This is a genomic window from Nonomuraea ferruginea (assembly GCF_039540635.1).
GTDB classification, from domain to species: domain Bacteria; phylum Actinomycetota; class Actinomycetes; order Streptosporangiales; family Streptosporangiaceae; genus Nonomuraea; species Nonomuraea ferruginea.
In genome coordinates, this window is the sequence record NZ_BAABFD010000008.1 from 280,387 (window position 1) to 337,850 (window position 57,464).

The window sequence follows — 57,464 nt, forward strand, 5'->3', positions numbered from 1 at the left end:
GCGACGCCGCCGGCGACCCGGTCCCAGTCGACGGACAGGCGGTTGTCGGTCCACCGCACGATGTCGTTGCGGTGCAGGTAGGCGAAGAGCAGCTGGCCGCCGAGCCCGTCGTAGTTGCGCACCCGGGGGCCGGTGATCGGGAACCGGAACAGCCGGTCGAACAGGATCGCGTGCTGGACGTACCGGGCGTGCGGCACGCCCCGCCGCTCCAGCTTGACGGCCTCGCCGAACGCGGTCAGGTCGCAGCGCAGCTCCTCCAGCGCGTACAGCCAGTACGGCATCCGCTGCTTGATCATGAACGGGTCGAACGGCAGGTCGCCGTGGCTGTGGGTGCGGTCGTGCACGAGGTCCCACAGCACGAACGTGTCCTGGGCGAGCCGCTGCGAGGCGAGCAGGCGGGCGGCGTCCGGCGGCAGGTCGAGCTTGAGCGTGTCGACGGCGGCCCTGGACACCCGGCGGAACCGGGCGGACTCGCGGTCGGCGAAGATGCCGCCCCAGGTGAAGCGGGCGGGCGCCTGCCGGACCGCGACCGTCTCGGGGAAGAGCACGGCCGAGTGGGTGTCGTAGCCGGAGGTGAAGTCCTCGAACGCGATCGGCACGAACATGGGGTTGTCGTAGCCGCCGGCCTCCAGCTCGGCCAGCCAGTCCGGCCAGATCGTACGGATCCAGACGGCCTCCAGGTTGCGGTCGGGGTTGCCGTTCTGGGTGTACATGGGGAACACGACGAGGTGTTCGAGGCCGTCGACGCGCTGGGTGTCGGGGTGGAAGCGGTCGAGCGAGGCGAGGAAGTCGGGCACGCCGAGGTCCTGCCCGGCCCACCGGGCGAGGTCGTCCTGGACGGCTTCGAGGTACGCGGCGTCGTGCGGGAAGTGCGGCGCCAGCTCGCCCACCTTGGCGGCGACGGCGGCGACCAGCTCCTTGGCCCGGCCCTTCTCCTCCGGCACCGATCCGTCCTTGACCTGGAGCGGCCGCAGCTCCTCGACCAGGGCCTTGAGCTCGCCGAACAGCGCGGCCTTGGGACCGGACCCGGCCGCGTCGGCCGGCGCGTCGGCCGGCACGCGGGCGGCCCAGGTGATGACGTTGCCCCACAGCGTGCGGTGGTCGTAGTCGTCGATGGAGTCGTCGCCGAACAGGTCGGAGTCGGCGAACACGACGACCCTGCCCTGCCCGTACGGGAGCGCCACGGCCAGCGGCGCGCCCGCCGGGTCCGCGTCAGGGGAGGTGGCGAACAGGACGGTGGCGTCCTCGGCCGCTAGCACGCCGGAGCGGTAGAAGCAGGCGGCCTTGACCCCGGCGAGCAGCCCGTCGCCGGTGGCGGGCGGGGCGACGACCCAGGAGGCGACGCCGCGGTGGGCGTGGCGCGGGTCGCGCACGGTGGTGTGCTGGACGGTCACGCCGAAGCGGGCGAGCAGCTCGGCCAGGTTGTTGCCGTACTTGTCCTGCTCCTCCTCGGCCAGCACGACGAGCCCGCCGCCCTCGGCGACGAAGTCACGCACGGCGTCCAGCTCCCGCGGGGAGAGCAGCGGGCCGCCCCCGCCGGTGGTGCGCTCCCAGCGCTCGCCCGCCGGGTGGGCGATGACCAGCACGTCGTGGTCGCGGAGCGTTCCAGGGTCGAGCGGGCCCTCGGCGTGGGCGGTCACCGTGTGGCCGAGGTGGCGCAGCAGCTCGGCGGCGCGGGCGTAGCTGGAGTCGTCGGGGTGTGTGGGGTTCACGGCCTCGGCGATCTCGCGCCGGATGGTCCACGACTCGCTGTGGGCCTCGTCGAACAGCACCCTGGGGAACGCGTGCATGAAATATCTCCTGTCGCTACCGCCTTATGACGAAAAATATACACATACGACCCGAATCCCCCGCCAAACCCTCTCGCATGCTGAGATCAGGCCGCGGTGCCGGGCCGTACCACGCCCGACTCGTACGCGAACACGACCGCCTGCGCCCGGTCGCGCAGGGCCAGCTTCATGAGCACCCGCGCCACGTGCGTCTTGACCGTGGCCTCGCCCACGTACAGCTGCCCGGCGATCTCGGCGTTGGTGAGCCCGCGGGCGAGCAGGCGCAGCACCTCCAGCTCGCGCGGCGTCAGCTCCGACAGCCTGGGCGACGGCGTCGGCTCCGACCGGCCCGCGAACGAGGCGATCACCCGGCTGGTGACGGCCGGGTCGAGCAGCGCGTCACCGGCGTGCACGATGCGGATGGCCTCGATGAGCTGCTCCGGCGGCGACACCTTCAGCAGGAACCCGCTGGTGCCGGCGCGCAGCGCCGCCCACAGGTTCTCGTCGGTGTCGAACGTCGTCAGCGTGATGACCTTCGGCGGCGACGGGGTCTCGAGCAGTTCCCTGGTCGCGCTCAGCCCGTCGAGGCGCGGCATGGAGATGTCCATCAGCACGATGTCCGGCCTGACGCGCCGGGCCACGGCGATGGCCTCACGGCCGTCGGCGGCCTCGCCGACGACCTCCATGCCCGGGTCGCTCTCCACGACCATGCGCAGCCCTGCCCTGACCATCGCCTGGTCGTCCACGATCACGATTTTGATGCCCACAGCTTCCGAAGGGTAAAGGTCGCGGGAGCTCGTGAACAGCCGCCGAACAGGCAGGTCAAGCCGTACGCAAGTCAGGTGCAAGCGGATGGTCAGGAGACCTGCACGCTCTGGCGCACCCGCACCTGGGTCTCGTCGTCGCAGCGGTGCTGCGCGCAGAAGTACAGGACCAGGACCGGCTTGGGGCGGTGGGCGATGACGTAGCTGACGAAGCCCAGCTGGTTGCCGCTGTTGCGGTCGCGCAGGGTGCCGTCGTAGCGGGTCGCGTCGCTGTTGCCCGCCCGGTCGGGCACCGGCGCCGTCACCTGGACCTCGCCCGGCAGCAGGCCCTCCATCATGGCCTTCATCTCTTCACGGGAGGCGCCCGGGTCGAGCGTGTCGGACACCTGGACGTACACGCCCACGGCGTTCTCCGGGTCGCCGGTGATGACCTTGTTCACCTGCGACCAGTCGGCGCTGGCGCCGGAGACGAACATCGACTCGAACTCGGCGGCCCGCGGCGAGGCGATCGCGAACAGGTCGGCGTGCGTGCGGGCGGTCCAGCCGGCCGGGTACTCGAAGGTGACCGGGGCGGCGGCGGTGTCCTGGAAACGCGTCCACGACTCGCCGCGCTGCATGAAGACGATCATCACGACCAGCGCCAGCGCGGCGACCGCCGCGGTGAGGGTGGCCGCGACGATGGGCAGCCTGCCGGGGCGGCGCGCGGGGCGCGCGGACACGCCGGTCCCCGGGCCCGTCGCCGGCCCGCTGCTGCCGGGTCCGGTGTGCGGCCCCTCCCCGTAACCGTACGGGGAGCCGGGATGGGGCCCGGAGTGCGGGCCGGAACCGGGACCCGTGCCGGGACCGGAGTGCGGGCCGGAACCAGGACCGGGACCGTAGTGCGCGCCCGGACCGGGGCCGACGCCGACGGGCCGCGCGCCCGAGTGCGGGCCGGAGTGGGGACCCGAATGGGGACCCGAATGGGGACCCGAGTGCGGGCCGGAGTGGGGACCGGAGCCGTAGCCGGTGCCCGGGCCGGTGCGGGGGCCGGTGAAGGCGCCCGAGTCGGCGGGCGAGCCGGTGATCGCCTCGCGCAGCGCCACGATGAACGCCGCGCAGGACGGGAAGCGCTGCTCGGGCGCCTTGGCCAGGGCCCGCATCATCACCCCGTCGACCTCCAGCGGCAGCTCAGGCCGCAGCTGCGTCAGCGGCACCGGCTGCTCGGCCAGGTGCGCCCACAGCAGCGCGATGTCGTTGTCGCGCTGGAACGGCAGCCGCCCCGACAGCCCTTCGTACACCACGCACGCCAGGGCGTACTGGTCGGCCCGGCCGTCGATGTGCTCCTTGTTGATCTGCTCGGGCGACATGTAGCGGGGTGTGCCGATGAACTGGTCGGTCTGCGTCAGCCCGGAGATCGACGTGCGGTGCTTGGTGATGCCGAAGTCGGTGAGGTAGACGTGGTCGGCGGCCAGCAGGATGTTGGCCGGTTTCACGTCGCGGTGGATCAGGTCGTGCGCGTGCGCGGTGTCGAGGGCGGCGGCCACCTGGGCGAAGATCCTGGTGCCCTGGTCGAGCGGCAGCGGACCCCGGTCGTAGATGAGCCGGCGCAGGTCGAGCCCGTCGACGTAGCGCATCGCGATGTAGAGGACGCCGTCGGCGTCGGCGTTGGCCTCGTAGATGGGGATGATGTTGGGGTGCTCGATGCTGGCGACCGTGCGGGACTCCAGGATGAACCGCTGGCGGAACCGGTCGTCGACGCTCAGCACCGGGTTGAGGATCTTCAGGGCGACGCGGCGGCTCAGCCTCGGGTCCAGCGCCAGGTAGACGACGGCCATGCCGCCCTTGCCGATGATGTCCTCGACGTAGTAGCCGGCCACCTCCTGACCGATGAGCGCCCTGTCGTTCACGTGCATCACGACGTCTCGATGGGCTGGCCACAGTAGCCGCAGAACCGGTGCGCCTGGCCGAGCCGCATGCCGCAGGCCGTGCAGAACTTGACCGAGGACTCCTGCGCGGTCAGCACCTGCTGCTGCTGCTGCGGGACCGCCGTGAACTGCGGCGATCTGCGCACCATGACCGTCTGGTCGGCGCCCTCGTCGTACGCCTGCTGCGGGGGGACGAGCGGCGGGGCCTGCCCGTGGTCGTCGGCCCGGTCTCCGGCCCGGTGGCGCCGCCACAGCAGGAACGCGCCCACGGCCGCGGCGAGGAACAGCACGCTCGCCGCGACGATGAACGGCCACAGCGGCGGGCCGGAGGAGGCCGGCGCGACCGTCCGCTTGGTGCCCTCGTCCTCCGGGCCGCCCCGCTTGGCGAGCGCGACCTTGAGCAGGTCGGCGGCCACCACGTTGCCCGGGTAGAGCTCCAGGACGCGCTGGAAGCCCGGCGCGGCCTCGGTGTAGTACCTGGTGTGGTAGCGGGTCAGCGCCGCCTCGAAGGCGGCGTCGATCGCTCCCCTGCGCGCCGCGATGCCGGCCTTCGACAGGGTCGAGGTGATCTCCCGTACGCCGATCATCTTGGCTTCTTTGCCGCCGCCGATGAGCAGCCCGACGACGTGGCCGTCCTTGTCGCCGATGACGGGGGCGCCGGCCAGGCCGCGGTCGGCCAGGCCGCCCAGCTTGGCGGGCTCGTCGACCTTCTTGTCCGGGTCGCCGAACGGCCGGCCCTTCTCGCCGGCGCCGCCGCCCTTGCCCAGGTGGGCGATCTCGACGGTGGTCTGCACGTCGGGGCCGGGCCGGCCGAGGAAGCCGGCCACGCTGGTGGGCGCGCCCTGCTGGTCGGGCACCTGCTCGGCGAGCGGGGCGGTGGGCATGCCGACGCTGCCGACGGCGCGGGCGACGGGCATCAGCACGGCTGGAGCGTCGGGGCCGGAACCGGCCCGCACCAGCTCGGCCTTGAAGCCGTCGGTGTCGGCGGGCGAGACGTTCGGGAAGATCGTGATGTCGGTGGTGACGTCGATGATGCAGGTCGCGGTGGACCTCTTCGGCGGGTAGCAGTCCTTGAGGTGGCGGTCGAGTATCGGGTCGTCGTCCACCGAGTGGCGCTTGTCGTCCTGCGGGACCTTCACGTCGTGGTGCTCGGCGAAGACCTTGTTGGCCGCCCTTACGGCGACGTCCTCGTCGTCGGTCTTGACCACGCTGGTGAGCGTGACGATCGCGCCGTCGGGGTTGACGACGATGCCGGTGCCCTGGCCGATGGGGAAATCGTAGGAACGCTCCACGTGACGCAGCCGGCTGACGTGGTCGAGAAGCGTGATCTCGACGTGGGAGACCGCCTCGACGCGCACCACGGCGGGGGTCACCAGATCGGTGATGCCGCTGGGATGCTCGTGGGCCGTCGCGGGTATGGCGAGCAGGGCGACCGTCACCACGACACCGCCCGCCAGCACTGTGAGACGTGCCATCACCGCTCCCGCACGAAGGGTTAGAACCAGGGTCCCAATCACCTGTCGTAAGTCAATAGATCCGCGTATGAAGAAGCGGTTGCAGTACTTCCCCCGACGTATGAACCCCTCACGTGGCCCTATCGCGCGACAGCCGGGCGGCGTTACACCTTGTTCAAGATCAACTCAGCTCGGCCCCCGGCTTCCGGTAGCCGGGACGCCACGACACCGCGCCCTGCCTGACGGCGGCGTGGACGGCGCGGGCCAGCCGGGCGCCCCACTCGGAGCGGGGCCCGCAGAACAACTCCTGCGGGCCGGAGTCCGGCACGGCGAGGCAGACCGCGTCCGAGGCGGTGCCGGTGCACGGGTAGCCCGCCTCCAGCAGGGCCTGCGTCTTGGCCTCGGTCATCGTCATGACGGCGTTGACCAGGGCGGCGTCCGTCATCGCCACCGGCAGCGTGGCGACGATGTTGACGGTGCCGACCATCGGGGCCAGCTCCGGGTCGGCCGCGCCTTCGGGGGCCGCCGCCCAGGTCGGGACGCGTAACCCGACCGTGGCCACCGCCTCGGCCCCGCCGTCGGCGGCGCTGGTGTAGCGGTCGACGGAGGCCGCCGTCATCATGCCGACGCCGTCGCCGCCCGGCCCCAGCCCGGCCAGGTGGTCGACCGGGTCCATGCGCGCGTAGCCGGCCACGACCTGGGCGTTCAGCACCCATGTGCGCGGCCCGATGCCGCCGCCGAGCATCGCCGAGGAGATCATCCGCCAGCCCGGCCCGAACTCCCACAGCAGCGAACCGAGCCGGTCGCCGTCCTCGACGCGGTAGCCGAGCTTCACGTCTCTCCCCTGACCAGGTGCACGACGGGCCGCCCGCCGGGGCCCGGCTCGATCATGACACGGGCGTCGAAGTGCTCGCCGACGAGGGCGCCGGTGAGCACCTCGGCCGGTCTGCCCCGCGCCACGGACCGGCCGCCGGCCAGCAGCAGGAGCGTGTCGGCGTACTGGCCGGCGAGGGTCAGGTCGTGCAGCGTGGTGATCACGGTGAGGCCGTCGGCGGTCCTCAGCCGGTCCACCAGCTCCAGCACCTGCTGCTGGTGCCCGAGGTCGAGCGCGGTGGTGGGCTCGTCGAGCAGCAGTACCGGCGCCTGCTGGGCGAGCGCGCGGGCGAGCACCACCCGCTGCCGCTCGCCGCCGGACAGCTCGCCGACCCTGCGGGCGGCGAACCCGGTCAGTCCCAGCCGCGCCAGCACACCCGCGGTGATCTCCCGGTCCCTGCGGCTCTCCCGCCCGAAGTACGGGATGTACGGGGTACGGCCGAGCAGCGCGTAGTCGAAGACCGTCATGTCGGGCGGCAGCGCGGGGGTCTGCGGCGCGTAGGCGACCAGCCTGGCCCGCTCGCGCGGCTTGAGCCCGCTCCCCCGCCGGTCGTCGAGGACCACCTCGCCCCGGTGGGCGAGCACGCCCATGACGGCCTTCAGCAGCGTGGACTTGCCGGCGCCGTTGGGCCCGACGACCGCGAGCCACTCGCCCCGCGACACGTCGACGTCCACCCCGTCGAGCACCTCGCGCCCGCCGAGCCGTACCGACAGCCCCTTGACCCGGATCATGTGGCGGTCCCCCGCGTCATGCGCAGCACGGCCACGAAGAACGGCGCGCCCACGAACATGGTGACGACTCCGATCGGCAGCTCGGCGGGGGCGATGACGGTGCGCGCGAGCAGGTCGGCGAGGACCAGGAACGCGGCGCCGCCGATCAGCGACAGCGGCAGCACGCTGCGGTAGGAGCCGCCGGCCAGCCGGCGCACCGCGTGCGGCACGACGATGCCGACGAACCCGATCAGCCCGCTCACCGCCACCGCCGCGGCCGTGGCCAGGGAGGCGGCCAGCAGCACCACGAACCGGACCCGGGTGGCCCGCACGCCGAGCGCCCCGGCCTCCTCGTCGCCGACGGCCAGCACGTCGAGCATCCGCCCGTGCGCCAGCAGCACCGCCGCGGCGACGACCGCGTACGGCAGCACGAGCCGGACCTGCTCCCAGCCGCCGCCGACGTCGCCCAGGATCCAGGAGTAGACGCGCCGCAGCTCCTCCACCCCGAGCTGCTGCACGAACGTCTGGATCGCGGTGAGGAACGAGGTGACGGCCACCCCGGCCAGCACCAGCGTGGCCGTGCCACCGGTCCGGCCGGCGGCGCTGCCCAGCCCGTAGGCGAGGAACACGCCGCCGACCGCGCCCGCGAACGCCGCGACGGGGGTGGTGAGCGCGGACCCCGGCAGCAGCACGACGGCCACGGTCGTGGTCAGCCCTGCCCCCGCCGCGGCGCCCAGCAGGTAAGGGTCGGCCAGCGGGTTGCGGAAGACGCCCTGGTAGCCGGCTCCGGCCATGGCCAGCAGCCCGCCGACCACGGCCGCCAGCAGCACCCTGGGCAGCCGCAGCTCGTACAGCAGCCCCTGCTCGACGGGCGTCAGCCCGGCGTCGGCCGACACCAACGGCAGCCAGTCGGCCACCTGGAGGACGACCTGCCAGGGCGCGATGTCGGCGGCGCCGCCCAGCAGGCCGGCGATCATGACGACGGCCAGCAGCGCCAGCGCCCCGGCCAGCCACACCGGCCGGGCTCTGGCGGGCTTGACGTGCGCCACCGGGTCCCGCCCTTCGGTCCTCCCGGTGGCCTGCTCGGCGAGCACTATTCGGAGGCCGCCTTCGCGACCGCGTCACCGACGGTCCGCGCCAGGTCGGCGACGCGCGGCCCCCAGCGGGAGGCGATGTCGTCGTCGAGCTCGATCACCAGGTCGTTCTTGACGGCGGACAGGTTCTTCCAGCCGGGCCGCTTGGCGAGCGCCTCCTTGTTCTGCTGGCAGCACTTCACGTCCGCCAGGAAGATCAGGTCGGGGTCGGCCTGGGCGATGAACTCGGTGGACAGCTTGGGGTAGCCGCCCGCCGCGTCCGGGGCCTTGTCGGCGATGTTGGTGAGGCCGAAGATGGCGTAGATCTGGCCGATGAAGGTCGTGGACGTGGCCGCGTACGGGGTCTGGTCGAGCTCGTGGTAGTAGGTCAGGCCCTTGCCCTTGGGGGCGTCGGCGGCGAGCTGGTCCAGGGTGGTCCGCATGGTGGTGACCACCTCCTCGGCCTTCTCCAGGTTGCCTGTGGCCGCGCCGAGGTCGGTGATCTCGTCGTACGCCTCGTCGAGGGTCTTGGCGGACGGCTCCCACAGCACGGGGACGTTCAGCTTGGCCAGCCCGGCGATCACCTGGTCCATGTCGTCGGAGACCACGACCAGGTCGGGCTTCTGGGCGACGATGGCCTCGACGTTCGGCTTGAAGCCCGACAGGTCGGTCCTGGGGGCCTCGGGCGGGTAGTTCGACTGGTCGTCGACGGCGATCACCTGGGGGCCGGCGCCGATGGCGAACAGCGTCTCGGTGTGGGCGGCCGACAGGGAGACGATCCGCTCCGGCTTCTTCTCGATGGTGATCTCGCCGTTGGCGGCCTCCACCGTCACGGGGAAGCCGGCGCCGGCCTGTCTGGAGGAGGGCTGGCTGGTGGCGGGGGCGGAGGTGGCTGTCGTGCCGGTCTGGCCGCATGCGGCCAGGACGAGCGTTCCCAGCAGCGCGCCCGCGAGCGCCTTGCGTACGGGCCTCACGAGTAGTCCTTTCACACTGTCGGAACCGAGAGACCCGCGATGAGCGACGGATCACCCTTTTCCACGAGGGTTGATGACGTCACGCAGAGGCAGGCGACCTGGCTATGACAGTTGCGGGACAGCGCCGGACTCGCACCGGACTTCGCTGCAGCACTGCGCGTCGGACAAACGCTATCAATCCTCCTGGAGGCGCCCGCGTCAAGGGGTACGGAGCTGTGATTCCGCTTCTTCGAGCACCTCCTGGACGCGGAGGCCGCGGGCGGCGTCGAGCGGGTGGCCGCCGCCCTGCCGCACCGTCCTGGCGAACTCCTCGGCCACCCGGGGCAACGCGTCGCCGCCGCCGGACGCCAGCACCGCGACGCCCTTCCCGCCGTACACGGCCACGCTCGCGGGCGGCAGGTCTCCGACGGCGGCCTGGCTCAGCGACACCTCGCTGACCGCGCCGCCCTCGTGCTCCAGCAGCAGCCCCGCCCAGCGCAGCGGGTCGCCGTGCGCGCGCACCCCGGTGATCCGGCCGAGCGCGGCGTCCATCAGGTCCACCATGTGCGGCCCCGCGTCGAGCAGCGCCCCGCGTTCCAGCCGCCACGGGGTGGCGAACGGGTGGTCGCCGACGAGGGAGCCGGAGATGTTGGCGGCGTGCCCGCCGAACGGCTCGATCTCCCGGCACCGGTCCAGGAAGGCCCGGGTGCCGGCCGCGTACCGCAGGGTGAGCACCATCTGGCTCGGCACGCCCGACTCGGCGACCGCGTCGGCGACCCGCCGCGCGCTCTCCAGGGAGTCGCCGAGCGGCTTCTCCAGCAGCAGCGCCTTGCCCGCCCGCGCGGCCCGTACCGCCAGCTCGGCCTGGACCGCGGGCGGCACGCAGAACGCGACCGCCTCGCACGCGTCGAACAGTTCCTCCACCCGCTCGAACACGGGCGCGCCGAGCCGCGCGGCCGCCTCGGGCCTGCGCGCCCAGACCCCGGCGAGCCTGGTGTGCGGGCCGGCGGCCAGCATCGGCGCGTGCGCCATCTCCGCCCACGGGCCCGCCCCGACCAGACCGACCGCCACCGGCTCCATCGCGATCCCCTTTCGCACGATCATGAGTCGATTCGTGACCCTACTCGAAGGGCCGCGGTGGAAGGATGCCTTGATGATCACTTCCAGCCGGCCGCTCGCCCGCTATGTCGCGGGCGGCACGGTCCTCCAGATGGCCTTGTGGGCCGACGCGAGCCTGGTCGGTGTCACCCTCATGTTCCTGGGCGAGGGAGGCTTCCAATCCCTGGGGCTGGTGATCCTGCCGGCCGGGCTGCTGGCGTTCCTGCTGCCGGTGCCGATGGGGGTGCTCGTGGACCGGGCGGCACGCCGGTCGGCGCTGGTCTGGTCGGGGGTGGCGGGGGCGGTCGCGCTCGGCTCGCTCGCGGTCGCCGCACTGGCCGGCGCCGTCACGACGGCTCACGTCACGCTGGCGATCGGGGCCGTCACCCTGGTGGCCGTCACGGGCGCGCTGGCGCTGGAGGCCTATCTGCCGGCGGTGACCGGGCGGCACCGGTTCGTCCCGGTCAACGCGTGGCTGTACGGGATCGCGTCGGTGGGGACGTTCGGCTTCGCCGTCACCACGGGGCTGCCGTCCACGGCGGCCGTCGTGGTCGTGCTCGTGGTGCCGGCGGTGGGGTTCGCGGTCTCGGCGCTGCTGTTCCGGTACGTGGACGTGCCCGAGGATCCGGCGCCGCCGAGGGAGGGGGTGTGGCCGGAGGCGGTGGCCGGGGTGCGGTTCACGCTCCGGCATCCGGTGCTCGCCGCGATCGCCGGCTATCTCGTCGCGCTGGCGGCCCTGGGGCAGCTGATCGACGCCCCGCGGCCGGACGGGCTGGCGGACGGATGGGACCTCGTCACCATGCTCGCGCCGCCCCTGGTGGGCGCGCTGGCCGCGGTCATGCTGCACCGCCGCGTGGGCGCACTCCGGCTGGCGTGGTTCGCCGTCCTCGCGACCCAGCCGTTCGCGCTCCTGCTCGCGTTCCCGTCCGGGGCCGCCGGATACGTGCTCGGCCAGGCGCTGCCGCTGGCCGGCGCGGCGACGGCGGCGATCGCGCTGCTCAGCCACCGGCAGGCGATCACGCCGCCCCGGCTGCTCGGCCGCTCGGGCGGCACGCTGGTCATGCTCGTCGCCCTGGCGGCGACCGTCGGGTCCGTCCTCGAGACCCTGCTCGCCCTGGCCGGCGCCGGCCGGTCGTGGCTCGCCGTGCCGGCCACCGCGGGGGTGCTGGCGGCGGCGGTCCCGCTCCTCAGGGCGAGCCGGTCCGAGCCTCCCGCCGACGCCGATCAGGGCGCCCCGGCCACCTGAAACCGGGGTGGCGGATGATGGACCCATGGACGAGATGGTGTTGCTCCGCCACGGCGAGACGGAGTGGAGCAGGACGGGCAGGCACACCGGCCGGACCGACGTGCCGCTGACCCCGCGCGGCGAGGAGCAGGCCAAGGCGCTCATCCCGGTGCTCGGGGAGAGCCCGTCCGAGCTGGTCGTGGTCTCGCCCGCGCGGCGCGCCACCCGCACCGCCGACCTGGCCGGCCTCAGCTCGTACGAGGTCGATCCGGACCTGTGGGAGTGGGACTACGGCGGCTACGAGGGCATCACCACCCCCGACATCAGGAAGGACCGGCCCGGCTGGTACCTGTGGCGCGACGGCGTCCCACCGGGCGGCACCCCGGGCGAGAGCGCCGCCGAGGTGGGCGCCCGCGCCGACCGGGTGATCGAGCGGTGCCGGCGGGTCCACGGGCGGGTGGCGGTGGTCGCGCACGGTCATCTGCTGCGCGTGCTCACCGCGCGCTGGCTGCGCCTGCCCCCGGCGGACGGCCGGCTGTTCAAGCTGGACACCGGCACGTACTCGCGGCTGGCCTTCGAGCACGGCGAACCGGTGATCAGGACCTGGAACGCGCCGGTCGGCGGGGTCTGACCAGCACCGGCTCAGGCTTGCGCCTGGCCAGGCTGCGGGCCGCGCCCGGTCAGCCACTCCAGGACACTGCGGTGCCCGCGGGTGGCGTCCTCGAAGTGGCCCCAGCGCCAGTAGCGCGGATGGTCCCTGATGCCGGTCACCCAGGTCCGGTACGAGACCGAGCCGCCGGATGCCGCGGGCGCCACGCCGTAGGTGCGGATCACGACCTTGCCGCCGGGCGCGAACAGCACGTCGTCGGCGATCGGGTAGAGCGTCGTCTGGTCGAGCATGACCCGATCCTGCCCGGAGGAGTCGGTGGGGCCGTTACGCCTCCGGCGCGGCCCGGTTAAGCGGGCCCGCCGGAGGTTAACAGCGCGTTACACCAGCAGGCCGTCGAATTCTCCGTCCTTCACTCCGAGCACCAGAGCCCGGATCTCGTCGCGGGTGTAGATCAGCGCGGGGCCGTCGGGGAAGCGGGAGTTGCGCACCGCTATCCCACCGTCGGGGAGCTTCGCGAGCTCCACGCAGTTGCCCTGCGAGTTGCTGTAGCGGCTCTTGCGCCACGCCACGCCGGACAGATCGCCGGCGGGCATGCCGTTATAGGTCTGATTCATCTACATCTTTCTGAGAAGGCCGCCGATGAGCTCGACGGTGCCCCCCGGCGTGGTGCTCTCCACGCACAGCTGCTCCATGGCCGTGAGGTACGGATCGATGTCCTCGCGCTTGTCCAGGTACAGGGCACCCCAGAGCTGTTCGACGTAGACGACGTCCGACAGGTCGGACTCGGGAAACCGCAAGATGCTGAACGCGCCCCCCTCGGCGGCGTGCATGCCGTATCGGAAAGGCATCACCTGAAGGGTGATGTTGGGCAGGGCCGCCACCTCCAGCAGATGCCGGAGTTGCTCGGCCATGACCTTCCGGCCGCCGATGATCCGCTTGAGCGTCGCCTCGTCGATGACCGCCCACAGGCGCGGCCCGTCGTTCTTGGTGAAGCGCTCCTGCCGTTGCATGCGCAGATGCACACGGCGTTCTATCCGATCGGCTGACATGTCGGGATTGCCGAGCTGGATCACTGATCGTGCGTACGCGGCCGTCTGCAACAGGCCGGGCACGAACTGCACCTCGTACGTACGGATCATGCTCGCGGCCTCTTCCAGCCCCACGTAGGTGGTGAACCAGTTCGGCAGCTCCTGCGAGTAGTTCTGCCACCAGCCGGGGGTGTTGGCCTCTCGGACCATCTCCAGAAGGGCACGGCGTTCGGCGTTGTCGATGACGCCGTACAGCGTGAGCAGGTCCTCCACATCACGTGTCTTGAAACCGACGCGCCCGAGCTCCATACGGCTGATCTTGGACTCGGAGGCACGGATGTGGAATCCGGCCTGATCGCGCGTGAGCCCGCGCTTCTCGCGCAGGCGCCGCAGGCTCGCACCGAGCATGATGCGCCGAACGGTCGAAGCTGAACCGGGCGGATCGATGGACACGTGGTGCTCCTTGGTCGTTTCCTTGTCACACAGTCTGTCACTTCACGGCCGAAAGATCATGGGCCGCGGACAAGATCCCCTTTCCCACTGATTGACCCTTTGAAGGGAAACCGTAGCGCTTGCACACCGTGTCTGCACGTGCATTCGCTCTTGCAAGTGCACGAGAGTTTGCCGCACAATGATCAACGTGCAATCCACCACGGCAGCCGGCCAGTGGACCACGTTCGACTGGTGGCCCCCTGTCGGCTGGTGGCCGGAGGCGGCGCGCGATCTCCTCGAGCCTGGTCCGTCCGCGAGCGCCACCTTCGTGCTCCCTCCCACCGCCTCGTCCGTGCACTGCGCGCGCAGCTACGCCGCCGGGGTGCTGGCCGCGTGGGGCCTGAGCGAGCCGGCCGAGAACATGGAGCTGGTGGTCTCCGAGCTGGCCACGAACGCGCTGCGGCACGGCCTGCGCGCGGACGACCCCTGCGGGCTCGGTCCCGTGCACATGTCGCTGGTGCGCCGCGGCCGCCTGGTGGCCAGCGCCTTCGCCGATCCCGGGTCCTCGGTGCCCGCGCTGAGATACTCTGAGCTCCTGGATACCGGCGGCCTGGGTCTCCACATCGTCGACTCACTGAGCCTTCGCTGGGGCTGGTCCGCGCTCTCGCCCCACGGGAAGATCGTGTGGGCGGTCCTCTCCTGACCGAGAGTGATCTGCACTACCGTGGATGGTCATGGCTCACGGTGAGTTCCACGCGCGACCCCATGAGAGTGCTGACCGATGGACGATCACCTGCTCGGCTGGCTACGAACCCTCGACGAAGACAGGCTCGCCCGCGTCCTGACGCACCGGCCTGACGCCCTCGCCGCGCCGTGGCCGCGGCGGCTCGACACGCTGGCCCAGCGGCTGAGCAACGGCTTCGCCGTCATGGAGGCGCTGCGCGTTCTGCCGCTCCCCTGCCTGCAGCTCGCCGAGGCCTGCCTGGTCCTGACCCGGCCGACCGCCGAGCGGCTCGCCGGGTTCCTCGGGGCGCCGCGCGCCGAGGTGGACCGGTGGCTCGACCACCTCTACGACCACGCGCTGGCCTGTCCCTCTGCCGACGGCGAGATCCACCTGGCCGAGGCCGTGACCCGCTACTGGAGCGCGCCGCTCGGCCTCGGCGAGCCACTCGACCACTACCTGAACTCGTGGACGATCAGCGGCGACACGCTGCGCACCCTGGCCGGCAACCTGGGCCTGCCCTCCCACGGCGGCAAGCGCCGCACGGTCGCGCGGGTGGGCGAGGCGCTGGCCGACGACGGCCACATGGCCGCGCTGCTGCGCCACGCCCCCGCCGGAGCCGCCGCGCTGCTCGACGAGTTCGCCTGGCACGGCCCCGTACGCGAAGTCGACGGCGGCAGGTTCGTCACCCCCGGCACGCCCGAGAAGTGGGCGGCCGACCACGGCCTGCTCTACCGGCCGAGCTGGAACGTCGCCGAGATGCCCCGCGAGGTGGCGCTCGGCCGGCGCGGCCCCGGCTACCATCCGCCGTTCACGCCGCGGGCGCCCGAGGTGGCCACGATCCCGGTCGACCCCGAGGAGGTCGACCACCTGATGACGCTGGCCGCGCCGCACGTCGTGGAGCGCTGCGCGGCCCTGCTCGACAACACGTCCAAGGCGCCGTTGCCGCTGCTCAAGACCGGCGGCGTGGGCGTGCGCGAGGTCCGCAGGGTCGCCAAGGAGACCGGCTGCGACGAGGACGAGACCCGGCTGCTGCTGGAGATCTGCGCGGTGGCGCGGCTGCTCGCGTGGGACGAGAAGTCCGGCGGCCTGGTGCCGACCGAGCGGTTCGACCGCTGGCGGCTCGACGAGGGCGCCGCCCGGCTGCGGGTGCTGCTGTCGGCCTGGTGGCGCATGGAGCGCTCGTCCCTCCGCAAGATCGACGGACGGTACGGCACGGTCCTGGGCGACGACCAGAGCGGCGCCGCGATGGCCCGCATCCGTCACGCCGTGCTGTCGGCGCTCCTGCGGCTGCCGTCCGCCACGGCCTTCGCCGACCGCGACAGCCTGGTGGCCAACGTGCGCTGGCACGCGCCGCTGGTCGACCGCGACCTGCTCGACCGGTGCGCCTCCGCGGTGATCGACGAGTCGCGGCTGCTCGGCCTGGTGGCCAACCACGCGCTCACCGACCTCGGCCGGGCGCTGGCCGGGCTGGCGGCCAAGGCGGGCGGCGAGAGCGACGACGCGGCCCCGCTGGTCGAGCATGATCCGGCGCTGGTGGAGGCGTCCACCCGGGCGCTGGCCAGCGTGCGCAGGAGCGCCCTGTTCGGGCCCGACCTGACCGCGGTGGTGACCGGGCCGCCGTCGGCGGAGCTGGCCGAGCTGCTCGACCGGGTGGCCGAACGCGAGTCCCGGGGCGCGGCCTCGGTGTGGCGGTTCACCACCGAGAGCGTGCGCCGCGCCCTCGACCGCGGCTACGACGCCGGCGAGCTGCTGGACGAGCTGTCGGGGGTGGGCGCCGTCCCGCAGCCGCTGGAATACCTCGTGCACGACGTGGCCCGCCGCCACGGCGAGGTGACGGTGACCACGGTCGGCTGCGTGGTGCAGGCCTCCGATCCCGCGCTGCTGGCCGAGATCGCCGCACACCGGCGGCTGTCGCGGCTGGGGCTGCGGCTGCTCGCGCCGACCGTGCTGGTCGCCTCCGCCGACGCCGAGCGCACGCTCGGGGTGCTGCGCGAGGCGGGGTACGCGCCGGTGCCCGTCGCCGACACCGGCGAGATCGCCATCCGCCGCACCCGCGCCGAGGAGCCCCGCAACGGCAGGCTGATCCTGCTGCCGGGCGGTCAGGTGGCCGAGCTGTCCGACGCCCAGCCGTCCGATGAGCCGATGATCGCCGAGCCGGTGCCCGACCCGCACGAGCACGCCCGCCGCCTCATCGCCGAGAGCCGTGAGGCGGGCGAGCGCAACGGCCGCACCTGGGCGGTGATCGGCCGGATGGCGACCAGGCTGCCGACGGCGCAGCAGTCGCTGCTCGGCTTCGTGGTCGACCGGGGCGTGCGGGCGGGCATCACGCTGACCGACGGCCTGACCGCCACCATCAGCCACGGCGAGCTGCGCAACGGGGCGCTCGACGCCTGGTGCGAGGAGGCGGGCGACTACCTGGAGTTCCCCCTCGCCGAGATCGTCGAGGTCAAGGGAGCTTATTAGCCTTCTTCAGGTTGGCCACGAGCTCCTCCAGGAAGTCGGCGTAGCCCTGGTAGCTGAAGGGGGCCTCGGCACGCCACGGGTAGAGCTGGCCGGCCTTGACCGCGGGGAGCTCGGCGAAGGTCGGCTTCTTCATCATCTCCTCGGGCTTCAGCGCCTGTGTGCGGGTGTCGTAGAGGATCACGTCCGCGTCGTAGGTGTCGGCGTTCTCCCAGCTGAGGGTCTGGAAGAAGCCGCCCTCGTCCACCTTGCCGGGCACCACGATGTCGAGGCCGTTGTCCATGAGGTGGCGGATGTCGGCGTACTCGGGCGGGTTGACCACCCACATCTGGTCGGCGCCGCCCGACATCATGAGGATCTTGAGGTCCTTGAGCGCCGCCAGCTCCTTGGTGGCGGCCTCCATGCGGGCCTTGGCCTCGGGCACGCCCGCCATGTCGGCGCCGAGCGACGCGGCGAGCTTCTCGTACGTGCCGATCACCTCGGTGGCGGTCTTGCCGGTGAGCATGACGCCGACCGTGGGGGCGACCTGCTCGATGGTGTCCTTGGACTTCTCGGGCACGTACCAGAGCGTGCCGTTCTCGTACATGCTGCTGACCAGCAGGTCGGGCTGCAGGGCGATGTACTGCTCGACGTTGAACTCGTCCCACACGTTGCCCAGGCCGGTGACCTTGGTGATGTCGACGTTGCCGACCTGCGGGTCCTTGCTGCCGTCCTGGAGCTTGTGCGGGCCGAAGACGCCGACCGGGCGCACGCCGAAGTCCCACAGCGCGGCGGCGGCGCCGACCTGGGCGACCACCTTGGAGGGGGTCTTGTCGAGGTCGACCTTCTTGCCGCGGTCGTCGGTGAACGTCCACGGCTGGGCGGCCGGGGCGGAGGACGCCTCCGGTGCGGCCGCGGTACCGCCCGCGCCGCCGCACGCGGCGAGCGTGACGGCGGCGGCCAGACCCGCCGCCGCGGCGAGGAAACCTCGCCGAGCCATGACCGGTCCCGACATGAGTACTCCCTAAGGTTAGGCTTGCCTTCGTACTGAGGCTTTAGATTAGCCTCGCCTAAGCCAGACCGTAAGGAGAGGGGGGCGGGTGCGCCCGGCCGAGCACACCGAACCTGCCACCGAGGCGGGCGGGGACCCGCCGCCGCGGCGCGGCCGGCAGGTCACGCTCGCCGCGGGGCTGCTGGTGGCGCTCGGGCTGTTAGTCCTCGTGGGCCTCGCCGGCGTGGCGCTGGGCGCGCGGGCGATGCCGCTGACGGCCGCCTTCGACGCGTTCCTCGCCCCCGACGGCTCCAGCGACCACACGGTCATCATGGAGTTGCGGGTGCCGCGCACGCTGCTCGGCATCGGCGTCGGCGCGGCGCTCGGGCTGGCCGGGGCGCTCATGCAGAGCCTGACCCGCAACCCGCTGGCCGACCCGGGCATCCTCGGCATCAACGAGGGCGCCGCGCTGGGGGTCACGCTCGCGCTCGGGCTGTTCGGGCTCACGGACCCGACCGTCTACGTGTGGTTCGCGTTCGCGGGCGCGGCCGGGGCCTCGCTGGTGGTCTACTCGCTTGGCGCGGCGGGACGCACCGGAGGAGGTCCGGTACGGCTCGCGCTGGCGGGCATCGCGGTGGGCATGGTCTTCACCGCCATGTCGTCGGCCATCCTGCGCATCGACTCCCAGACCTATGACCGGATGCGGTTCTGGCTGACCGGCTCGCTGGCGGGGCAGACGGCCGACACGGCGCTGCGGCTGGCGCCTTTCCTGGTGGCCGGGCTGGCGCTAGGGCTGTGCCTGGGCAGGCCGCTCAACATGCTGTCGCTGGGCGACGACGCGGGCCGCGCCCTGGGCGTGGCGGTCGGCCGCACCCGGGCGCTGACGGCGGTGGCGGTGACGCTGCTGTGCGGGGCGGCGACGGCGGCGGCCGGTCCGCTGTGGTTCGTCGGGCTGGCGGTGCCGCACGCGGTGCGCGCCGTCGTGGGCCAGGACCAGCGGTGGGTGCTGCCGTACTCGGCGGTGGTGGCGCCGGTGCTGCTGCTCGGCGCCGACATCGTGGGGCGGCTGATCGCCCGGCCGGGCGAGGTGCAGGTCGGCATCATGTGCGCGGCGATCGGCGCGCCGATCTTCATCCTGTTGGCCCGGCGCAGGAGGCTCGCCGCACTATGAACGTCCGCCTGGGCCCCTGGTCGATGCGGCTGGCCCCGCGTTCCCTGGCCGTCACCGCGCTGCTGCTGCTCATCGCGTGCGCGGTGGCGGTGGCGGCGATCTCGACGGGCGAGTTCACCGTGCCGGTGCCGGACATCCTGGCGGCGCTCGCGGGTGAGGGCACGCCGGTCGCCGAGCTGATCGTGAACAAGCTGCGCGCTCCCCGGGTGGCCACCGGGCTGCTGGTGGGGGCCGCGTTCGGGCTGAGCGGCGCCATCTTCCAGAGCCTCACCAGGAACGCGCTCGGCAGCCCCGACTTCATCGGCTTCACCGCCGGCGCCTCGACCGGCGGCATCCTGGCCGTGGTCGCGGGCGGCTCGGCCGCGGTCATCGCCGGCGGCGCGCTGACCGGATGCGTGATCACCGCCGTGCTGGTCTACGCGCTGTCGTACCGGCGCGGCGTGCAGGGCTACCGGCTCGTCCTGGTCGGCATCGGGGCGAACGCGCTGCTCCTGGCGGCCAACTCCTACCTGCTGACGCGGTCCAACATCTACGACGCCGCCACCGCCGCCGCCTGGCTGACCGGCAGCCTGAGCGGGCGCGGCTGGGACCACGCGATCCCGGTCGCCGTCGCGCTGGCGCTGCTGCTGCCGCTCTGCGCGTACGTGGCCAGGCCGCTGCGCATGATCGAGATGGGCGACGACGCCGCCCGCGCCATGGGCATCAGGGTCGAGCCGGTGCGCGCGGTCGCGATCGTGGCGGGCGTGCTGCTCTGCGGGGTGGCGACGGCCGCCGCCGGGCCGGTGATGTTCGTCGCGCTGGCCTCGCCGCAGCTCGCCCGCCGGCTGACCCGCTCACCCGGCGTCACGCTCGCCTCCTCGGCGCTCATGGGCGCCGTGCTGCTGACCGCCTCCGACCTGATCGCCCAGCGCCTGCTGGCCCCCGTCCAGCTGCCCGTCGGCGTGGTGACGGCCGCCATCGGCGGCGCGTACCTGGCCTTCCTGCTGCGAAAGGACCGCTACTGATGACCACCCGCCTCTCGGGAACCGACCTCACCCTCGCCTACGACCAGCGGGTCGTGGCCAGTCAGCTGTCCGTGGCCATCCCCGACCGGTCCTTCACCGTGATCATCGGCCCGAACGCGTGCGGCAAGTCCACCCTGCTGCGCGCCCTGGCCCGGATGCTCAAGCCGAAGCAGGGCGCCGTGCACCTCGACGGCAGCGTCATCACCACGCTGCCGTCGAAGGAGGTCGCGCGGCGGCTCGGGCTGCTGCCGCAGAGCTCGATCGTCCCTGACGGGATCACCGTGGCCGACCTGGTGGCGCGCGGCCGCTACCCGCACCAGCGGCTGATGCGGCAGTGGTCGAAGGCCGACGAGGCGGCCGTGACCGAGGCGATGCGGGCCACGGACGTGACCGGGCTGGCCGACCGGATCGTCGACGAGCTGTCGGGCGGGCAGCGGCAGCGGGTGTGGCTGGCCATGGCGCTGGCCCAGGAGACGCCGATCCTGCTGCTGGACGAGCCGACCACGTTCCTCGACATCTCGCACCAGATCGAGGTGCTCGACCTCTGCGCCGACCTGCACGAGGCGGGCCGGACGATGGTGGCCGTGCTGCACGACCTGAACCAGGCCTGCCGCTACGCCACCCACCTCATCGTCATGCGCGAGGGCAGCGTGCTGGCCGAGGGCGACCCCGCCGAGATCGTCACCCCGGAGCTGGTCGAGCAGGTGTTCGAGCTGCGTTGCGAGATCATCCAGGACCCCCAGTCGGGCACCCCGCTGATCGTCCCCGAGTCCCGCCGCAGGGTCACGTCCCCGGCCTGAGGCCCGCGCCTCAGCCCTGCTAGGGCGCGCAGCGGCGGACCGCCAGGACGGCCAGGGCGCGGATCACCTCCAGGAACTCCGGCACCGCCACCTGCTCGCGGGGCGCGTGCGCGAAGCGCACGTCGCCGGGGCCGTAGTGCAGCGTCGGGATCCCGCTGCCCGCGTACAGCCGCAGGTCGCTCCCGTACGGGGCGGCGGCTTCGGGGAGGGTGGCCCCGCCGGTGTCGGCGACCGCCTGCCTGACCTCGCTGAGCAGCGGGTGACCGGCGGGCAGCCGGCCGCTGGCGAACTGGCCGCCGGGCCAGGTCACCGCCGGCGGGTTCTCCCGCAGCCACGGGTGCGCGGCCGACCGCACCGCCTCCTCGAACGCGGCCCGCGCCGCCGCCGGGTCCTCGTCCAGCCGCACGCCCAGCCGGCCCTCGGCGACCAGCAGGTCCGGCACCGTGCTCGCCCAGTCGCCGGCGTGGACGGTGCCGATCTCGATCGGGTACGGCAGCGGGTTGCCGCCGAACACGGCGGGGACGTCCCGGTTCCGCTCGGCCTCCAGCCGCCTGATCGTCTCGAACACCGGCCAGAACACCTCGATGGCGTTGACCCCCTCCAGCCGGGCGGCGCCGTGCGCGGCCCGGCCGGCGATCTCCAGCCGGAACGTGAGCGCGCCCGCGTTGGCGGTGATCACCTGGCCGCTGGTCGGCTCGGTGATCACGGCCGCCTCGGCGGTGTGCCCCCTGGCCAGGGTGCCGAACGCGCCCAGCCCGCCGTCCTCCTCGCTGACGACGCAGTGCACGGCCAGCGGGCGGGTGAGCCTGATCCCGGCCCGCTGGACGGCCCGCACCACGGCCAGGTTGGCCACCAGGCCCGCCTTCATGTCGCAGGCGCCCCTGCCGTGCAGGACGTCACCGCTGATCCGGGCGGCGAACGGGTCGTTCCCCTCCCATCTGGCCAGGTCTCCGACGGGCACCACGTCCACATGCCCCTGCAGCGCCAGCGCGGGGACGCCGTCGCCGCCCACCACCCCGACGACCCCGTACCCCTCGCTCCTCGGCGCCTCGGTGCCGGGGAACCCGTCGCGCTCGCGCAGGTCGTCGAGGTCGAGCTTCCACACGTCCACGTCCATGCCGGCCTCGGTCAGCAGGCCGGCGAAGTGATGCTGCAGCTCCGACTCGGCGTCGGTGCCGGTGACGCTGGGCACGCCGACGGTCTCGGCCAGCAGGTTCACGGCCTCGGAGTCGTCGATGGCGTCCAGCACCCTGAGTTCCACGTCGCGCATGCGCACACCTTCTCATGACGGCTCATGACGGGAATGCCAGGAAATCCCGTGAACTCGTACCGGGAGTTGTGGCGATACTCAGGCGTGAAGATCGTGGCGAGTCTGGTGGCGTGGGGTGTGACGGGCGCGGCGGCGGTGTGGGCGGCGCTGCGGCTGTCGGGGTTCGAGCCGGACTGGCCGTGGGTGCCCGCGGTGGCGGTCACCCCGCACGTCGCGGCGGCCGCGGGGGCCGGGCTGGTGCTGGCGGCGGCGCTCAGGAAGCGGGCGGCGGCCGCGCTGGCCCTGGCCGCCACGGTGGCCCTGGGCTTCGCCGTGGTGCCGAGGAGCCTGGCCGACGGCGGCACGGAGCCGGCCGGGGCGCCGCTGCGGGTGCTGGCGGCCAACCTCATGGTCGGCGTGGCCGACACCGGCGAGCTGATGGCGCTGGTGGCCCGGCTCCGGCCCGACGTGCTGGCGTTGCAGGAGCTGACGCCTGACGCCATGGAGCGGCTGGAGGAAGCCGGGTTGCCCGAGACGTTCCCGTACGCCGTGACCCGGCCCAGGCAGGGAGCCGGCGGCTCGGCCCTGTACGCGCGGCACCCGCTCACCCCCGGCGAGGCGATCGAGCACGGCCGCTTCGGCCAGGTCCGCGCGGTGCTCGCGCACCCGGGCGGGGCGCGGGTGGAGCTGGTCTCCGTGCACCCGTGCGCGCCCAAGAGGTACGGTCGGCAGCCCTGCTGGCGGGCCGGGCTGGAGGCGCTCCCCCGCGCCGGCGGCCCGCTGCGGGTCCTGGCCGGCGACTTCAACGCCACGCTCGACCACCTGCCCATGCGCGAGCTCCTCGCGAGCGGCTACCGGGACGCCGCCGACGTCACCGGCCACGGCCTGCGCACCACCTGGCCGCAGGGCGGCTGGGGCCCGCTCCCGGGAGTCGCCATCGACCACGTCGTGGCGGACTCCCGCATCGGCGTCCGCTCCTTCGCCGTGCACACGCTCAAGGGCACCGACCACCACCCGGTCTCCGCCGTTCTCACCCTTCCCTGAAGTCCGCCGTACGGGCGTGGAGTGATCCTTACCCGGCGGAACGTAAACTTGGCACGTGGAAGAGCCGAAGTTCGAGATTCAGATGCTGCACGATCGGGTGATGATCCGGCTGGAGCGCGACACCGAGGAGCGACGCAGCGGATCGGGCATCGTCATCCCGGCGACGGTGAAGATGGCCAACCGGCTCGCCTGGGGCGAGGTCTGCGGCGTGGGCGCCAACGTGCGCTCGGTCCGGGTCGGCGACAAGGTGCTGCTCAATCCTGAAGACCAGTTCGAGGTGGAGCTGCACGCGCAGACCTATCTCGTGATGCGCGAGCGCGACCTGCACGCGGTGGCCACGCAGGAGACCGACCACGGCACGGGTCTCTATCTCTGAGGCCCCCGCCTCAGGAGAGGACGAACTGCCTGGCCACCTGGATGACGTCCACGCCGAACGTGAGCAGGCTGAGGTAGATGATCAGGCCCATGGCGCAGAGCGTCACGAACGCCACGATGATCCGCACGGTCCAGCCCCGCCGCTTGTACCACTCGGTCCAGGCGTGCAGCATCCGCTTGCCGAACTCCAGCAGCCGGTGCGCCCAGTGAAACTCGGTCGCCAGCACCGCCAGGCCGCCGAACACGACCAGCCAGCCGGGCCCGGGGAACGGCACCATGATCAGGCCGCCGACCACCATGACGGTGCCGATCACGCCGATCACGACCTTGAGGGTGAGCGCGCCGGTGCGCGTGGCCCTGACGCCGTCGAGCCAGCCCTTGGGCCCGCGACGGCGAGGAATGCTGGAGTGACGCGCGGCCTCGTCCTTCATGAGGTCGGCGTCCCCCGTCTCGGATTTCTGCGTCGGCACGGTCCCCCCGGACAGTCGGTGTGGTCACCAGGATACGGGTAGGCCCACAGGCACGAGTGGCCAAATGTGGACTACACCCGGAACGTCCGTCAAACCCGCTGAACGGTAAAATCTGGCGCTAAACCAGGATATATCGGGCTTTTCTCAGCTACTGTAGAGCATGCCCGAGGTTATGCTTCGCACTGTTACCGGCCCCGTCCGCGCGGCCGCGGTGACCGGTGCCGTACTCCCCCACGAACACCTCCGCGCCGACATGCGCTGGGCAGTGGGCATCGACTCCGATCCGTACCGCTGGCTGGACGAGGAGCAGGCCGTCATCGCCGAGCTCCGCGCGCTGCGCACCGGCGACGACCCGCTCGGCCTGGTCGTGGAGCTCACCTCCATCGGCATGGGCCGCGACGCGGCCGCCCTGGCCAGGATCGCCGCCGGCAGCCGCGTGCCGGTGGTCGCCGCCACGGGCCTTTCCACCGGGCCGTTCTCCGGCGCCGCCGCCGCCGACGCCGACGCGCTCACCGGCCTGCTGATGGCCGACATCCTCGACGGGATGGACGACAGCGGCGTGTTCCCCGGCGTGATCGGCGAGGTCGGCTGCTGGGGCGCGCACCCCACCCCGGCCGAGGAGCGCGCCCTGCGGGCCGCCGCCCGCGCCGCGCTCTCCTCCCGGCTGTCGGTGGCCACCTACGGCCAGGACGGCCTGGCCATGCTGGAACTGCTGATGATCGAGGGCCTGCCCGCCTCCCGGGTGTCCGTGGGCTGCTCGGGCGCCGACCCGGCCGCGGCCCGCAAGATCGCCGAGTCCGGCGCGTACGTGAGCCTGGGCTCGATCGGCGTGGGCGCCGAGCGGGCCGCGGCCGTCGCCCTGGACCTCATCCGCGAGGGCCACGCCGGCCGGCTGCTGCTCAGCAGCGGCGTGAGCCGGGTCGCGCAGCTCGGCAAGTACGGCGGCCCCGGCTACGGGCACCTGTCCGCCGCGGTGCTGCCCAGGCTGCGCGAGGCCGGCGTCGAGGCGGAGACGCTGAGCGCGATCACCCACGACAACCCGCTGCGCTGGCTGACGGACGGGTTGACCTCAAGCTGAGTCGAGGTCTCATGCTGACGTCATGAGACTCACCGAATCCGAGCTGGCTTTCCTGTCCACCCAGCGGCTGGGCCGCCTGGCCACGGTCGCGCCCGGCGGCCAGGTGCAGAACAACCCCGTCGGCTTCTTCGTCGACGCCGAGGCCGGCACGATCGACATCGGCGGCCTCGACCTGGCCGCCACCAAGAAGTTCCGCAACGTACGGGCCGGCAGCACGGTCTCGCTGGTGGTGGACGAGCTGGCCTCGGTCAGCCCGTGGATCGTGCGCGGGGTGGAGATCCGCGGCACCGCCGAGGCGCTCACCGGCGTGCGCCCGCCCAGGCCCGGCATGTCCGACGCGGTCATCCGCGTCAAGCCGGCGAAGGTCATCTCCTGGGGCCTGCCAGACTGAGACCGTGATCTGGGTCGTCAGCGGCCCGCCGGGGGCGGGCAAGTCCATGGTGGCCGCCGCGCTGCTCGCCCGCCTGTCGCCGGTGCCCGCCCTGCTCGACAAGGACACGATGTACGGGGGCCTCGTCGCCGAGGTGCTGGCCGGCTACGGCAGGCCTCATGGGGAACGCGAGGGTTCCTGGTACGACGAGCACGTCAAAAGGCACGAGTATGCCGGCATGACCGCGACCGCCCGGCGGATCCGCGAGCACGGCTGCCCGGTCATGCTCGACGGCCCTTTCACCGGCCAGGTGCACGACGCGGCGCGCTGGCGACGCTGGGTGGCGGAGCTGGGCGGCCCGCCGGTGCGGCTGGTGTGGGTGCGCTCCGACGCCTCGACGCTGCGCGAGCGACTGGAGGCCAGGGGCCTGCCCAGGGACGCGGGCAAGCTGGCGGCGTTCGACGCGTACCTGGCCAGGATCAGGGTGGACGAGCCGCCCGCGGTGCCGCACCTGGAGATCGACAACCGGCGCGGCGCGCCCCCGCTGGGGGCGCAGCTCACCGCGGCGGGTATATCGCCGCGAGCACCCCGGGCAGGCGGGCCACCCACCGGGTGAACCGCCCCTCCTCGAACGCGGCGCCCGGCTCGTTGGCGAGCTGCTGCGACAGCAGGCCGGCGATCAGGCTGGAGCCCAGGGCCTGCCCCTCCTCGCTGGCGGCGTCCGGATGCAGTTCGCCGCGCTCGATGGCGGCCGACGTCAGCGCGGTGAAGTGGTCGTGGACGGCCAGGGCCGGCGCGTACGCCCGCTCCGAGGGCTCGAAGCCGGGCACCGGCCGCCAGAACAGCAGCTGGGCCAGCGCCTGGTTGGCCATCACCCACCGCGCGCCGGCCTCCAGCGAGGCGGCCATCGCGGCCAGGCCCGGCTCCGCGCCCGCGGCGCCCCGCTGCACCGCCTCCAGGTAGGCCCGCTGGCCGCGTTCGAAGAGCGCGTCGTAGACGGCGTGCCGGGACGGGAAGTACTTGTACAGCGACGGCGGCCGGATGCCGAGCCGCCTGGCCACGGCCGACAGGCTCAGCCCGGCCACGCCGTCCTCGGCCATCACCTCCAGGGCGATGGCCAGGATCTCCTCCAGCGTCTCCGCCCGCCGGCGGGCCCTCCGATCGGGAATGTCAGCCATGGCATGTAGCTTAGGCTATAGGTAATAGCTGAAGCTATGGAGGAGAGCCATGTCCCGCGAGATCGTGCTCACCGGTCTCCGGCAGAACAACCTGCGCGACGTCTCCCTGCGGCTGCCCAAGGAGCGGCTCATCGTGTTCACCGGCGTGTCCGGCTCCGGCAAGTCGTCGGTGGTGTTCGAGACCATCGCGGCCGAGTCGCAGCGCCAGCTCAACGAGACCTACAGCGCGTTCGTCAGGAACCGGCTGCCCAAGCACGAGCGCCCGCGCGCCGGGCGGCTGGAGGGGCTGACCGCCGCGGTGGTCGTCGACCAGCGGCCGGTGGGCGGCAACGCCCGCTCCACGGTCGGCACGATGACCGAGATCCACCCCATGCTGCGGGTGCTGTTCTCGCGGCGCGGCGAGCCCTCGGCGGGCCCGGCGACGGCCTACTCGTTCAACGACCCGGCGGGCATGTGCCCGGAGTGCGCCGGCCTCGGGCGGAAGACGGAGGTCGACGTCGGCCGGCTGGTCGACTTCGACCTGTCGCTGGCCCAGGGAGCGCTGCGGCCGTACGCGGTCGGCGGCTACGTGTGGAGCCTCTACGCGAAGTCGGGGCTGTTCGACCCGGCCAAGCCGCTGCGCGACTACACCGAGCGGGAGCTCGGCCTGCTGCTGCACGGGAGCGGGTTCAAGGTGGAGCGCGACGGCCGCGCCCACGACTACGAGGGCGTGATCACCCGGTTCGACCGCGTCCACCTCCACCGCGACGTGGAGTCGCTCGACCAGGCGGCGCGGGAGGTGGTGCGCGAGCGCGCCTGCCCCGCGTGCGGCGGCCGGCGGCTCAACCCGGCGGCGCTGGCCTCCCGCATCGACGGCCGCAACCTGGCCGACCACTGCGCGATGGAGATCACCGACCTGATCGGCGTGCTGGCGGAGACGGCCGACCCGGTCGCCCGCGCGGCGGTGGAGGCGTTGCGCCGCGTCGAGGCCATCGGGCTCGGCTACCTCAGCCTCGACCGGGAGACGCCGACCCTGTCGGGCGGCGAGGCCCAGCGCCTCAAGACCGTGCGCCACCTGGGCAGCGGCCTCACCGGTCTCACGTACGTCTTCGACGAGCCCAGCGCCGGCCTGCATCCGCGCGACGTGCACCTGCTCGGCGGGCTGCTGCTGCAGTTGCGCGACAAGGGCAACACGGTGCTCGTGGTCGAGCACGACCGCGACGTGATCGCGCTCGCCGACCAGGTGGTCGACCTGGGGCCGGGCGCGGGCGCCGACGGCGGGCGGGTGGTCTACCAGGGTCCGGTGGCCGGGCTCGGCGACACGCCGACCGGCCGCGCGCTGCGGCGGGCGCGCGGGCTCAAGGAGCGGGTACGCGAACCGTCCGGGTGGCTGACGATCGGCGGCGCCCGGACCCACAACCTGGCCGACGTGACGGTCCGGGTGCCGCTGGGCGTGCTGACGGCGGTGACCGGCGTGGCCGGGTCGGGCAAGAGCACGCTGATGACCCGCGAGTTGCCGGCCCGCCACCCCGGCACGGTGCTGGTCGACCAGTCGGCCGTGCACGCCTCGCCCCGTTCGACGCTCGCCACCTACCTGGGGGCGATGGACCGGCTGCGCAAGCTGTTCGCGGCCGCGCACGGGGTGCCGGCCAAGCTGTTCAGCGCCAACTCGGCGGGCGCCTGCCCGGAGTGCGGCGGGCGCGGCGAGATCAGGACCGACCTGGCGTTCATGGACCCGGTGACCCGCGTCTGCGACGCCTGCGGCGGCACCCGCTACAACCGCGAGGCCCTGTCGTACCGCCTGGCCGGGCGCGACATCGCCGGCGTGCTGGCGCTGACCGCAGGCGAGGCCGTGCGCGACTACGACCTGCCGGGCCTCGACCGGCTGGGCGAGCTGGGGCTGGGCCATCTGACCCTGGGGCGTTCGCTGGCCACGCTGTCGGGCGGCGAGCGGCAGCGGCTCAAGCTGGCGCACCGGCTGCACGAGTCTGGTCAGGTGTACGTGTTCGACGAGCCGACCAGGGGCCTGCACCCGGCCGACGTCGACCGGCTGCTGGCGCTGCTCGACCGGCTCGTCGACGGCGGCAACGCGGTGATCGTGGTGGAGCACGACCTCGACGTGGTCAAGCACGCCGACTGGGTGATCGACCTGGGGCCGGAGGCGGGACGGCACGGCGGGCGGGTGGTGTTCGAGGGCACCCCGGCGGCGCTGGCCCAAGCCTCCACCCATACCGCGAAATATCTGGCTAAGTCTCTCGATAGTCCTCGTCCCGCGCGTCGATGATCGCCATGTGCCCCGGCAGGTGCCCGATCGCGAACTCCACGCCGCTGGCCATCACCGCCGCCTGCGGCGTCACCCCGCACGCCCAGAACAGCGGCGTCTCCCCCTCCCGCACCTCCACCGGGTCGCCGAAGTCGGGCCTGCCCAGGTCGCCGATGCCGATCACGGCCGGGTCGCCGGTGTGGACCGGCGCGCCGTGCACCATCGGGTAGCGCCCGCTGACCTCGATCGCGGTGGCCACCAGCGCCTCCGGCACCGGCCGCATCGACACCACGAGCGGCCCGGCCAGCGGCCCCGACGGCTCGCACGGCACGTTCGTCCGGTACATCGGCACGTTCACGCCCTGCTCCAGGTGCCGGATCGGCACGCCCGCGGCCAGCAGCGCCCGCTCGAAGGTGAAGCTGCAGCCGAACAGGAACGGCACCAGGTCCGCCCGCCACTCCGCCACCACCTCACCGGTGTCGGCGACGGCGCGTCCGTCCTGGTAGACGCGGTAGCCGGGCAGGTCGGTGCGCAGGTCGCCGGGGAACAGGCGGGTGCGCACCGCGCCGGGCTCGCCCACGTCGAGCAGCGGGCAGGCCCGCGCGTTGCGGTGCGCGAACAGCAGCAGGTCGTAGGCCAGCTCCTGGGGCACGGCGATCAGATTGGCCTGGGTCCAGCCCCTGCACCAGCCCGCCGTCGGCGTGCGCTCCCCGCCGCGGAAGCGCTCGCGCGCCTGCGCGGGGGTCAGGTCAGCGACGTCCACTCCTCGAGCGTACGCCCGAGTCGCCGGATCAGCGCCAGACGCCGAAGGTGTGCGGCCCGAGCCCGTACCCGTCGGGGGTCGGCAGCACGTACCCCTGGCCGATCAGCCGCTCCAGGCTCTCCCGTACCTCCTCGCCGGGCAGGCCGGTGATGTGCACCAGCTCGTCCATACCGACCCAGCCGTGCTCGACGGCCGGGCCCGCTACGGCCTCGTAGACGTGGATGTCGACGTCGGACAGCGCCTGCACGTCGTGTCGCGGATCCATCAGCGTGCCCTCGCTCCCTCGCGCAGCCGGTTCGGGTCGATCTCGCGCTCCGGATAGCGGCGCAGATATTCGGACTCCATCTCGTTCGTCCGTGAGGTGTGACGGGCGAGCGCGTCGTCGGAGCCGTGCAGGAAGGTGTCGGTGCGGGTGGTGTGCAGTTGCCGCAGCTCGCGCAGCAGGTCCTCGTCGCTCAGCTGGGCCGGGTCGATTCCCATCGTCGTCATGGGCTCCCTCTACCCCAGATGGCGCTCGACAATATCTGTCACATTTCCTGACACATAGGCATTGTTTGGGAGATTAGACCGCCTTACCTTCCCGTTATGGACCTCGAGCTCAGGCACCTCAAGATCGTCCGCGCCGTCGCGGACGCCGGAAGTGTCAGCAAGGCCGCTTCCATGCTCGGGTTGGCCCAGCCCGCCCTCACCGCCCAGCTCAAGCGCATCGAGCGGATGCTCGGCGGCGCGCTCTTCGAGCGCGACCGTCACGGCGCCCGCCCCACCCGGCTGGGCGAGCTGGTGCTCGCCCGCGCCCGGGTACTCCTGCCCGCCGCCAAGGAGCTGCAGGAGGAGGCCGTACGGTTCGCGCACGCCCCCACCTCCGGCTACCGGATAGGCGCCACCAACGGCCCGATACTCGGCGGCCTGGTGCACCGCCTGGCCGCGGAACGCCAGGTAACCACCTACACCAGCTGGTCGGCGCACGAGCTGACCACCATGGTCGAGCTGGGCCGGCTCGACTACGTGCTGACCGGGGCGTGCGGCGACAACGGCACCCCGGCGGGCACCCTGGCCTGGGAGACGATCAGCCTCGACCCGGTCTTCACCCTGCTCTCCGTGGACCACCCGCTGGCCGTGGAGAAGGAGGTGGAGCTCGCCGACCTGGCGGACGAGCAGTGGGCGGTCACGCCGGGGGACGGCTGCTTCAACGACTGCTTCGCGATGGCGTGCGCGCGGGCCGGGTTCACGCCGGGCACCATCTACGAGACCGACGTGGCCACCTGCGTGCACCTGGCGCAGGTGGGCCGCGCGGTGGTGCTCTGCCAGGCCACCCACCAGCCCGCCCCCGGCATGGTGGTGGTGCCGCTGAAGAACGCGCCGCTGCGCTGGCGTCAGCTCCTCGGCCGCCACCCGGCCGCGCCGGACGCCGCGTGGGTGCTCCTCCAGGCCAAGCAGACACACCGGGAAGCGGTACGGCGCAGCCGCGCCTACCACGACTGGCTGGGCCGCAACCCCGGGTTCGGCACCGCGCCATAACACCGTGATAGGGCCGAACTGGTACTCCTCGGTTTCCGGCCGCCCGCGTACGTTGACGGCACCCCCCAGCCACAGCGAGGAGACACCCCATGCTGCGGACCCCAGCGCTGATCGCCATCTCGATCGGCGCCTTAGTCATGACGGCCACCCCCGCCGTCGCCACCCCCACCACCACGACCACCACCACCGCCACGACCACCGCCACGGCCGAGCCCCCCAAGGGCGTGATCGACGCCATCGAGCGCGACCTCGGCATCAGCGAGAGGCAGGCCGTCGCCCGGATGGCCAACGAGGCCCGCGGCAACCAGGCCGCGCCCGCCCTGGCCAAGCAGCTCGGCGACCGCTACGCCGGCGCCTGGTTCGAAGGGCCGGAGAGCAAGCTGGTCGCGGCCAGCGTCAAGCAGTCGGACGCCGCCGCGATCAAGAGCTCCGGCGCCGAGGCCCGCATCGTGACCCGCACGCTGGCCCAGCTCACCGCCGTCAAGGACGGCCTGGACAAGGCCGCGCCGCCCGACACCGTGCACAGCTGGTCGGTCTCACCCGCCGACAACGCGGTCGTCGTGCAGGCCGCCGACCAGGACGCGGCCCTGGCCTGGGCGAAGAGCGCCGGCGTCGACACCGGCGCGGTCAAGTTCGCCGACTCGGCGGACCGGCCGAAACTCCTGTACGACATCCGCGGCGGCGACGCGTACTACATCTCGTCCTCGCGCTGCTCCGTCGGGTTCGCCGCCCGGCGCGGCACCCAGGTCGGCTTCACCACCGCCGGCCACTGCGGCTCCAACGGCCAGTCCACGACCGGCTACAACCGCGTGGCGCAGGGCACCTTCCAGATCTCGTCGTTCCCCGGCAACGACTACGCCTGGGTCGCGACGAACGCCGACTGGACCGCCCCCGGCGTGGTCAACGGCTACTCGGCCGGCATCCTGCCGGTGCGCGGCGCGTCCGTCACCCAGCCCGGCGGCTCCGTGTGCCGCTCCGGCTCCACCACCCAGTGGCACTGCGGCACCGTACAGGCGCTCAACAGCACCGTGAACTACCCGCAGGGCACCGTCTCCGGACTCACCCGCACCTCCGTCTGCGCCGAGCCCGGCGACTCCGGCGGCGCGTTCATCTCCGGCGACCAGGCCCAGGGCATGACCTCCGGCGGCTCCGGCAACTGCAGCATCGGCGGCACCACGTACTTCCAGCCCATCGGCGAGATCATCTCCGTCGGCGGCCTGACCCTGGTGACCAGCGACGGCGGCGGCGACCCCGACCCGCCCACCGGCTGCCAGGGCTACCAGTCGACCCACACCGGCTCGCTGTCGTCCGGCCAGAACGCCTACCAGCCGAACGGCTCCTACTACCAGACGACGACGTCGGGCACCCACGCCGCCTGCCTGGACGCCCCTGACGGCACCGACTTCGACCTCTACCTCCAGAGGTGGAACGGTTTCTCCTGGAGCACCGTGGCCCAGGGCATCACGCCCGGCGCCGACGAGACGGTGACCTACAACGGCAGCGCCGGCTACTACCGCTACCGCGTGCACGCCTACAGCGGCTCCGGCTCGTACACCCTCGGCTTCAACCGCCCGTAACGTACTCCCACCCGGGACGCCACTGGAACGGGCCCTCAACCAGCTCCTCCAGCGGCGTCCCGCCGAACAGCACCCGCAGGGCCCACCGGTCGGCCGCATCCGCGACAACGGTGCGGCCCTGCCCTGTTGCCGCCCGCCGATCTCCGCGGTCCGTACGGCGCGGCGCAGGTCCGAGGCGTGGACCACGTCCACGTCCTTCCGCCGCTCCCCCAGCTCACGCGCCTGTTCCCGCCCGGCGGCGGACAGCTCGCCGGCTCCATCGTGGTGGCGTGGGTCTCGTAGATCAGCTTCACCGGCAAGCGCGCCACCCCGTCCGCTCTCGGAAGAATGATCGTCCTACTCTCCCCCGAGAGGGCTCGGCGTGGAATGATGTGCGAGGCATCAGGCGGGGCTGGGGGCGCTCACCATGCTTTAACCTTGTCGATGCGCACAACTCAATCCAGGGGCGGTAGCTCAGCCGGTCAGAGCATCGGACTCATAATCCGTGGGTCGTGGGTTCAAGTCCCACCCGCCCTACCCACCTCACCAGGTACGGAGCACCCTATCCCGCTTCCGCGGGCGGGGGAAGCGGCGGTTGGGGGACCGAAGGGGGACCGCCAGTTTCGGACCCCTCCTTCAGCATGATTTTTCGAGGCACCAGACGAACCGCCGCCTCCGCTGCCGCCCTGGCCACATCCGGCAGCACCGCCGTGTAGATGTCGGAAGTGATCCCGATTGACGAGTGCCGCAGCATCGCCGACACGTACTTCATGTCCGTCCCCGCCGCCAGGCTGAGCGTGGCCGCGCCATGCCGGAGATCGTGAAGGCGGATCGGCGGCAGCCCGGCGGCGAACACCAGCCGCCAGAAGTGCTCCGACACCCAGTCCGGGGTCAGCTCCGAACCGTCCTCCTGCGTGAAGATGCGGCCGGTCTCCTTCCACGAGCTGCCCCACGCCAGCTTCTCCGCCAACTGCCGCCGGCGGTGCGCCCGCAGTACGGCCAGCGTTCCCGAATCCAGCGCGACGGCCGCCTCCGATGCCCGCGACTTCGGTTTCCCCTCCTCCACCCGGCCACCGACGTTGGACAGTTGCTTAGCGACCGTCAGAACGCCTTCCTCCAGCTCGCCGTCCACCCACCGCGCGCCGCACGCCTCCCCGCGCCGCAGCCCCCGGAACGCCACCAGGTGATACAAGGCATAGAGCCGGTCCTGGACGGCATGGTCGAGGAACGCGCCGAGCTGGGCCGGCGTCCACACCATGACTGGCGAAGGGCGCGGCGTCGCCAGCCACACCCGGAACCGTTCCAACGGCTTCTGGGACTTCTTTTTCGTGGCCTGCTCCGCCGCCAATCGTTGCTCGAACTCCGCGGTGAAGGCTTCCACTCGCGGTTTGGTCCACACGAGGGCTTGCGGCCTCTCCCCCGTATCCAGCTTCACCAGTGTGGCGGCGTTGAACGACACCAGGTGGTCTCGCTCGGCGTCGGCCAGCACCGTCCGGATCGTCGCCTTGATTCTCTGCTTCGTCGACGATCCGGTCGGACGCTTTCCTCGCACGCTCGCGCGTGCCTGCGGGTCGTCGGACTCTCGCGCCGCGAGCAGGGCCGCGTTCTTCTCGTCGATCCGCGTGAACACTTCCTCGACCTTCGGCGCGAACAGTCTGTCGAGGCGTACCTCGTCGAGTACCTCACCGAAGTGCGTGTCGTGGTGCGAGATGTATCCGAGCAGTGTCGACTCTCGGATGTCCTTCAACCTGCGACGCCGGGCCACCCATTGCACCCAGTACTCGCCGAAGGTCATCGCCTGGAGCGGCTGACCGGCCCTGAACTTGCGCTGTACCTCCTCGTACTCCGGCATCGGCGCCTTCTTCCGATGCGCAGCTTTGATCATGGCGAGGATCTCCATCCGCGCCTGATGCCCGTCTGGGCCAGGATCGGGGATGTCGAGCAGGCGCCCGATCGCCTGGAAGTACGCGGTCACCTCGTCCGCCGAGGCGAAGCCGCCCAGTTTTAGGTAGCTGCGTTTCCCGTCCGGCCCGGGCGGAAGCTCCTCCTTGCCGTACCAAACTCCGTGGCTGGGATTCCACGAGCCGTTCTTTCGGCGCAGCTTCGGGCACTTCGCGCCGAGCTCGCGGCCGTTCTGTCGGCATTTGCATCGTCTGAACGGGTTACCGGTCAACGTATAGCTCACCTCATTCCGGTTTCACGGTGCACGTATGCGATCTTCCTCGCTTCCTGGTATTCCTCGATGCTTACTCCCAGCTCGGCGGCCAGTTCTTCCGGTGGCTGCCGGGGTTGGCGGCCGCGATGGTTCAGGGTTGTCCGGGCTGCCAGGCTCTCCAGGTAGTCCTGGCGATCTTCTGGCTCCTGGTCGCTGATCTGCCGTAGTCTGCGGTCGATCTCCTCCACCACGGAGTCGGTGGGGTGGGCGGTCCCGCGGTCGTAGGCGTCGATGACGCCGATGGCGGTTTCCTGTATCCCGGCTCGTATCAGCGCCTCGGTGGCGTGGTAGATGAGGTCCGGCACCACACGTACGGGAGTGCTCGGGATCTTGGTGGCGAACAGCTCGCGCAGACGGACAAGGTCCGCCACGACGCTGTGGCGTCGGCGTGCCTCCCCTGCGGGCGGGGTCAGGTCGCGTCCGTCACCCATGGCCTGCAGGATCCGGTGCAGCGTCTCGTAGCCGGCTGTCGCCGCGCGCCAGGAGTCGGTGTCCCGCCAGAAGGCGATCGCCTGCTCGGCTGTGTCCGCTTCGACTCTTCGCTGCGCCAGGAAGCCCTCGTAGGCGGCGCGGCTCTGCTCTTGAGCCAAGCGGTGACGCAGGCGGGCCCAGGCCAGGAGGAAGTGGGCGTACTGCTCTGTGGCGTTGCGGCCTTCGTGGGTAACCGTGCGGCTCAGGTCGTGCAGGTCCCGGCCTTCGGCGTCATCCATGGGAAGCGGGAGTTCTTCCAGGGCGATGCCGAACACGCGGGCCAGCGCGATGGCCTCGTCCACGCTGATCGCGCGGCGGCTGCCGTCGGGCTTTGGGTTGACGATCTTGGAGATGGCGGACTGGTGGGTGGGGCATCCGGCGTGGGTGAGTTCCTGGGCCATGCGTTCTTGTGACCAGCCGCGGCGGCGCATCTCCCAGGCGATCCGCAGAGCGACGTTCTCCTCGCTGAGGCTGCGAGTGCCCGACTGGTTGGTCTGGTCTGGGTCAGATCGTTTTTCGGCTATCGACACGCGTCACTCCTTGACAGCATCCGAGCTTCATCCTGAAGGGATGGAAGATTACCAACGATCGGGTTGATCGGCCACCATCGATCATGCCATCCTGATCACGAGCGTCAACCCATCCCATTCGCGATGAACCGCTCGGCGCTGTCCGACATGGTCCGGGCGGATCCCTCATCAGAAAGGCGCGCCCTCATGGCCGAGGCATTGACTACCGCGGAACTGCTTGCTCTGCCCGTCACCGTCGACATCGTGACCGCCGCCCGAGCGTTCGGCATCGGCCGGACCAAAGCGCACGAACTCGCCCGCAAGGGCGAGTTTCCCTGTCCCGTCCTCCGGGTCGGCCACACCTACCGCGTCGGCCGCGTCGCCCTCCTGCGCTGCCTGGACATCGAGGATCCCGCGCTCACTCTGGCGTCGCCCGCCCAGGCCACCGACCTCGCGTCCTGACCGGGACCGCCCCATGACCAGCCCGTACACGCGGATCCTGCAGGCCCTCTACGCCAGGACCGGCCACCCCCCGCGCGGCACCGCCACGCAAAAGAGCGCCCGCTGCCCGGCGCACGACGACCGGCACCCGTCGCTGTCGGTCGGCGTCACCGGCGAAGGCGTCGTCATGATCACTTGCCACGGCGGGCCCAAGTGCTCCACCGAAGACGTCATGCAAGCGCTCGGCCTGCCCATGTCTGCCCTCTGGCCCGATCCCGAGCACCCGCGGCCTTCCCAGCGGCGCCATTCAGACCGGTGGATGCCTTGCGGCCACGACCGCGTGGCCGACTACGTCTACCGGGACGAGCAGGGCACCCTCCTGTACGGCGTCGCCCGGTGCAGCCGCAAAGGGAACGGCTGCCAGGGCTTCCGCCAGTGGCGGCCCGACCCGGCCAAACACTCCGGTCGGCGCTGGAGCCTGTACGGCGAGGACGGCGCCATGGCCGTGCGCCTGGTGCCCTACCGTCTGCCTGACCTCATCGCCGCAGTCCGCGACGCACGCGTCATCATGATCACTGAAGGTGAGAAAGACGCCGAAGCCCTGCGCGCCCGGCCCGGCATCACCGCTACCTGCAACGCGATGGGAGCCGGGAAATGGCAATCGGACTTCGCCCGCTACTTCCACGGCGCCGACGTCTCCATCGTCGCCGACCGTGACCAGGCGGGCCGCGACCACGCCCAGGCGATCGTGCACAACCTTATGCCCGTGGCCCGCTCCATCTACGTGCTTCAGGCCCGGCACGGTAAGGACGCCCACGATCACCTCTCCGCCGGCGGCACCATCGGCGACTTCATCGAGGTCTGGGCACCCAAGCCCTACACCCTCCAGGGAATCGGCGGGTGACCGCCGGAAGCGGGCCGAACTGGGCCCCCGACATCACAAAACCGGGCGACAAGACACCGGCCGAGGCGGAAGATGCCTGGGACGAGGTCATCCCACTCGGCTCACGGCTCGTACCGCCAGCGTTTCCTCTCGACTGCCTGCCATCGTGGCTGGCAGACATCGTCCAGGCGGTGGCCGAAGAGACCCAGACGCCTCCCGACATCGCCGCGGCCTTCGCCTTAGGAGGGCTGTCCACCGCGGCCGGCGGCAAGGCCGTGGTCCGGGTTCGCGGCGGCTGGCACGAGCCGCTCAACCTCTTCCTCGTCTGCGTGGCCCCGCCCGCCACCCGCAAGTCGGCCGTCTTCCGGGCCATGACCGCACCTCTGTACCAGGCCGAGCAGCAACTGGTCATCGCCGGTCGGGCCAAAGCACGGCAGACCGAACTGCTCCGGTCGCAGTTGCAAGAGGCCGACAAGCAGGCCAGAACCAAGGCGGTACGCAGCGGCTCGGCCAACGACCTGGCCGAGGCCGAATCCACCGCCCTCGCCCTGGAAGAAGCGGTCGTCCCTCCCGAGGTCCAGCTGATCGCTAAGAACGTCACTCCCGAGGAGTGCTCCACGATTCTGTCCGAGCAGAACGGCCGACTGTCCATTCTGTCGGCCGAGGGCGACCTGTTCGACATCGTGTGCGGCCGCTACAGCAACGGCGTACCCGCCCTGAGTCCGTTCCTTGAAGCCCACGCCGGCGACGTGCTTAAGGTCAACCGTCGCGGCCGGGCCGAGTACGTGCGCTCCCCCGCCCTGACCATCGCGGTGTGCATCCAGCCCGCCGTGCTCGCCTTCCTCGCCCAAAAGCCCCGTCTGCGCGGCCAGGGCCTGCTGGCTCGATTCCTGTACGTGCTGCCGAAGGACACCGTCGGCTACCGCAACAGCGAGCCCGACCTCGTCCCTGACCAGGTCCGCCACACCTACGAGCAGAACATGCAGCACCTGGTCCTCAGCCTGGCCGAGTGGGAGCGGCCGCAGATTCTGGCGCTGTCGGCGCCGGCCACCAAGCTCGTCATCGACTTCCAGAACGAGATCGAGCCCCAGCTGCGTGCCGGCGTCGGCGAGCTGGACAGCCTGCGCGACTGGGCGGGCAAGCTCGTCGGCGCCGCCGCCCGCATCGCGGGCCTGCTCCACCTGGCCGAGCATCCGCACGACGGCTTCCGCAAGCCGATCGCCGAGCAAACCATGCACCATGCCGTCGAGATCGCCCGCTATTTCATCGCCCACGCCGCGGCCTGCTTCGGCGCGATGGCGGAAGACCGGCACACGCAACTGGCCCGGGAGGCCCTGGCGTGGATCACCAAGAATGAGACCGTGATGAAGGCCCGGCAGTTCAGCCAGCGCGATCTGCACCGCGGCATGCAGACGAAGCTCAAGGACGCCTCGACTGTCACCGCCGTGCTGTCGCTGCTGGACGCGCACGGCTACATCCGAGCCCTTCCGCAAGCGGCTCGCGGGTCGCGAGGTGGGCGCAGACCTTCCCCGCAGTACGTCGTCCATCCCGCGCTCTTCGCCAAGCCGTGACAGAACGGCCACAACCCAAACGACCTATGGAAACAGCCGAGACAAATGGTCCGACAGAACGGTGACGAAATCACCGGCAGCGACAGAACGCCTTCCAGCGCGTCGTATACGCCTTCAAGCTCATGCGCGAGTGCGATTCTGTCATTCACCCAGACCATTCGTCAGCGTTGCGTCATTACACAGCCAAGTGCCGACGAGCCTTGTCACAGCAGGTGGGCGGTTTCTGTCACTTCTGTCATCGCCTCAAAGTCTTAGTGACAAGATGTGAAAATTATCAAGAGTTGAGTTCGAATCGTCCTTAGCATCTGGTTGCCACCCTCAGCCTCGACTTAAGACGCCCCCAGAAGGGCTCCTTCACCCACCGGCTCCACGTCCGGCACCGGCACTACCGCTTCTCACGGATTGAGGACCGCGATGACCTCCTTACCTCTCTCCTTAAACGGTGACCCCACCAAGGTCGCCGACGTCTTGGGCAATCTAGACGGCTCTACCACGCGTTTCCTGGCCGCCCTGCTCGACCAGCCGCTCAAGGCTCGGGTTATTTTGCAGGCCCGGCGACCCGCGGTCACTGCGTTATCTCGGGAGTGCTGCCTACGCATGGGTCTCGCCGTCGACGACATCGCGTTGGTGCGCCGCTCCCAACTGATCACCGACGCAAGGGATGCGGTGATCTCGGCCAACAAAGTCGTCCTCGATATCGGCCATCCCCTAATGGCCGATCTTGACCTCGGCACCGACATTCCGCTTGGCTACCTGCTCAGTGAGATCGAGCAACGCCGGGAGATCCTTCAGCGGGGTGTGCGGCCGTGGTCGTGGGGATGTCCCGATCCTTTCAGCACGACCCGGGCCAGTGCCTGGCGCTCGTATTTGATCATCACCAGCGGCCAGCCCCTCTGCCATGTCGAGGAGGTCTTCCACCCCGATGTGATCTCACCGCCGTCTGCTGCATCCGGTCCGAAACTATGACGATCGCTTTGCACGGCTTCGGTGAACGTCGGACGCTGTCGCTGGTGCCGAAGCCGCGCGAATACTGCGAGCCTCCGCCGCTCCGGCGGAGGGCTGGAGGCCATCCGCATCCCTAGGCTGGCAGGCGCTGAGGCATCCGCCCAAGCGTTCGGCACCATCTCTGGGATCATAGGATCAAAATCGTCCACCACATCGGCGCGGCTTGGCCGGAAGGCAGTTCATCCGTTGCGACGCTGAACGCTACAAGGACGCCTCGACCGTCACCGCCGTGCTGTCACCTCCTGGATTCCCACGCCTACATCCGCGCCCTTCCCCAGTTCGCCAGGCCGACGCGGACCTTTCTCTCGGTACGCCGTCAGCCCTCTGCTCTTCGTAAAGCCGTGACAAAACCGCTACGGCGGTGATGGCCTGCGGAAACGCCTGGAACAAAAGGCAAGACAGAACGGTGACAGATCTCAAAACAGCGACAGAAGCTTTCCCCTCGCTCGTCTTCACCCAGAGCTACAGGCGGGAATCGGGTTCTGTCATTCACCGAGCAGATTCGTCAAGGTTCTGTCGCTGTTACATCAGACGCCAATGGCCCAGACCAGAGGGAACTATCGACATACTGTCAGTTCTGTCATCAGCTTCAGGGAACGAGCCACACGAAGGACGGGATGCCGGAGACTCTTCACCGTCTCGAATATCACCAGAAGAGAACATCACCTTGATATAATCGCGCACATGGAGGCCAGCGCCTTACGAGTGGACAATTCGCACACCATCCATCTGGCGGGCACCAGCGTCGACCGCTACGACGTCGAGCTCCCCGCCCCGGCCTGTCACACAGCGATCGCGGGCTGGGACCCGCGACGGCTGCGCGCCTCGACGGCGCCGGTGAACTGCCGCCGATGCCTGCGGCTCCTCGATCGGCGGCAGATCCGTGCCCTGCTTCAGGAGACGATCTTTTGACGGTGCTTACGTCGATCCGTTGGATCTAGCGCCACTTAGGCGGCAAATCGATGGTGACCTCGCGGGTGGCGGACTTGATGGTGATCGTGGTCTCGCCTCGTCCGATCGCCCTGTCGATCTTCTTGATTTCTGACCAGGAAAAGCCCTGTCGCCGGTACTTGTTCCGCTGGCTCGGCTTCATGTGGCGAATGTCGTCCTTGGCAACCGTGGTCATCCCTGGATGCCATGCGCGTGCTGTTCCGCGGGTCATCTTGACCATTAGTGCCCTTTCGGGGGTGAGTATGAAGCTGGTTGCTTGATGCGAGGTCGTGAGCAACAATGGCATCTGCAGTTTTGATACCACTTCACCGCCTTCGTCGCAGCCACGGACCTCTCTACCTGTTACCGCTCGGCCCTGCACACCAGCCGCACTGCGACCGGGTCTCGTCCCTCAGCGACCACCATCGGCGGGGTACTCGAACTGCAGGCGGACCGGCTCAACCAGCACAGCACGAGCTCCGTCGAAGTCGGCCAACCGGGCCGCCACCGTGGCCACCGCCAGCCGTTCCGGCAAGACTGCGGAGAACTTCAGCCCGTTGACGGCGCGGCGATCGACGTCCGGCAGCACCAGAATCTCCCCGTCACCTACGCTGCTGCGGGCCTCCTGCCAAGCCGTAGGCGTCAGGTCCTCGCGCAGCCGTACAGAGAAATCTGTCGGACGCTGAACCGGGTCGGCGATCGAGGGCAGCGTGGCGGCGAGCGTCGCGTTGGCGCGATAGCCGGCCCAGGTCCACCACCGCACGTCGTCACCCGCCCGGGTGATCAGCGTTCCTCCGGGGTGCACGAGGCCGGGAGCCTCCTCCTGCCGCCATTCGGCGAGTCTCGCCTGCGCGCGGCGGGTCAGTGAGACAGGAGGGTCCGCACCGAGCAGGACCTCTCGCATGGCCTGGGTCAGGGCGTAGGACAGACCGGCGATGCCGCCGCTCGTCCACTTGGCGACACCGCCGCCGTCGGCGGGCTCGACGAAGGCCCGCCTGCGTGCCCAGTCGATGAAGGTCACCCGCCAACTCCGGCCGCCGAGCAGCAACAGGTGAGGGCCCGCCCGCTCCTCGGTCAGCACCGAGGGGTCGGTGCGGCCGATCTCCTGGCGTCCGGACAGCACGGTGAATTGCGGCGGCGCGGTGAAGGAGGCTGTCAGCTCGATGAAGTGGCGCCGCCCGAAGTGTTTCTCGGCTTCGGGGCCGATGAACAGCATCCCGCCGTCCTCATCCAGGAACCCCTTCTCGACCATGTGCCGCACGATGGGAGCGGCTGAGCGGTCGAAGGGTGCCAGGCCGTTCCACTCCTGCGGCCACATCTGGTCGCCGATCCGGTGCTGCTGGAGGGTGATGGCGAGCAGTTGCTGCGCCACCAGATGGCGAGGTTCGGGCGGTGCGGTGACCGGTTCGACCCAGCTGCGGCCCCACAGCAGGAGCAGGCCCGCGGCCTGGAGAAGGGATTCTGCCTCGGTTGCGAGGAACAGGCAGTTGCGTACGGTGCCGGCCCGCCGACCGGTGCGCCCGATGCGTTGCAGGAAGGACGCGACGGTGCTGGGCGAGTCGATCTGGATGACCCGGTCCAGGTCCCCGACGTCGATGCCGAGTTCGAGCGTGGAGGTGGAGACGATGACGCAGTCGCGGGCTTCGGCGAAGGCTTGCTCGGAGCGGGCCCGTTCGTCGGCTGACAGGGAGGCGTGGGACAGGAAGACGTTCACTTCGCGCGCGCGCAGGGCCGCACCGAGTTGCTCCACCTGTCGCCGGGAGTCGCAGAACACCAGGCGTTTCTCGCCCCGGTGCAGTGTGGCGATCAGTTTTGCGGCGTTGTCCAGTGAGCCGACGTAGTCGAGTTCGACATCCCCGGCCGGGCGGGAAGCCGCCGGGAGGGAGGCGTTCAAGGACGAGGCCGCGTGACCGAGAACGTCGGGGTCAACAGTGGCGGTGGTCGCAGGAGGTAGATCAGGTGCCACCACCTGGCCGGTTCGCTTTCCGGCGCCGGCCCCCTGTAGCCATTCGAGCAGCTGGTGCGGGTTCCCGACGGTCGCCGACAGGCCGATTCGCTGGAGGGGATGGCCGGTCACGCGCTCCAGCCGTTCCAGTACGGCCAGCAGGTGCCAGCCGCGGTCGTCGCCGGCGAAGGCGTGCACCTCGTCGACGACCACTGCCCGGACTCGGCCCAGTAGGTGTGCGTGGTCGGTCTTCACGCCGATCAGCATCGCCTCGAGTGACTCGGGGGTGGTGAGCAGGATGTCGGGGGGGTCGGTGCGGATCCTCCGCCGCTGGGATTCTCGGACGTCGCCGTGCCAGAGCGAGGCCCGGCGCCCGAGCCATTGTGCGTAGGAGTCGATGCGCGGCAGAAGGTTGTTGAGCAGCGCCTTCAGTGGACACAGGTAAAGCACCGACGTACCGGTCCAGCTCCGTTGCGCCATCACGGACAGCAGCGGGAAGCAGGCCGCCTCTGTCTTGCCTCCCGCGGTCGGGGCGAGCAGGACGGCGTCCTCGCCGTCCGTCAGCGGTCCGATCGCCGCCCGCTGCAGCGGGCGCAGGTCGGGCCAGCCGAGGCTGTTCACGATGTGGTGCAGGACGACCGGGTCGAGCCGGTCCAGCACGTCGCCGGGCCCGCCGCCGGACGCCATCACAGGTCCAGGTCGACGTCGTCGGCCGAGGCGGCGAGGTTGCGTTCGGTGTCGGTGAGTTCGTCGCTCCGCACGGTCAGCGTGTAGTGCCGCCGGGGGTCGAAGTCGTCGAACTGGTCGATGCGGTCGAGCACGTCGCCGACGAGCTTCTTCAGGAACAGCCGGGGAGCCACGCCGACCTTGCCGCCCAGCGCTCCGCCGACCGCCCACGCCAGGTCTGCTATGTAGGCGTCGGAGGCGAGTTCCTTGATGCGTTCCGGGGCGTCGGCTCCAGAGGCGTAGAGGTCGCGGACGGTCACGCCCAGGTTCACCAGGGATTCCAAGGTGAAGCCGGGCAGCCGGAGCTGCACCGCGCGCGGGTTGTCGAAGCGCGGATCGGTGGTGAAGTCGGTCGCCAGCCGCTGGGCCAGCGGTGCCAGGCGCTGCACTCCCTGTTGCCCGTCGTAGAACGCCGGAGTGCCGGTGATCACCAGATACAGGCCGGGGAAGCGGCCCGAGTGCACCTCGTCGATGAGCTGCCGCAAAGCGTTGAGCGCCTTGTCGCGCGCATCGGAGCGCACCCGCTGCAGGGTCTCGACCTCGTCCAGCACGACGAGGAGCCCGGGATGTCCGGAGTCACGCAGCACCGTCAGCAGCCCCTGCAGGAAGCCGAGCGCCCCGAAGTGGTCGAGATCGCCGCGCACGCCCGCGAAACGGCGCGCGGCCGCGGCAACGTGCGGCTGCCCACCGAGCCAGGCCAGCACCGCGGCGGCGGTCGCCTCGTCGCCCGCGGCGAGCGCGGCCCGGTAACCGCGCAGCGCGGCCGCGAAGGACGGTGCGTGCCGCGATACTTCGGTGAGCCGGGCGACCAGCAGCTTCTCCACCTCGGCGCTCAGATCGTTCTCGTCCGCCCCGGCGGCGAGGGCGTCCTCCTCCAGCGCGTAGAACCACGCATCCACCACCGACCGCAGCGCGCTCGGCGGAAAGCTGGCGGTGGTGAGCCGTTCGGTCAATCGCCGGTAGACGGTCTCCAGCCGGTGCAGGGGCGTCTCGGTCTCCGAAATCTGGATCTCGCAGACGGCGAAGTTTCGACGTTTGGCCCGCTCCCCCAGCCACCGGGCGAAGAAGGTCTTGCCGGAACCGTATTCTCCCCGTACGGCCTTGAACACCGACGCGCCGGAGGCGACCGCGTCCAGTTCGGCGTCCAGCGCCGATTCGAACCTGTCGAGGCCGGTGGCGAGCAGATCGAGCCCGCTCTCGGGTACGGCACCGCGCCGCAGCGCGTCGATCACGGCACGGCGGCGCACGGCGCTGACCTGGGCGGAGCGGGACGACCGAGCGGTGTTCACGCCTGCCAGTCTCCCATCGTGCTTGTCATGTCAGTTCGAACTGGTCACGCAGGAGCCCTGTGTTCAGCCGCAGCGTGCGCCCATCGGCCAGGGTCTCCAGGACCTGCACCCCGTCATAGTTGAGAAGCTGACGCAGGACGGCGGCGAAACCGTCGGCTCGCCCAGGCGGATAGCCGACGCGCTGGGCCAGCGCCGTGACCGGGAGAGCGCCGGCGTCGAGCAGGGCCCGCACCGCCGTTTCGACCTTGTCCAGTGGCGGCTTGCGGGCCAGCAGTCCCACCTGCGCCTGGAAGATCTCCGACGCCAGCAGGGCATCGACCAGGGCATCGTCGGGCGAGGCTAGACGAGGGGCGAGGAGGGCGTCATCACCTCCGGGAGCCAGCACTACGTCAAACAGCGCGTCGCCCATCGCGGCCTGCGCCAGCGCCGCCTTTGACGGCTTGGCGCGGCGCTTCGGCTCGGGCGCCACGACGGGGATCGGGGTGGCGGGGCGGACAGGCGCCGTCTCATCGGACCACCAGGCCGGGCGCTGGTCGCCGAGCTCGCGCCATCCCTTGGGCGGCTCCGCGCCGAAGGGCAGGAAGGCCAGGACGGGGATGGTGACCTCGGCGAGCGAGGCGCCGCCGTGATAGCCGGCCTTCTGCGCGGTGTAGCGGGAGTCGGTGTCCCACAGCGCTACGATCTCGGCGCCCGGTTGCGGCCACACGACCCGCGGCCCGCGCAGCACGATCTCGGTCTCGCCCAGCGGGCCGCCGGGGGTGCGGTGCCGGGCGGAGGCGATGCCGTTGCCGTCGAGCTTCGTACCGTGGCGGTCCACGACGTGTCCGTGGTCGCTGGTGAGGATCACCGCCATGCCTTGGGCCGCGGCCACGCGCAGCAGTTCTCGCAGTTTCCCGATGTGGTCGAGGCGCCATGCGCCGTCGCCGAGCTTTTGTTCCTTGGCGAGCCGGTCGTCGATGGTGTTGAGAACGACCGCCACGTGTGTGTGCTCATCGGCGAGTGCTTCGGTGAGTTCGGGTCCGAATGGGTCGCCGACGCTCTGGCCGCGCAGGTCGTCCTTGTGGAAGACCGCAGCGCTGGCCCCGCCCCAGAAGCGGTGCGCGGGAAACAGTCGCTTCTCGTCGGCCTGTGCGCCTTTCAATAGCTTGCCGGCGAACAGCGAGGTGCGGGAGATCGCGGTCAGCGTCGGGAGGGCGGCGGCCATGGCGCGCCGCCGCGGGGGCCGGTTGGCCAGGTCCGGCAGCGGGTCGTATTCGGCCCAGTGCCGGCGCAGCTCTTCGCCAAGCTCGGTGGCGATCGCAGCGCTCATCCCGTCCAGGATCAGCAGCAGCACGCGCCGCCCGGTCTTGGCGGCCACGACCGGTTTCACGACGCGGGCGAGGAAGGTTTCCACGGTCAGCATCGAGCCGGGGTCGGTGCCCGCGGCGGTCCAGATGGCGAGGGTTCGTGCGAAGGCTTGGTCGATCTCGCGCCGTCGTTGGCGCACGCGGGTGCCGAGAGTGTCGTAAGCGGCTTTCAGCTCGGAGTCGGGATCGCCTCCGGCCTCGATATGCTCCAGGGCCTGGTCCACCCAGCCGGTCTCGGTCAGCTGGCGTTCGATCGCCGCCGCGACCGTTTCCGCGCCGGTGGCGGGGTCGGCGGCGAGCCATCGCGCGAGCCGCTGTCCCATCCGGGCACGCTCGATGCGTACTTCCGCGTCCGGGTCGGCGCCCAGGCGGTGAGCGGCCAGTTTCGCGAGGGCCTGGGTGAGCGCGTGCGGTTCTTTTCCGGCCAGCGTCCGACCGGCCTGTGCGAATCGGGCTTCCAGGCCGGCCGCCAGCACAGGGCTGGCTGCTGCCGCGGTCTCAGCGCCGAACTGCCGGGCCAGCACGGCGGCCCGGTCCAGCACCGTGCTGGACAGGCGGCGCGCGTCACGCGCCGCCTCCTGTTCTGCGCCGGTATGGCCCGCCTCCAGCAGCATGCTGACGAAGTCCTCGCAGGAACGGCCGAACGCGGCCACGAGCGCATCGAGGGCCTCGCCGGTCGCAGGTGACTCCTCCCCGAACCACCTTTCGGCCCGTCCTCGTACCCGGTAGGTGGGCGCGTCGGGCTCGGCGTGCTGCCACAGTGCCGCGCACACCAGCCCGAAGGGCACCGCGTCGGCCCCGTGCTCGGCCTCCACCAGTGCGAGCAGCGCCCGGCTGGCGAGCCCCGCCTGGTCCTCCTCACCAAGGAATGCCGACAGCCCGGCGCGTTCCGGGCCGCGCAGTGCCAGCAGCCGCTCCGGTCCACCGGGGATGAGCGACCACCGCAGCAGCGTGTGGGTGTCGAGGCTGTCACCGCTCGGCGTCCGGCTTGCGCCCGGTGTCGTGTCGGTGTCGTAGCGGCCAAGGCGCAAACGGCGCAGGGCGAGCGCCGACAGCGCGGCACGGCGCGACAGCACCCCTCCAGCCAGCGGCGGCCAGCCTCCCGGCGGGGTGGCGTCGAGCAGCGCTTCGGCGGCCCAGCCGTCGGCTCTTAGGCGTGGGTCGACCTGTTCAGCGCCGAACGCTTCGCGTACGACGTCCCAGCCGTCGACGGTCTCGATGCGCTGCTTGTGGGTGCGGGCGAGAATCGCCGGGTCGAGTTCGCTTTGCTCCCGGTCGGTGAGCACGACCAGCACCGCCGGTCCTGTGGCCTCCGAGAGGTGGTCGAGGACCAGTTCGTGCACGGCCAGCGGCGATGGGGCGGCCGCGATGCGGGCCTGCCGGCCCTCGCCCCAGGCGAGTTCTTCGGGCCCCTCCCACTGGGGCGCGGAGCGCAGCAGCACGACGCGCCGCCGTCCATCTCCGGTGAGGGAGTCGGTCAGTGATGTCTGGGCGGACAGGAACTGGGTGACGGTCGCGGCGGTCAGCCGCAGCACGCCTGTGCTATCGCCGGTGACCTGTGTGGTGGTCGCGGTGCCCATCAGTCCACGACCTGCCAGCTGATCTCGATGGTGGCGCCGGGCTCGCTGGCCGCCAGGTCGGCGAGTTGCCTTTGCAGCTCGGCGACTACCTCATCAGCGTGTGCCGCCTTCACCTGCTGGCTGCCAGACCGGCGTACCCCGCCGCCGGTGATGGGACCGGGAGGGGATACGGTGCCGGTGCCTTGTCCGGACTCTTTCCCACCGGGCACGGGCGGGTGATTGCTCGTGCCGCTCAGGTCAACCTTGTCGGCGTCTCCGCCAGGGCGCGGTACGGGGTCGGCCGGAGGAGGGGTGGGTACGGGTGGCTGGTTGCGCTTGATCAGCGCGGTGACCTCTCGGCGGGTCTTGTCCAGGGCGGCGATGAGGTCGGCCGTCAGCTGGTCGGCCTGTGACGTGCCGCGTAGCACCTGCAACAGCGCCTGTCCTTCGGTGCCCTGTCCCTCGGCCAGCTCCAGCGTGTCCCAGGCAGCCGCGGCCAGTGCTTGGGCGACGTCGTGCGCCCGTTTGACGGAGTTTCCGTACCTCTCGGCGTTGACCGGGCTCAGGTCGAAGCGGGCCAGGGTCTCGACGGTCTTCTTCGCCCCGCCGCCGCCTGCCGCGCCCTGCCCGGTGGCGATCAGCTTGTCCAGCAGGTCGCGTGCGCGCCGGGCGAGAGCCAGGCGGCCCTTCTCGTCGGTCTCGTCCAGGGCGAGGAACGCGGCATGCAACTCCAGTCGGCGGACCAGTTCCGCCGCGGGCTCCCGGTAGGTGCGGGCGCTGTCGACGATCTGCCGGGCGAGCTGGTTGATCATCCGTCCGCGCCGCAGCGCCGGCGCCTTGTTCCCGAAGATGGTCTCGTACCGCCAGCGCGCTTCCATCCAGTCGTCCTCGCTCGGCAGCGGCTGGCTGCGCAGCGCGTCACCGGGCTTGATCTGCGACAGCTCGGGCGCCGGGTCGAGCGGGACTCCGCCGCGCACCCACACCCGGTCGTCCATCTCTGCGAACGCGGCGACGACCAGGTTGGCCAGGAACGGCTCCAGGCCGCGCGGGTCCGGCTTGTCCGTCCAGTCGACGAGGGTGATCAAGCTCAGGTCCCCGGTGGCACCCTCCGTCTGCGCCATCCGCCGGAAGTGGTCGGCCCAGCGGGTGGACAGCTCGAAGTACGCCTCCTTCTGCTGCCCGAGCTCCAGCGGCTCGGCCACCCGCTTCATCAGCTTGCGGTCTTTTTCGGGGACCTCGACCCGCCGGTCGCGGGCCTCGGCTGCCGCGCGGACGTGGGTGAAGACGGTCCTGGCGTCGGCTGGTTTCACCGCGACGCCGGTGCCGTCCCGGTCGAGGTCAGGGTGCGCGGGGAATTGATGGGCAAGCAGTTTGCCCGCGAGGTCTCTGACGGCCTCGCGCATCGGTTTGGCGAAGGAGACGGACAGTCCGCCGACATCAGGCAGCGCCACGATGTGGTCGTCGAAGCCCGGCTCGACGTCGGATGCCTTCTTGTCTGCCAGCCCGTACGCCTGCTTGAAGGCGGTCTTCACCTGCCTGAGCAGGGCTCCGCGCTGAGTCTCCAGCAGCCCCTTGGCCCGGGCCCGATTGTCGGCGTTGAGGTGAGCGGCGTACTGCGTGGCGAACCGGTGCTCATCGGCGAGCGCCTTATCGATGACCAGAAGCCTGCGCAAGTCCGCGAAGCGCTGGGCGGACAGGTGCGTGGGCACCCAGGCCAGAGTCCGGGCGGGCTCGCCCTGCCGCTCCCGGAGGGCACGCATCCGGTTGACGTCGTCGACGGGGCCGTAAGCGCCCTCGTCGAAGGGCAGATCGACCACGATCCGCCAGTGGCCGTCCAGCTGCGGTTGCAGCTCGTGGTCGGGCAGGTCGTCCTCGTCGGCGATGTTACCGAAGATCACCTCCATGGAGCGGTTGGAGCCGCGCCAGACGAAAGTCAGGTCGTCGGCGCCGAGCCTGCCGTCGGAGCGGTCCACGCCGAGTTCCTCGGCGAGCAGGCGCTTGGCGAGCGCCATCCGGTTGCCGGGGTTGTCGTTGACGGCTGCGTTGGCGATGACGGAGTCGACGTCGACGCCGGACAGCTCCAGCCGCACGCCGGCGTTCGCGCCGGTGCCGGTCTCCTTGATCTCGGGGAAGCGGGCGGCCCATTCGGCCACCTTGCTCTTGATGATGCCGACTTCGCTGCCCGGGATTGGCGCCGTCACTGAGCCGTGGTTGAGCGCGCCAAGGCGTCGGATCGTCAGGTCGCTGAGCGCGGGCACGCTGGGCGCGAGCGACGACAGCAGCAACGTGCAGATCAGGCGATTGTCGCCAGTGAAGGACTTGCAGCGCTGGGCCAGTGCGGGGTCGGTGATGCTGTCGGTCCGGTGCTGGTACCGCTCGATGTCGTCTTCGGTGACGTCGTAGGAGGTCAGCAGGTAGGGCCGGAGCTTGGTCTTGTACAGCTTATCGGCGGCTTCGAAGACCACCTTCAGGCTGTCCACGAACGGCTTGTCGCCGCCGTCGGCGATCACTGGATACAGGTCGCCCACCGGGACCAGGTCACCAAGCCTCAGGTCGTCTCGGCGGGCAGCGAGCAGTTGGCCCATCAGCTTCAGACCGGTACGGGAGCGCTGCAGCGCCGAGGAGATGTGGACCAGGGTGTCCATGAAGGCCGGCGAGAAGGGATAGGTCAGCCGGAACGACTCCTCATCCGCTCCCGTCTTGCCGGAGTCCGAGCCGAGCAGCGTGTCCCACACCTGCGGGCCGACCTTCTTGGTCTGCTCGAATGCCGCGTCGACGAGCGGTTCGTTGCCCGGCTTGGGCTTCAGCAGGCGGGCGTTCGCGATCTGCGGGAGGTTGCGGTCCTCCAGGGTGATCTTGTCGAACCGGCCCGAGGCGAGGTTCAGCGTGTCCTGGATGGACGCCTCCGCCGCGCCCGACACCTCCTCGCCTACCAGCTCGCGCAGGTCGCGCTGACGGGCGATGAACGACACGACGGGGATGGCGCGCCGGGCGTCCCCGCCTTCCACGAAGTTGGTGATCTTGCTGGCCTCGCGGGCCACGAACTTCTGGTCGTGGATGAGCGTCGCCAGCCACAGGATCAGCTCGTCCATGAAGAGGATCAGGCCGTGGTAGCCCAGAGACTTGGCGTGCTCGGCGATCACTGACAGGCCGGCGTCGAGGGAGATGAACCCGTGCTCGTCCTCGGCCGCGTTGCGCGCGAATCCGGGCAGCAGGTTGGTGCTCGCGTCCTGTACGAGCTTGGCCCGCAGCTCGGCCGGGGTGCTCGGGTGCACCAAGTCCAGTGGAGTGGCGCCGTCGTGCACCTCCTCGGCGGACAGGGCCGCGTCCAGCAGTTCGGGCGTCCAGGCGAACGATTCACCCCACTCGTCGTCCTCGTCGGCCTCCCCGCCGCCGGAGCCGAGCCCGCTGATGACCGCCTCGTCGCCCAACCGGTCGCGCATGGCCCGCAGGTCGGCGAACAGCGCGTCGGTCCGGTACACCTGCGGGATCGGCGCGTCAGGGTGCAGCTTCTTGACGTGGCTGACATAGCCACCCAGCACCCGCTGCTCCAGGGCCTTGGCGCCGAGCATGTGGTACGGCACGAGCAGGAATCGCTTGCCGTCAGTCTCCAGCCACTCGTGCTTGGTCAGCAGGAAGTCGAACTCGCCGCGCGCTCGGGCCGTCTGGTTGCCGCTGAGCAGCGCGTAAAGCACGGCCATGAAGTGCGACTTACCGGAACCGAACGAGCCGTGCAGGTAGGCAGCTTTGGAGGTACGGCCGTCGAGGGCGGACTTGATCAGCCCGAGCGCCTCGTCGAAGTTCTCCAGCAGCCTCTCGGTGACGACGTAGTCCTTCAGGGCGTGCTCGGCCCCTTCGGGGGTCACCGCCTCGGCGAGGCGCAGCACGAAGTCCGAGGTGGAGATGGACTCCTTGATGTCGATGACATCCTTCAGGAGGGGCTGCTGTGCCATGCCTGTCTCGTGCTCCTTCGCTTCCGCCGCTTCGTGCGTCTCTGCCACCCCGCACCGGATTGCAGGTGGCCGGTCCGGTTATTTCTTCGCGGTTCGACGTCCGCGAGCGGGCGCGGCCGGCCGCCAGTTGCGCAGGTCGTCGTCGGTCAGGCCGTGCTCGCCCTGGATCTGCTGCCGATAGCCGGCGAAGAAGTCGGCCGGGGAGCCGCTGTAGAGCGCATCGAACTCGTGGTGCCACTGATACAGCCACGGCTGGAGCTCCAGCAGGCCCGCCAGGAACGGAGCGATCTCCTCGCTGGTCAGGGGCTGGTTGGTGAAGTATGTGGCCAGTGCTTGAGCCTGCTCCCGGTGGTCCCAGCCCGCCCAGCCGTACAGCTCGGGAAGGCCGGAGGTGGTCGAGGGGTAGGAGATGAATCGCTCCTTGGGCACATCCAGCTTGCCGCGCGCCCGCCAGTAGGACGGCTTGACGAAGTCGGCCGAGGTGTACTTCGGTGGCACGGGGATGGAGTCGCGGATCTTCCGCTTGGCCGACTCGTCCGGGGCGGCGTCCTCCTGGCGCTGCAGGTCCCAGACGTGCTCCCAGTCGGCGCGCTTCTTCAGCCCGGACGGCTCGTAGCGCAGGGCGGCCAGGAACGGCACGTGCTCGTCGGCCATCAAGTCGGCGACGACGGCCACCAACTCCCGGCGGGGCGCGTAGATGCCAGCGACGGAGACGAAGTCCTCATCCCGGGAGAGGGCATCGGTCAACCGGGCGAGCGTGACGATAGCGGGCTGGCCGTTCTGGTCGTACCAGTGCTCACGCTTCTCGATGCGGTCCAGCAACCAGGAGCGCAGCGCCTTCTCCTGCAGCGGGTCCCACCCTTCAGTGGCCCAGCGCCGCTTGTACTCGGCCCGCTCGATCATCCCGATGGCGCGGGATGACTCGATGGCGTCGATGCGCTTTTGCACGACCTGCTTGTACGGCTCGGGCCAGTGCGCCGGGATCTCCGTGATCGGCATGGAGCCGTGGCGCTTGAACCACTCGTCGGACGCCTCGCCCTTGGCCACCTTGCGAGCAAGCACGATCTCGAATGCGCGCTCACCGAGAGCAAGTTCGGGGATATCGGCGTCGTTCGGAGTGCGCAGGTCCTCAGGGTGAAGGTTGTATAGCGAGTAAACCTGCCAATCCAGCTCCTCCTGAAGGGCGATCATCTGCGCGCGAATGGAGTGCCACTTAACCCTGGCCTCACGTAGGGCGAAGGAGGTGGGAGTTTGTTCGGAAGCTATGGCCGCTGGGCTGGAAGTCGAAAGATTCTGGGCTAGCTTATCAAGCGTCATACTCAGCTCATCAGCATATCCAGCCGGAAGGGGAAAGTCTCCTACATTTGCACCATTGAACTGATAGCGATTCTCCCACTCCTGGTCCTGGAAACCACGCCCCATTCCACTACCGCCTTTATTATGGCAGTTCATCTTCAGCCACAGGGCCCCCGTAGAGCTATTTAGGAGTCCGAGGAGTCGGAGATAGTCATCCTCCTTGGCGCTCGCTCTAAGTTTAATCACAGGGGCAGTCTGCTTAAATACTTTTTCCCCTCGGTCCAGGGCGAAGTGATTATGTGTTGCCACTTCAGCGAACGAAATCGACAGCGGAGTGCGGTATCGTTTCGGAAAGAACATGCTGTGCTCAAACCAGCCCATCCCGCGCTGTTCTGGGGTCTGACCGAAGTCGACTCGTTGCTGAAGAGGTGTACGGTTTGGCCACAAGAATCTGATATCACGCTGTCCCATTTTCCGCACTTCTCCCGCCTTATCGTACGGAAAGAAGGTGACGACGGAAGACTGGATCTCAAAGTCTCGAACTCCATCACCAAGCACAACAAGCGTGCAAGATGCGCCGATCCCTCGAGTTTTGGCAGAGAATTCGGGCATATAGAAAGCATCGTCAAGACCGGTATGAGTTGTCCTCCCGATTGCCTCACTCACCAAACCAAGTTGCCCTGTAGCGACCCTACTCAGTTGCTCGACTATTTCACGCCCGCCGTCGGTGAGTATCCATGGATGCTTGCCAAAATACCGATCTCGCCCAAGATTCTCCACCGAGACCCACGGGTTACTGGGTTCAGGGTCGTCGATTTGCTGCACAATAGCGTTCCATACAAGACCGTCTTCGCCTCTCTCTGGCGCAGAAGGCTCACCCTGAATGCCTCGAATCGTCCGGACAGTCTCCGAGCGCTCCTTCCCTGAGCGGCGCGTGCCAATAAGGATCACCGTCGGTGTCCCGTGCCCCGGAATATAGGCACCCGAGGTGTCGATGACTTCGGTCAGCTCTACCTTGTGTGCAAGAAACTCCTCAATTAGCTTCACTCCGAACTCCCGTTTCATGAAGGAGTTCGACGTAATCTGGCCGACTATGCCGTACCCACGCCTGTCGGTGTCCCCCCGCTTGGCCAGCTCGAAGAAACGCTGAGCGAAAGGCACCGAGAGTGCGTACGTCCCTGCGCAGGCGTTGTACAGCTCCCGATACAACTCGTTCAGCTTCTTGTCCTTGACCGTGATGTACGGCGGGTTCCCCACCACCACGTGGTAACGCCCCGACTCCAGGATGCCCGGGTGCTCGTGCACGTCCTCCACGGCGTAGGTGAACTCGGCCAGCGGGTCGCGCGGCACCTCGTCCCCCAGGGTCAGTTCGAGCTGCCGCTCCTTGATGAGGGAGTCGCCGATCGCGAGATGCATCGGCCAGTCGTACTTGGCCGCCTCCGTCAGGGTCCGCGTGCCCGCAGCTGCCATCGCGGCGACCAGAAGGCGGAAGCGGGCGATCGCCACTGCGAACGGGTTCACGTCCACCCCGTGCACCGAGTCCATCGCGGCCCGTACTCGTTCGTGCCGCTCGACGTCCGGCCGGCGCTCGGCCCACAGGCGCACCAGCCGGCGGAACGCGCCCAGCACGAAGTGGCCCGACCCGCAGGTCGGGTCGATCATCTTCAGCTCCTCGAAGCCGAACTCCCGCACCGCCGGGTCCATCGTTCGGTCGAGGATGAACTCTTCCACGAACTCCGGGGTCTGCAGCAGCGCGTACGTCTTGCGCGCCGCCTCCGACAGATCCTGGTACAGGTCACCCAGGAAGCGGGTGTCCCACCCTTCGGTGCCGTCCTCGCTCAGCGGATCGGCGAAGTTATGGATGAGCGTGCCGGTCCCGTCTCGCTCCCTCCAGAACTCGACCAGCGTCCGCGCCCCGTCATGCGAGAGCGGGATCTGGAAGAGCGGGTTGTGCACCCGGTCGAACAGCAGCCTGCCCGCCTGGCCCTCGCCCAGCTCCGCGAAGGCACGTTCCAACCAGCCGCGATACGTCGGGTCGGGGTCCTCTTCGACGTACGCCTCGTACCGCGCGTGGGCCAGGTCCCTGCGCTCGTCATCCGGAGCCGTCAGGTAGGGCTCGGAGATCAGCATGTTGTCCTCGCAGAACCTCACGAAGACCGTGCCGAGCACCCAGGCCACCGCGACCTGTGTGACGCGCTCGTCCAGCCAGGAGGTCCAGGTCGCCGCCGTACGGCCCAGCTTGCGTGCCTGGTCGTATTCGGCGCGCAGCCGCGCCCCAGTCTCCGGCAGGGCCTTGACCTGCTTGGCGAGATCGGCCTCGACCGCCTTGACCTGCTGCTTGAGATGCTCCAACAGAGCCTTGCGGTCGATCATCTCGCCCCTTCCCACGTCTTCTGGTTCTTCGCGCCAGCTCGGTGTTCGTTACGCACCCAGGCGTCGGGAAGCTCTATCCACTCCCCCAGCCCTGCCTGGTATGGCACGGCGACCGTGCCCAGCCTCGGCTCACGCCCGGGGTCGCTCTGCGGGCAGAGCAGCCAGAGGCCGCGCAGACCCTGCCGGGCCGCCGCCGCGAGCCGGTCCAGCAAGCCCATCGCGTCGTAACGGGCGAACACAGCGGCGTCGGTGAGCAGCACCGGGCCGGTGCCCGTCTCCAGCAGTTCACGCACCCGCGGTTCGATCCGGCCCCAGGCCGTACGGGTGTACTCGGCGAACTTCAGCGCCGCCCGCGTACCGGGCTCGGCGACGTCCGCACGGAGGATGGTCTCCCAGGTCGGCTTCGTCCCCGGCGGCACCAGTTCGTGCAGGGCCTGCAGGAACAGTCCGGTCATCGAGACCGCCTCGGCCCCGAACCTGCTGGAGGTGTCGGAGAGCTCGGCGATCGCCTGCCGGGTCAGCCCGGCGCGCACGGTCAGCACCCGGTACCCGTCGCGCCGAGCCGAGACGGTGAGCCGTTCCTCCGCGCGCACCGCGCCCGCGATCTGCGGGTCGTCGGCGTACCGCGTGACGCCGGCGTCGGCCGTGGTGTGCCGCCAGGCACGCACGGTCAGGTAGCTGGAGGCGGTGTCCATGCGCGTGGGCAGGTAGCGCAGGGTCCCGGTGTCCTCCCGGGTGGACATGGTGAGGTCGAATCCGGCGTCCCGCAGGGCCTTGGTCAGGGCTCCTCCGGTCGGCAGGTCGTAGCCGCCCCGGCCGTTGGTCAGCTCGGGGAAGCGGGCGCGTACCCGCTCGTGGATGTCCTCGGCGGTCAGGCCCGGCTGCCGTCCCTCGGGCACGCCGGGGATGAGCCGCACCAGGCCCGCCTGCGTGAGCCTCAGGACCCGCACCAGCGACAGGTTCCGAGGGTAGATCTCCAGCCGCGGGGTGGCTGCGGCGTTCCGGGAGGCGGCGACGGCCAGTTCGACCACGCGGCGCTCGTCCCACTCGAGGGTGCCCGGCGGCGGGGTGATCGCTCCCAGCTCGCTCAGTACGGTGGTCGCGGTCGGCAGCGTGTCGAGCTCGGCGAGACGGTCGGCGGCCCGTCCCAGGCGGTGCGCGTAGTCGAGCAGGCCCGGAGCGGACGGGGTGTCGGGTGAGTCGTCCTCGCCGACCTCCAAGGCGAGCAGGCCCGCGCCCATCGCCTCGTCCACGGCCTCACGGTTGGCGGCGTGCCTGAATGCGCTCTCCTCCGGGACAAGCTGCTCGACCTCCGCCACGGCGCGTACCGCGGCCAGGGCGAGCGCGCGGCGCTGTTCGCGTCCCTTGATGCGGGTGCCGCGCCGCACCGCCAGGGCGTCGGCGATCTCGGCGGCTGAGGCGACCCGGCCGAGTCCTGCCAGCAGGTCCAGGATCTCCTTACGGAGTGCCTGCACCGCGGGGAGTTTCTTCCACCTGGTCCGCTGACCCTTCAGCATCTGCGGAATGCGTCCATGGCTGAGACCGAGGGCGTCGGCCACCTCCCGCTGCTTCGGCCAGACGCCGATGCCTGGTAGTTCGCCTCGCTCGTCGGGCAGGCGCAGAAGCAGCCGCACCATCTCGGCCTCGTTCTGGTTCGACCCGTTCTTCTTAAGCTCCGGGACCAGCAGCGCGGTGAGGGTGTCGAGGCTGACAGAGCGCAGGGCACGCTGTGGGAGGTCACCCGCGCCCTCGCCGGCGGCGAGGGTGTCCACCAGGGCGGACTCAGTGGCGCTGAGCCGCTGCAGTTCCTCTTGGGCGGCACGGCGGCCCTCCGGCGTGAGCGGGGAAACGGGTGCCTGACGCAGGCGCTCGCCCCACTCGCGCTGGCGGCGCTGGATCTCGTTGCGCGTCTTGGCACCCAAGCCGGGGGCGTTGACGAGGTTGCGCTGGCTGTAGTCCAGCAGCTCGCCCACCGTCGTCACGCCCAGGCCGTACAGGAACGACTCGGCAGCCGGGCTGAGGCCGGAGGCTGACAGATGGGTTTCTCGGGTCACCTCGGCGGCGAGCCGGTCACGTTGCTGCTCGG

General features: G+C 70.6%; 48 protein-coding genes and 1 tRNA gene (2 of these 49 only partly in view). 21 read left to right on the plus strand and 28 right to left on the minus strand.

Translation table 11 applies throughout. The features are described from left to right. The 9 genes from ABD999_RS17775 to ABD999_RS17815 form a co-directional block, all read right to left on the minus strand. Positions 1–1,790: the 5' portion of a DUF6421 family protein gene (locus ABD999_RS17775; RefSeq protein WP_271276351.1), read on the minus strand. 271 nt of this gene lie to the left of the window's left edge; only the first 1,790 of its 2,061 coding nucleotides appear in the window; it begins with the start codon at positions 1,788–1,790; its stop codon lies beyond the left edge, outside the window. Positions 1,791–1,876: 86 nt separating this feature from the next. Beyond that, the gene (locus tag ABD999_RS17780) at positions 1,877–2,536 is read right to left on the minus strand and encodes a response regulator (protein WP_148032917.1); all 660 of its coding nucleotides are present in this window, start codon (positions 2,534–2,536) and stop codon (positions 1,877–1,879) included. Positions 2,537–2,625: 89 nt separating this feature from the next. Next, positions 2,626–4,425: a serine/threonine protein kinase gene (locus ABD999_RS17785; protein WP_219544757.1), complete on the minus strand. Its 1,800-nt coding sequence runs from the start codon at positions 4,423–4,425 to the stop codon at positions 2,626–2,628. Further along, complete coding sequence (locus ABD999_RS17790; RefSeq protein WP_271276352.1) at positions 4,425–5,912, minus strand: tetratricopeptide repeat protein; 1,488 nt, start codon at positions 5,910–5,912, stop codon at positions 4,425–4,427. Before ABD999_RS17790 ends, ABD999_RS17785 begins: the two co-directional genes overlap by 1 nt. 160 nt (positions 5,913–6,072) lie before the next feature. Next, complete coding sequence (locus ABD999_RS17795) at positions 6,073–6,726, minus strand: adenosylcobinamide amidohydrolase (RefSeq protein WP_271276353.1); 654 nt, start codon at positions 6,724–6,726, stop codon at positions 6,073–6,075. Continuing rightward, positions 6,723–7,496: an ABC transporter ATP-binding protein gene (locus tag ABD999_RS17800; protein WP_271276354.1), complete on the minus strand. Its 774-nt coding sequence runs from the start codon at positions 7,494–7,496 to the stop codon at positions 6,723–6,725. The genes ABD999_RS17795 and ABD999_RS17800 overlap by 4 nt, the downstream gene beginning before the upstream one ends. Beyond that, complete coding sequence (locus tag ABD999_RS17805) at positions 7,493–8,524, minus strand: FecCD family ABC transporter permease (protein WP_378525118.1); 1,032 nt, start codon at positions 8,522–8,524, stop codon at positions 7,493–7,495. The genes ABD999_RS17800 and ABD999_RS17805 overlap by 4 nt, the downstream gene beginning before the upstream one ends. 44 nt (positions 8,525–8,568) lie before the next feature. Next, on the minus strand, positions 8,569–9,522 hold the full coding sequence (locus ABD999_RS17810) for an ABC transporter substrate-binding protein (protein ID WP_271276355.1): 954 nt from the start codon (positions 9,520–9,522) through the stop codon (positions 8,569–8,571). 198 nt (positions 9,523–9,720) lie between these two features. After that, positions 9,721–10,605 (minus strand): Gfo/Idh/MocA family protein, encoded by an 885-nt coding sequence (locus ABD999_RS17815; RefSeq protein WP_271276356.1) that lies wholly within the window; start codon positions 10,603–10,605, stop codon positions 9,721–9,723. Between the two features lie 49 nt (positions 10,606–10,654). Here ABD999_RS17815 and ABD999_RS17820 point away from each other — a divergent pair, with 49 nt between their 5' ends. Together ABD999_RS17820 and ABD999_RS17825 are read left to right on the plus strand one after the other, a co-directional pair. Then, a complete protein-coding gene (locus tag ABD999_RS17820; protein ID WP_271276357.1) occupies positions 10,655–11,845 on the plus strand; it encodes an MFS transporter in 1,191 nt (396 codons plus the stop codon). A 25-nt stretch (positions 11,846–11,870) separates the two neighbouring features. Next, positions 11,871–12,455: a histidine phosphatase family protein gene (locus ABD999_RS17825; protein WP_148032924.1), complete on the plus strand. Its 585-nt coding sequence runs from the start codon at positions 11,871–11,873 to the stop codon at positions 12,453–12,455. 11 nt (positions 12,456–12,466) lie between these two features. Here ABD999_RS17825 and ABD999_RS17830 read toward each other — a convergent pair whose 3' ends face one another. The 3 genes from ABD999_RS17830 to ABD999_RS17840 form a co-directional block, all read right to left on the minus strand. Continuing rightward, the gene (locus ABD999_RS17830; protein ID WP_148032925.1) at positions 12,467–12,724 is read right to left on the minus strand and encodes a hypothetical protein; all 258 of its coding nucleotides are present in this window, start codon (positions 12,722–12,724) and stop codon (positions 12,467–12,469) included. A gap of 87 nt (positions 12,725–12,811) precedes the next feature. Further along, complete coding sequence (locus tag ABD999_RS17835; protein WP_148032926.1) at positions 12,812–13,048, minus strand: DUF397 domain-containing protein; 237 nt, start codon at positions 13,046–13,048, stop codon at positions 12,812–12,814. After that, positions 13,049–13,870, minus strand: coding sequence for a helix-turn-helix domain-containing protein (locus ABD999_RS17840; protein WP_148034773.1), 822 nt, complete (start codon positions 13,868–13,870; stop codon positions 13,049–13,051). A 223-nt stretch (positions 13,871–14,093) separates the two neighbouring features. Between ABD999_RS17840 and ABD999_RS17845 the strand changes: the two genes are divergently transcribed. After that, entirely contained in the window at positions 14,094–14,597 is a 504-nt protein-coding gene (locus ABD999_RS17845) for an ATP-binding protein (protein WP_271276358.1), read from the plus strand. 78 nt (positions 14,598–14,675) lie between these two features. Then, positions 14,676–17,081, plus strand: a complete 2,406-nt coding sequence (locus tag ABD999_RS17850; protein ID WP_271276359.1) for a helicase-associated domain-containing protein — start codon at positions 14,676–14,678, stop codon at positions 17,079–17,081. Here ABD999_RS17850 and ABD999_RS17855 read toward each other — a convergent pair. Beyond that, positions 17,065–18,072 carry an ABC transporter substrate-binding protein gene (locus tag ABD999_RS17855; protein WP_148032929.1) on the minus strand — a complete coding sequence of 336 codons (1,008 nt, stop codon included), beginning with the start codon at positions 18,070–18,072 and terminating at the stop codon, positions 17,065–17,067. The two genes, ABD999_RS17850 and ABD999_RS17855, sit on opposite strands and share 17 nt — an antisense overlap. Positions 18,073–18,157: 85 nt before the next feature. Here ABD999_RS17855 and ABD999_RS17860 point away from each other — a divergent pair, with 85 nt between their 5' ends. The 3 genes from ABD999_RS17860 to ABD999_RS17870 are packed head-to-tail and all read left to right on the plus strand — an operon-like array spanning position 18,158 to position 21,023. Next, positions 18,158–19,219 (plus strand): FecCD family ABC transporter permease, encoded by a 1,062-nt coding sequence (locus tag ABD999_RS17860; protein ID WP_271276360.1) that lies wholly within the window; start codon positions 18,158–18,160, stop codon positions 19,217–19,219. Further along, positions 19,216–20,223, plus strand: coding sequence for a FecCD family ABC transporter permease (locus ABD999_RS17865; RefSeq protein ID WP_271276361.1), 1,008 nt, complete (start codon positions 19,216–19,218; stop codon positions 20,221–20,223). Before ABD999_RS17860 ends, ABD999_RS17865 begins: the two co-directional genes overlap by 4 nt. Then, on the plus strand, positions 20,223–21,023 hold the full coding sequence (locus ABD999_RS17870) for an ABC transporter ATP-binding protein (RefSeq protein WP_219544766.1): 801 nt from the start codon (positions 20,223–20,225) through the stop codon (positions 21,021–21,023). Before ABD999_RS17865 ends, ABD999_RS17870 begins: the two co-directional genes overlap by 1 nt. A gap of 19 nt (positions 21,024–21,042) precedes the next feature. Here the strand turns inward: ABD999_RS17870 and ABD999_RS17875 are convergent, their stop codons facing one another. Beyond that, positions 21,043–22,293 (minus strand): ArgE/DapE family deacylase, encoded by a 1,251-nt coding sequence (locus tag ABD999_RS17875; RefSeq protein ID WP_271276362.1) that lies wholly within the window; start codon positions 22,291–22,293, stop codon positions 21,043–21,045. A 48-nt stretch (positions 22,294–22,341) separates the two neighbouring features. On the opposite strand from ABD999_RS17875, the gene ABD999_RS17880 reads away from it, so the two are divergent. Both ABD999_RS17880 and ABD999_RS17885 read left to right on the plus strand, forming a co-directional pair. Continuing rightward, positions 22,342–23,316 carry an endonuclease/exonuclease/phosphatase family protein gene (locus ABD999_RS17880; protein WP_271276363.1) on the plus strand — a complete coding sequence of 325 codons (975 nt, stop codon included), beginning with the start codon at positions 22,342–22,344 and terminating at the stop codon, positions 23,314–23,316. 55 nt (positions 23,317–23,371) lie between these two features. Continuing rightward, complete coding sequence (locus ABD999_RS17885; RefSeq protein ID WP_148032935.1) at positions 23,372–23,692, plus strand: GroES family chaperonin; 321 nt, start codon at positions 23,372–23,374, stop codon at positions 23,690–23,692. A 10-nt stretch (positions 23,693–23,702) separates the two neighbouring features. On the opposite strand, the gene ABD999_RS17890 is transcribed toward ABD999_RS17885, so the two are convergent. Next, positions 23,703–24,161 carry a TIGR02611 family protein gene (locus tag ABD999_RS17890; protein WP_271276364.1) on the minus strand — a complete coding sequence of 153 codons (459 nt, stop codon included), beginning with the start codon at positions 24,159–24,161 and terminating at the stop codon, positions 23,703–23,705. 172 nt (positions 24,162–24,333) lie between these two features. Between ABD999_RS17890 and ABD999_RS17895 the strand changes: the two genes are divergently transcribed. Genes ABD999_RS17895 through ABD999_RS17905 form a run of 3 tightly spaced genes read left to right on the plus strand, consistent with a single transcriptional unit; the run spans position 24,334 to position 26,225 of the window. Further along, entirely contained in the window at positions 24,334–25,239 is a 906-nt protein-coding gene (locus ABD999_RS17895) for a phosphotriesterase family protein (protein ID WP_271276365.1), read from the plus strand. A gap of 22 nt (positions 25,240–25,261) precedes the next feature. Beyond that, positions 25,262–25,630: a PPOX class F420-dependent oxidoreductase gene (locus ABD999_RS17900; RefSeq protein WP_219544771.1), complete on the plus strand. Its 369-nt coding sequence runs from the start codon at positions 25,262–25,264 to the stop codon at positions 25,628–25,630. A gap of 4 nt (positions 25,631–25,634) precedes the next feature. Further along, positions 25,635–26,225: a P-loop nucleotide/nucleoside kinase family protein gene (locus tag ABD999_RS17905; protein ID WP_271276366.1), complete on the plus strand. Its 591-nt coding sequence runs from the start codon at positions 25,635–25,637 to the stop codon at positions 26,223–26,225. Here ABD999_RS17905 and ABD999_RS17910 read toward each other — a convergent pair. Further along, positions 26,167–26,787 (minus strand): TetR/AcrR family transcriptional regulator, encoded by a 621-nt coding sequence (locus ABD999_RS17910; protein ID WP_271276367.1) that lies wholly within the window; start codon positions 26,785–26,787, stop codon positions 26,167–26,169. The genes ABD999_RS17905 and ABD999_RS17910 overlap by 59 nt on opposite strands. A gap of 49 nt (positions 26,788–26,836) precedes the next feature. Between ABD999_RS17910 and ABD999_RS17915 the strand changes: the two genes are divergently transcribed. Then, the gene (locus ABD999_RS17915; protein ID WP_271276368.1) at positions 26,837–29,050 is read left to right on the plus strand and encodes an excinuclease ABC subunit UvrA; all 2,214 of its coding nucleotides are present in this window, start codon (positions 26,837–26,839) and stop codon (positions 29,048–29,050) included. Here the strand turns inward: ABD999_RS17915 and ABD999_RS17920 are convergent. The 3 genes from ABD999_RS17920 to ABD999_RS17930 are packed head-to-tail and all read right to left on the minus strand — an operon-like array spanning position 29,013 to position 30,281. Continuing rightward, entirely contained in the window at positions 29,013–29,792 is a 780-nt protein-coding gene (locus ABD999_RS17920; RefSeq protein WP_271276369.1) for a putative hydro-lyase, read from the minus strand. The genes ABD999_RS17915 and ABD999_RS17920 overlap by 38 nt on opposite strands. A 28-nt stretch (positions 29,793–29,820) precedes the next feature. Further along, on the minus strand, positions 29,821–30,057 hold the full coding sequence (locus ABD999_RS17925; RefSeq protein ID WP_148032942.1) for an RIO2 family protein: 237 nt from the start codon (positions 30,055–30,057) through the stop codon (positions 29,821–29,823). Continuing rightward, positions 30,057–30,281, minus strand: a complete 225-nt coding sequence (locus ABD999_RS17930; protein WP_148032943.1) for a DUF6158 family protein — start codon at positions 30,279–30,281, stop codon at positions 30,057–30,059. The genes ABD999_RS17925 and ABD999_RS17930 overlap by 1 nt, the downstream gene beginning before the upstream one ends. 96 nt (positions 30,282–30,377) lie before the next feature. On the opposite strand from ABD999_RS17930, the gene ABD999_RS17935 reads away from it, so the two are divergent. The 3 genes from ABD999_RS17935 to ABD999_RS17945 all read left to right on the plus strand — a co-directional run bounded on the left by ABD999_RS17935 (position 30,378) and on the right by ABD999_RS17945 (position 33,403). Continuing rightward, entirely contained in the window at positions 30,378–31,310 is a 933-nt protein-coding gene (locus ABD999_RS17935) for a LysR family transcriptional regulator (RefSeq protein WP_148032944.1), read from the plus strand. Positions 31,311–31,399: 89 nt separating this feature from the next. Beyond that, entirely contained in the window at positions 31,400–32,887 is a 1,488-nt protein-coding gene (locus ABD999_RS17940) for a S1 family peptidase (RefSeq protein WP_271277248.1), read from the plus strand. A gap of 442 nt (positions 32,888–33,329) precedes the next feature. Continuing rightward, positions 33,330–33,403, plus strand: a tRNA-Ile gene (locus ABD999_RS17945). 25 nt (positions 33,404–33,428) lie between these two features. On the opposite strand, the gene ABD999_RS17950 is transcribed toward ABD999_RS17945, so the two are convergent. Both ABD999_RS17950 and ABD999_RS17955 read right to left on the minus strand, forming a co-directional pair. Further along, complete coding sequence (locus ABD999_RS17950) at positions 33,429–35,051, minus strand: tyrosine-type recombinase/integrase (RefSeq protein ID WP_271277247.1); 1,623 nt, start codon at positions 35,049–35,051, stop codon at positions 33,429–33,431. Next, positions 35,048–36,082, minus strand: coding sequence for a helix-turn-helix domain-containing protein (locus ABD999_RS17955; RefSeq protein WP_271277246.1), 1,035 nt, complete (start codon positions 36,080–36,082; stop codon positions 35,048–35,050). The genes ABD999_RS17950 and ABD999_RS17955 overlap by 4 nt, the downstream gene beginning before the upstream one ends. Before the next feature lie 123 nt (positions 36,083–36,205). Between ABD999_RS17955 and ABD999_RS17960 the strand changes: the two genes are divergently transcribed. The 5 genes from ABD999_RS17960 (at position 36,206) to ABD999_RS17980 (ending at position 40,873) form a co-directional block, all read left to right on the plus strand. Then, positions 36,206–36,523, plus strand: a complete 318-nt coding sequence (locus ABD999_RS17960; protein ID WP_271277245.1) for a DNA-binding protein — start codon at positions 36,206–36,208, stop codon at positions 36,521–36,523. Between the two features lie 13 nt (positions 36,524–36,536). Beyond that, entirely contained in the window at positions 36,537–37,406 is an 870-nt protein-coding gene (locus ABD999_RS17965; RefSeq protein WP_271277244.1) for a toprim domain-containing protein, read from the plus strand. After that, entirely contained in the window at positions 37,403–38,956 is a 1,554-nt protein-coding gene (locus ABD999_RS17970; protein ID WP_271277243.1) for a YfjI family protein, read from the plus strand. The genes ABD999_RS17965 and ABD999_RS17970 overlap by 4 nt, the downstream gene beginning before the upstream one ends. A gap of 414 nt (positions 38,957–39,370) precedes the next feature. After that, the gene (locus tag ABD999_RS17975) at positions 39,371–39,922 is read left to right on the plus strand and encodes a chorismate pyruvate-lyase family protein (RefSeq protein ID WP_271277242.1); all 552 of its coding nucleotides are present in this window, start codon (positions 39,371–39,373) and stop codon (positions 39,920–39,922) included. 723 nt (positions 39,923–40,645) lie between these two features. Next, on the plus strand, positions 40,646–40,873 hold the full coding sequence (locus ABD999_RS17980; protein ID WP_271277241.1) for a hypothetical protein: 228 nt from the start codon (positions 40,646–40,648) through the stop codon (positions 40,871–40,873). Between the two features lie 25 nt (positions 40,874–40,898). Here the strand turns inward: ABD999_RS17980 and ABD999_RS17985 are convergent, their stop codons facing one another. The 7 genes from ABD999_RS17985 to pglW form a co-directional block, all read right to left on the minus strand. Next, positions 40,899–41,087, minus strand: coding sequence for a hypothetical protein (locus ABD999_RS17985; protein ID WP_271277240.1), 189 nt, complete (start codon positions 41,085–41,087; stop codon positions 40,899–40,901). A gap of 216 nt (positions 41,088–41,303) precedes the next feature. Continuing rightward, positions 41,304–43,523 carry a DEAD/DEAH box helicase gene (locus ABD999_RS17990; protein WP_271277239.1) on the minus strand — a complete coding sequence of 740 codons (2,220 nt, stop codon included), beginning with the start codon at positions 43,521–43,523 and terminating at the stop codon, positions 41,304–41,306. Further along, positions 43,523–44,851, minus strand: coding sequence for a BREX system ATP-binding protein BrxD (brxD, locus tag ABD999_RS17995; RefSeq protein WP_271277238.1), 1,329 nt, complete (start codon positions 44,849–44,851; stop codon positions 43,523–43,525). The genes ABD999_RS17990 and brxD overlap by 1 nt, the downstream gene beginning before the upstream one ends. 25 nt (positions 44,852–44,876) lie before the next feature. Further along, positions 44,877–47,777 carry a BREX-2 system phosphatase PglZ gene (gene pglZ / locus ABD999_RS18000; RefSeq protein WP_271277237.1) on the minus strand — a complete coding sequence of 967 codons (2,901 nt, stop codon included), beginning with the start codon at positions 47,775–47,777 and terminating at the stop codon, positions 44,877–44,879. Next, positions 47,777–51,709 carry a BREX-2 system ATPase PglY gene (gene pglY / locus ABD999_RS18005; RefSeq protein ID WP_271277236.1) on the minus strand — a complete coding sequence of 1,311 codons (3,933 nt, stop codon included), beginning with the start codon at positions 51,707–51,709 and terminating at the stop codon, positions 47,777–47,779. Before pglY ends, pglZ begins: the two co-directional genes overlap by 1 nt. 78 nt (positions 51,710–51,787) lie before the next feature. Next, a complete protein-coding gene (pglX, locus tag ABD999_RS18010; protein WP_271277235.1) occupies positions 51,788–55,378 on the minus strand; it encodes a BREX-2 system adenine-specific DNA-methyltransferase PglX in 3,591 nt (1,196 codons plus the stop codon). Beyond that, positions 55,375–57,464 carry the 3' portion of a BREX system serine/threonine kinase PglW gene (pglW, locus tag ABD999_RS18015; RefSeq protein WP_271277234.1) on the minus strand. It continues 2,545 nt past the right edge of the window, so the window shows 2,090 of its 4,635 coding nt (coding positions 2,546–4,635); its start codon lies off the right edge, out of view; the stop codon is at positions 55,375–55,377. Before pglW ends, pglX begins: the two co-directional genes overlap by 4 nt.

Excerpts from the sequence above, each read along its gene's own strand:
- ABD999_RS17785 (WP_219544757.1), bottom strand. The coding sequence starts at position 4,425 with ATGCACGTGAACGACAGGGCGCTCATCGGTCAGGAGGTGGCCGGCTAC.
- ABD999_RS17790 (WP_271276352.1), bottom strand. The coding sequence starts at position 5,912 with ATGGCACGTCTCACAGTGCTGGCGGGCGGTGTCGTGGTGACGGTCGCC.
- ABD999_RS17800 (WP_271276354.1), bottom strand. The coding sequence starts at position 7,496 with ATGATCCGGGTCAAGGGGCTGTCGGTACGGCTCGGCGGGCGCGAGGTG.
- ABD999_RS17815 (WP_271276356.1), bottom strand. The coding sequence starts at position 10,605 with ATGATCGTGCGAAAGGGGATCGCGATGGAGCCGGTGGCGGTCGGTCTG.
- ABD999_RS17820 (WP_271276357.1), top strand. The coding sequence starts at position 10,655 with ATGATCACTTCCAGCCGGCCGCTCGCCCGCTATGTCGCGGGCGGCACG.
- ABD999_RS17825 (WP_148032924.1), top strand. The coding sequence starts at position 11,871 with ATGGACGAGATGGTGTTGCTCCGCCACGGCGAGACGGAGTGGAGCAGG.
- ABD999_RS17830 (WP_148032925.1), bottom strand. The coding sequence starts at position 12,724 with ATGCTCGACCAGACGACGCTCTACCCGATCGCCGACGACGTGCTGTTC.
- ABD999_RS17835 (WP_148032926.1), bottom strand. The coding sequence starts at position 13,048 with ATGAATCAGACCTATAACGGCATGCCCGCCGGCGATCTGTCCGGCGTG.
- ABD999_RS17840 (WP_148034773.1), bottom strand. The coding sequence starts at position 13,870 with ATGCTCGGTGCGAGCCTGCGGCGCCTGCGCGAGAAGCGCGGGCTCACG.
- ABD999_RS17845 (WP_271276358.1), top strand. The coding sequence starts at position 14,094 with ATGATCAACGTGCAATCCACCACGGCAGCCGGCCAGTGGACCACGTTC.
- ABD999_RS17850 (WP_271276359.1), top strand. The coding sequence starts at position 14,676 with ATGGACGATCACCTGCTCGGCTGGCTACGAACCCTCGACGAAGACAGG.
- ABD999_RS17855 (WP_148032929.1), bottom strand. The coding sequence starts at position 18,072 with ATGTCGGGACCGGTCATGGCTCGGCGAGGTTTCCTCGCCGCGGCGGCG.
- ABD999_RS17865 (WP_271276361.1), top strand. The coding sequence starts at position 19,216 with ATGAACGTCCGCCTGGGCCCCTGGTCGATGCGGCTGGCCCCGCGTTCC.
- ABD999_RS17870 (WP_219544766.1), top strand. The coding sequence starts at position 20,223 with ATGACCACCCGCCTCTCGGGAACCGACCTCACCCTCGCCTACGACCAG.
- ABD999_RS17875 (WP_271276362.1), bottom strand. The coding sequence starts at position 22,293 with ATGCGCGACGTGGAACTCAGGGTGCTGGACGCCATCGACGACTCCGAG.
- ABD999_RS17895 (WP_271276365.1), top strand. The coding sequence starts at position 24,334 with ATGCTTCGCACTGTTACCGGCCCCGTCCGCGCGGCCGCGGTGACCGGT.
- ABD999_RS17900 (WP_219544771.1), top strand. The coding sequence starts at position 25,262 with ATGAGACTCACCGAATCCGAGCTGGCTTTCCTGTCCACCCAGCGGCTG.
- ABD999_RS17910 (WP_271276367.1), bottom strand. The coding sequence starts at position 26,787 with ATGGCTGACATTCCCGATCGGAGGGCCCGCCGGCGGGCGGAGACGCTG.
- ABD999_RS17915 (WP_271276368.1), top strand. The coding sequence starts at position 26,837 with ATGTCCCGCGAGATCGTGCTCACCGGTCTCCGGCAGAACAACCTGCGC.
- ABD999_RS17925 (WP_148032942.1), bottom strand. The coding sequence starts at position 30,057 with ATGGATCCGCGACACGACGTGCAGGCGCTGTCCGACGTCGACATCCAC.
- ABD999_RS17930 (WP_148032943.1), bottom strand. The coding sequence starts at position 30,281 with ATGACGACGATGGGAATCGACCCGGCCCAGCTGAGCGACGAGGACCTG.
- ABD999_RS17935 (WP_148032944.1), top strand. The coding sequence starts at position 30,378 with ATGGACCTCGAGCTCAGGCACCTCAAGATCGTCCGCGCCGTCGCGGAC.
- ABD999_RS17940 (WP_271277248.1), top strand. The coding sequence starts at position 31,400 with ATGCTGCGGACCCCAGCGCTGATCGCCATCTCGATCGGCGCCTTAGTC.
- ABD999_RS17960 (WP_271277245.1), top strand. The coding sequence starts at position 36,206 with ATGAACCGCTCGGCGCTGTCCGACATGGTCCGGGCGGATCCCTCATCA.
- ABD999_RS17965 (WP_271277244.1), top strand. The coding sequence starts at position 36,537 with ATGACCAGCCCGTACACGCGGATCCTGCAGGCCCTCTACGCCAGGACC.
- ABD999_RS17975 (WP_271277242.1), top strand. The coding sequence starts at position 39,371 with ATGACCTCCTTACCTCTCTCCTTAAACGGTGACCCCACCAAGGTCGCC.
- ABD999_RS17980 (WP_271277241.1), top strand. The coding sequence starts at position 40,646 with ATGGAGGCCAGCGCCTTACGAGTGGACAATTCGCACACCATCCATCTG.
- ABD999_RS17985 (WP_271277240.1), bottom strand. The coding sequence starts at position 41,087 with ATGACCACGGTTGCCAAGGACGACATTCGCCACATGAAGCCGAGCCAG.
- ABD999_RS17990 (WP_271277239.1), bottom strand. The coding sequence starts at position 43,523 with ATGGCGTCCGGCGGCGGGCCCGGCGACGTGCTGGACCGGCTCGACCCG.
- pglZ (WP_271277237.1), bottom strand. The coding sequence starts at position 47,777 with ATGGGCACCGCGACCACCACACAGGTCACCGGCGATAGCACAGGCGTG.
- pglY (WP_271277236.1), bottom strand. The coding sequence starts at position 51,709 with ATGGCACAGCAGCCCCTCCTGAAGGATGTCATCGACATCAAGGAGTCC.
- pglX (WP_271277235.1), bottom strand. The coding sequence starts at position 55,378 with ATGATCGACCGCAAGGCTCTGTTGGAGCATCTCAAGCAGCAGGTCAAG.